This is a genomic window from Pseudomonas sp. S32, from assembly GCF_016648095.1.
In the GTDB taxonomy this organism is placed as follows: domain Bacteria; phylum Pseudomonadota; class Gammaproteobacteria; order Pseudomonadales; family Pseudomonadaceae; genus Aquipseudomonas; species Aquipseudomonas parafulva.
The window spans coordinates 1-55902 of sequence record NZ_JACVVF010000003.1 but is presented as its reverse complement, the minus strand read 5'-3'; the positions used below and the strand labels follow the sequence as shown (position 1 = coordinate 55902).

At 56.0% G+C, this 55902-nt stretch carries 57 protein-coding genes and 2 pseudogenes (1 of these 59 only partly in view); 13 read left to right on the top strand and 46 right to left on the bottom strand.

All coding sequences use genetic code 11. The features are described from left to right. The 6 genes in view from IAE38_RS02285 to IAE38_RS02260 are tightly spaced (at most 15 nt apart) and all read right to left on the bottom strand, a layout consistent with a single transcriptional unit that may run on beyond the window. Positions 1–568, bottom strand: the 5' portion of a protein-coding gene (locus IAE38_RS02285; protein WP_201215599.1) for a TIGR03749 family integrating conjugative element protein. 239 nt of this gene lie to the left of the window's left edge; only the first 568 of its 807 coding nucleotides appear in the window; the start codon lies at positions 566–568; its stop codon lies off the left edge, out of view. Next, entirely contained in the window at positions 565–1206 is a 642-nt protein-coding gene (locus IAE38_RS02280; protein WP_201215597.1) for a PFL_4703 family integrating conjugative element protein, read from the bottom strand. Before IAE38_RS02280 ends, IAE38_RS02285 begins: the two co-directional genes overlap by 4 nt. Next, positions 1203–1604 carry a TIGR03750 family conjugal transfer protein gene (locus IAE38_RS02275; RefSeq protein ID WP_201215596.1) on the bottom strand — a complete coding sequence of 134 codons (402 nt, stop codon included), beginning with the start codon at positions 1602–1604 and terminating at the stop codon, positions 1203–1205. Before IAE38_RS02275 ends, IAE38_RS02280 begins: the two co-directional genes overlap by 4 nt. 7 nt (positions 1605–1611) lie before the next feature. Beyond that, positions 1612–1989: a TIGR03745 family integrating conjugative element membrane protein gene (locus IAE38_RS02270; protein ID WP_201215594.1), complete on the bottom strand. Its 378-nt coding sequence runs from the start codon at positions 1987–1989 to the stop codon at positions 1612–1614. Positions 1990–2004: 15 nt separating this feature from the next. Further along, positions 2005–2244, bottom strand: coding sequence for a TIGR03758 family integrating conjugative element protein (locus IAE38_RS02265; protein WP_201215592.1), 240 nt, complete (start codon positions 2242–2244; stop codon positions 2005–2007). Beyond that, on the bottom strand, positions 2231–2566 hold the full coding sequence (locus IAE38_RS02260; protein WP_201215591.1) for an integrative conjugative element protein, RAQPRD family: 336 nt from the start codon (positions 2564–2566) through the stop codon (positions 2231–2233). The genes IAE38_RS02265 and IAE38_RS02260 overlap by 14 nt, the downstream gene beginning before the upstream one ends. Before the next feature lie 260 nt (positions 2567–2826). Between IAE38_RS02260 and IAE38_RS02255 the strand changes: the two genes are divergently transcribed. After that, positions 2827–3231 carry an NUDIX hydrolase gene (locus IAE38_RS02255; protein WP_236403375.1) on the top strand — a complete coding sequence of 135 codons (405 nt, stop codon included), beginning with the start codon at positions 2827–2829 and terminating at the stop codon, positions 3229–3231. 1266 nt (positions 3232–4497) lie between these two features. Then, positions 4498–4682 (top strand): annotated as a pseudogene (locus tag IAE38_RS23800) (integrase); the annotation flags it as partial. A 9-nt stretch (positions 4683–4691) separates the two neighbouring features. Here IAE38_RS23800 and IAE38_RS23795 read toward each other — a convergent pair. From IAE38_RS23795 to IAE38_RS23790, 3 genes are all read right to left on the bottom strand, one after another. After that, positions 4692–4988, bottom strand: a complete 297-nt coding sequence (locus IAE38_RS23795) for a hypothetical protein (protein WP_236403372.1) — start codon at positions 4986–4988, stop codon at positions 4692–4694. Positions 4989–5189: 201 nt separating this feature from the next. Beyond that, positions 5190–5564, bottom strand: coding sequence for a hypothetical protein (locus IAE38_RS02250; RefSeq protein WP_201215589.1), 375 nt, complete (start codon positions 5562–5564; stop codon positions 5190–5192). A gap of 313 nt (positions 5565–5877) precedes the next feature. Beyond that, positions 5878–6114 (bottom strand): hypothetical protein, encoded by a 237-nt coding sequence (locus IAE38_RS23790; RefSeq protein WP_236403370.1) that lies wholly within the window; start codon positions 6112–6114, stop codon positions 5878–5880. A 166-nt stretch (positions 6115–6280) separates the two neighbouring features. On the opposite strand from IAE38_RS23790, the pseudogene IAE38_RS02245 reads away from it, so the two are divergent. Then, positions 6281–6678, top strand: a pseudogene (locus tag IAE38_RS02245) (hypothetical protein); the annotation flags it as partial. Here IAE38_RS02245 and IAE38_RS02240 read toward each other — a convergent pair. From IAE38_RS02240 to IAE38_RS02180, 13 genes are all read right to left on the bottom strand, one after another. Further along, positions 6673–7401, bottom strand: a complete 729-nt coding sequence (locus IAE38_RS02240; protein ID WP_201215588.1) for a TIGR03747 family integrating conjugative element membrane protein — start codon at positions 7399–7401, stop codon at positions 6673–6675. The pseudogene IAE38_RS02245 and the gene IAE38_RS02240 sit on opposite strands and share 6 nt — an antisense overlap. 38 nt (positions 7402–7439) lie before the next feature. Then, positions 7440–9509: a type IV conjugative transfer system coupling protein TraD gene (gene traD / locus IAE38_RS02235; RefSeq protein ID WP_328822884.1), complete on the bottom strand. Its 2070-nt coding sequence runs from the start codon at positions 9507–9509 to the stop codon at positions 7440–7442. 63 nt (positions 9510–9572) lie between these two features. Further along, positions 9573–9992 carry an integrating conjugative element protein gene (locus IAE38_RS02230; RefSeq protein ID WP_201215587.1) on the bottom strand — a complete coding sequence of 140 codons (420 nt, stop codon included), beginning with the start codon at positions 9990–9992 and terminating at the stop codon, positions 9573–9575. Next, positions 9989–10543: a glucosaminidase domain-containing protein gene (locus IAE38_RS02225; protein WP_201215586.1), complete on the bottom strand. Its 555-nt coding sequence runs from the start codon at positions 10541–10543 to the stop codon at positions 9989–9991. The genes IAE38_RS02230 and IAE38_RS02225 overlap by 4 nt, the downstream gene beginning before the upstream one ends. Further along, complete coding sequence (locus IAE38_RS02220) at positions 10525–11244, bottom strand: TIGR03759 family integrating conjugative element protein (RefSeq protein WP_201215585.1); 720 nt, start codon at positions 11242–11244, stop codon at positions 10525–10527. Before IAE38_RS02220 ends, IAE38_RS02225 begins: the two co-directional genes overlap by 19 nt. Positions 11245–11254: 10 nt before the next feature. Next, positions 11255–11926, bottom strand: coding sequence for a hypothetical protein (locus IAE38_RS02215; protein WP_201215584.1), 672 nt, complete (start codon positions 11924–11926; stop codon positions 11255–11257). After that, complete coding sequence (pilL2, locus tag IAE38_RS02210) at positions 11923–12432, bottom strand: PFGI-1 class ICE element type IV pilus protein PilL2 (RefSeq protein ID WP_201215583.1); 510 nt, start codon at positions 12430–12432, stop codon at positions 11923–11925. The genes IAE38_RS02215 and pilL2 overlap by 4 nt, the downstream gene beginning before the upstream one ends. 130 nt (positions 12433–12562) lie before the next feature. Then, on the bottom strand, positions 12563–13279 hold the full coding sequence (locus tag IAE38_RS02205; RefSeq protein WP_201215582.1) for a DUF5983 family protein: 717 nt from the start codon (positions 13277–13279) through the stop codon (positions 12563–12565). 64 nt (positions 13280–13343) lie between these two features. Continuing rightward, positions 13344–13838, bottom strand: a complete 495-nt coding sequence (locus tag IAE38_RS02200) for a JAB domain-containing protein (RefSeq protein WP_201215580.1) — start codon at positions 13836–13838, stop codon at positions 13344–13346. 66 nt (positions 13839–13904) lie between these two features. Further along, positions 13905–14162, bottom strand: a complete 258-nt coding sequence (locus tag IAE38_RS02195) for a hypothetical protein (RefSeq protein ID WP_201215578.1) — start codon at positions 14160–14162, stop codon at positions 13905–13907. A gap of 66 nt (positions 14163–14228) precedes the next feature. Beyond that, positions 14229–14762 carry an STY4534 family ICE replication protein gene (locus IAE38_RS02190; RefSeq protein ID WP_201215576.1) on the bottom strand — a complete coding sequence of 178 codons (534 nt, stop codon included), beginning with the start codon at positions 14760–14762 and terminating at the stop codon, positions 14229–14231. A gap of 741 nt (positions 14763–15503) precedes the next feature. Then, on the bottom strand, positions 15504–17468 hold the full coding sequence (locus tag IAE38_RS02185; protein WP_201215575.1) for a DNA topoisomerase III: 1965 nt from the start codon (positions 17466–17468) through the stop codon (positions 15504–15506). A gap of 97 nt (positions 17469–17565) precedes the next feature. Continuing rightward, a complete protein-coding gene (locus IAE38_RS02180) occupies positions 17566–17910 on the bottom strand; it encodes a helix-turn-helix domain-containing protein (protein WP_012315135.1) in 345 nt (114 codons plus the stop codon). Positions 17911–18050: 140 nt separating this feature from the next. On the opposite strand from IAE38_RS02180, the gene IAE38_RS02175 reads away from it, so the two are divergent. Beyond that, positions 18051–18278: a hypothetical protein gene (locus tag IAE38_RS02175; protein ID WP_201215573.1), complete on the top strand. Its 228-nt coding sequence runs from the start codon at positions 18051–18053 to the stop codon at positions 18276–18278. 94 nt (positions 18279–18372) lie between these two features. Here the strand turns inward: IAE38_RS02175 and IAE38_RS02170 are convergent, their stop codons facing one another. From IAE38_RS02170 to IAE38_RS02100, 15 genes are all read right to left on the bottom strand, one after another. After that, entirely contained in the window at positions 18373–18801 is a 429-nt protein-coding gene (locus IAE38_RS02170) for a single-stranded DNA-binding protein (protein ID WP_201215572.1), read from the bottom strand. A 5-nt stretch (positions 18802–18806) separates the two neighbouring features. Continuing rightward, positions 18807–19301 carry a DUF3158 family protein gene (locus IAE38_RS02165; protein ID WP_201215571.1) on the bottom strand — a complete coding sequence of 165 codons (495 nt, stop codon included), beginning with the start codon at positions 19299–19301 and terminating at the stop codon, positions 18807–18809. After that, positions 19298–20053 carry a PFL_4669 family integrating conjugative element protein gene (locus IAE38_RS02160; RefSeq protein ID WP_201215570.1) on the bottom strand — a complete coding sequence of 252 codons (756 nt, stop codon included), beginning with the start codon at positions 20051–20053 and terminating at the stop codon, positions 19298–19300. The genes IAE38_RS02165 and IAE38_RS02160 overlap by 4 nt, the downstream gene beginning before the upstream one ends. A 151-nt stretch (positions 20054–20204) precedes the next feature. Further along, complete coding sequence (locus IAE38_RS02155; RefSeq protein ID WP_201215569.1) at positions 20205–21422, bottom strand: STY4528 family pathogenicity island replication protein; 1218 nt, start codon at positions 21420–21422, stop codon at positions 20205–20207. Beyond that, positions 21416–21967: a DUF2857 domain-containing protein gene (locus IAE38_RS02150; RefSeq protein WP_201215568.1), complete on the bottom strand. Its 552-nt coding sequence runs from the start codon at positions 21965–21967 to the stop codon at positions 21416–21418. The genes IAE38_RS02155 and IAE38_RS02150 overlap by 7 nt, the downstream gene beginning before the upstream one ends. 16 nt (positions 21968–21983) lie before the next feature. Next, the gene (locus IAE38_RS02145) at positions 21984–23522 is read right to left on the bottom strand and encodes a ParB family protein (RefSeq protein WP_201215567.1); all 1539 of its coding nucleotides are present in this window, start codon (positions 23520–23522) and stop codon (positions 21984–21986) included. 14 nt (positions 23523–23536) lie between these two features. Continuing rightward, positions 23537–24415 (bottom strand): ParA family protein, encoded by an 879-nt coding sequence (locus IAE38_RS02140; RefSeq protein ID WP_201215566.1) that lies wholly within the window; start codon positions 24413–24415, stop codon positions 23537–23539. A gap of 3 nt (positions 24416–24418) precedes the next feature. Next, a complete protein-coding gene (locus tag IAE38_RS02135; protein ID WP_201215564.1) occupies positions 24419–24634 on the bottom strand; it encodes an AlpA family transcriptional regulator in 216 nt (71 codons plus the stop codon). Positions 24635–24747: 113 nt separating this feature from the next. After that, positions 24748–25485 carry a hypothetical protein gene (locus IAE38_RS02130; RefSeq protein WP_201215562.1) on the bottom strand — a complete coding sequence of 246 codons (738 nt, stop codon included), beginning with the start codon at positions 25483–25485 and terminating at the stop codon, positions 24748–24750. Between the two features lie 950 nt (positions 25486–26435). Further along, a complete protein-coding gene (gene aldA / locus IAE38_RS02125) occupies positions 26436–27866 on the bottom strand; it encodes an aldehyde dehydrogenase (RefSeq protein ID WP_201215561.1) in 1431 nt (476 codons plus the stop codon). A gap of 15 nt (positions 27867–27881) precedes the next feature. Beyond that, entirely contained in the window at positions 27882–28685 is an 804-nt protein-coding gene (locus IAE38_RS02120) for an aldolase/citrate lyase family protein (RefSeq protein WP_201215559.1), read from the bottom strand. Between the two features lie 14 nt (positions 28686–28699). After that, a complete protein-coding gene (locus IAE38_RS02115; RefSeq protein WP_201215558.1) occupies positions 28700–29470 on the bottom strand; it encodes an SDR family NAD(P)-dependent oxidoreductase in 771 nt (256 codons plus the stop codon). Positions 29471–29484: 14 nt separating this feature from the next. After that, on the bottom strand, positions 29485–30543 hold the full coding sequence (rhaT, locus tag IAE38_RS02110) for an L-rhamnose/proton symporter RhaT (RefSeq protein ID WP_201215556.1): 1059 nt from the start codon (positions 30541–30543) through the stop codon (positions 29485–29487). Between the two features lie 145 nt (positions 30544–30688). Continuing rightward, a complete protein-coding gene (gene rhmD / locus IAE38_RS02105) occupies positions 30689–31873 on the bottom strand; it encodes an L-rhamnonate dehydratase (RefSeq protein ID WP_201215555.1) in 1185 nt (394 codons plus the stop codon). 310 nt (positions 31874–32183) lie between these two features. Beyond that, the gene (locus IAE38_RS02100) at positions 32184–33056 is read right to left on the bottom strand and encodes an amidohydrolase family protein (protein ID WP_236403368.1); all 873 of its coding nucleotides are present in this window, start codon (positions 33054–33056) and stop codon (positions 32184–32186) included. A gap of 113 nt (positions 33057–33169) precedes the next feature. Between IAE38_RS02100 and IAE38_RS02095 the strand changes: the two genes are divergently transcribed. Next, on the top strand, positions 33170–34108 hold the full coding sequence (locus tag IAE38_RS02095; protein WP_201215773.1) for a LysR family transcriptional regulator: 939 nt from the start codon (positions 33170–33172) through the stop codon (positions 34106–34108). Positions 34109–34318: 210 nt separating this feature from the next. Here IAE38_RS02095 and IAE38_RS02090 read toward each other — a convergent pair whose 3' ends face one another. The 5 genes from IAE38_RS02090 to IAE38_RS02070 form a co-directional block, all read right to left on the bottom strand. After that, complete coding sequence (locus tag IAE38_RS02090; RefSeq protein WP_201215554.1) at positions 34319–35665, bottom strand: aspartate aminotransferase family protein; 1347 nt, start codon at positions 35663–35665, stop codon at positions 34319–34321. 397 nt (positions 35666–36062) lie between these two features. Then, positions 36063–36380: an alpha/beta hydrolase gene (locus tag IAE38_RS24055; protein ID WP_201215553.1), complete on the bottom strand. Its 318-nt coding sequence runs from the start codon at positions 36378–36380 to the stop codon at positions 36063–36065. Then, positions 36338–36751, bottom strand: coding sequence for an alpha/beta hydrolase fold domain-containing protein (locus tag IAE38_RS24215; protein ID WP_201215552.1), 414 nt, complete (start codon positions 36749–36751; stop codon positions 36338–36340). Before IAE38_RS24215 ends, IAE38_RS24055 begins: the two co-directional genes overlap by 43 nt. Before the next feature lie 401 nt (positions 36752–37152). Then, complete coding sequence (locus IAE38_RS02075; RefSeq protein ID WP_201215551.1) at positions 37153–37872, bottom strand: TorF family putative porin; 720 nt, start codon at positions 37870–37872, stop codon at positions 37153–37155. Positions 37873–38010: 138 nt separating this feature from the next. Then, the gene (locus IAE38_RS02070; RefSeq protein WP_201215550.1) at positions 38011–41379 is read right to left on the bottom strand and encodes a glycosyl hydrolase; all 3369 of its coding nucleotides are present in this window, start codon (positions 41377–41379) and stop codon (positions 38011–38013) included. Positions 41380–42038: 659 nt separating this feature from the next. Here IAE38_RS02070 and IAE38_RS02065 point away from each other — a divergent pair. Continuing rightward, complete coding sequence (locus IAE38_RS02065; protein ID WP_201215549.1) at positions 42039–42962, top strand: LysR family transcriptional regulator; 924 nt, start codon at positions 42039–42041, stop codon at positions 42960–42962. Positions 42963–43011: 49 nt separating this feature from the next. Here IAE38_RS02065 and IAE38_RS02060 read toward each other — a convergent pair whose 3' ends face one another. Together IAE38_RS02060 and IAE38_RS02055 are read right to left on the bottom strand one after the other, a co-directional pair. Then, positions 43012–44484, bottom strand: a complete 1473-nt coding sequence (locus IAE38_RS02060; RefSeq protein ID WP_201215547.1) for an aldehyde dehydrogenase family protein — start codon at positions 44482–44484, stop codon at positions 43012–43014. Between the two features lie 95 nt (positions 44485–44579). Then, on the bottom strand, positions 44580–45989 hold the full coding sequence (locus tag IAE38_RS02055) for an APC family permease (protein ID WP_201215546.1): 1410 nt from the start codon (positions 45987–45989) through the stop codon (positions 44580–44582). Between the two features lie 365 nt (positions 45990–46354). On the opposite strand from IAE38_RS02055, the gene IAE38_RS02050 reads away from it, so the two are divergent. From IAE38_RS02050 to IAE38_RS02035, 4 genes are all read left to right on the top strand, one after another. Continuing rightward, entirely contained in the window at positions 46355–47692 is a 1338-nt protein-coding gene (locus tag IAE38_RS02050; RefSeq protein ID WP_236403365.1) for a hypothetical protein, read from the top strand. A 167-nt stretch (positions 47693–47859) separates the two neighbouring features. Beyond that, positions 47860–48765, top strand: a complete 906-nt coding sequence (locus tag IAE38_RS02045) for an MBL fold metallo-hydrolase (RefSeq protein WP_201215544.1) — start codon at positions 47860–47862, stop codon at positions 48763–48765. Between the two features lie 266 nt (positions 48766–49031). Next, a protein-coding gene (locus IAE38_RS02040; RefSeq protein ID WP_201215542.1) for an IS3 family transposase occupies positions 49032–50182 on the top strand; the annotation gives its coding sequence in 2 pieces (ribosomal slippage) (positions 49032–49275 and positions 49275–50182; 1152 coding nt in all). Positions 50183–50660: 478 nt separating this feature from the next. Next, the gene (locus IAE38_RS02035; protein ID WP_201215540.1) at positions 50661–51389 is read left to right on the top strand and encodes a metallophosphoesterase; all 729 of its coding nucleotides are present in this window, start codon (positions 50661–50663) and stop codon (positions 51387–51389) included. A gap of 138 nt (positions 51390–51527) precedes the next feature. On the opposite strand, the gene IAE38_RS02030 is transcribed toward IAE38_RS02035, so the two are convergent. Continuing rightward, positions 51528–51782 carry a type B 50S ribosomal protein L31 gene (locus IAE38_RS02030; RefSeq protein ID WP_201198313.1) on the bottom strand — a complete coding sequence of 85 codons (255 nt, stop codon included), beginning with the start codon at positions 51780–51782 and terminating at the stop codon, positions 51528–51530. A gap of 535 nt (positions 51783–52317) precedes the next feature. Between IAE38_RS02030 and IAE38_RS02025 the strand changes: the two genes are divergently transcribed. The 3 genes from IAE38_RS02025 to IAE38_RS02015 are packed head-to-tail and all read left to right on the top strand — an operon-like array spanning position 52318 to position 54836. Beyond that, positions 52318–53058 carry a metal ABC transporter ATP-binding protein gene (locus tag IAE38_RS02025; RefSeq protein WP_201162872.1) on the top strand — a complete coding sequence of 247 codons (741 nt, stop codon included), beginning with the start codon at positions 52318–52320 and terminating at the stop codon, positions 53056–53058. Further along, entirely contained in the window at positions 53055–53927 is an 873-nt protein-coding gene (locus tag IAE38_RS02020; RefSeq protein ID WP_201162873.1) for a metal ABC transporter permease, read from the top strand. Before IAE38_RS02025 ends, IAE38_RS02020 begins: the two co-directional genes overlap by 4 nt. A gap of 15 nt (positions 53928–53942) precedes the next feature. Then, positions 53943–54836, top strand: a complete 894-nt coding sequence (locus IAE38_RS02015) for a metal ABC transporter solute-binding protein, Zn/Mn family (RefSeq protein WP_201162874.1) — start codon at positions 53943–53945, stop codon at positions 54834–54836. A 905-nt stretch (positions 54837–55741) separates the two neighbouring features. Here IAE38_RS02015 and IAE38_RS24210 read toward each other — a convergent pair. Further along, positions 55742–55846, bottom strand: a complete 105-nt coding sequence (locus IAE38_RS24210) for a hypothetical protein (RefSeq protein ID WP_442968255.1) — start codon at positions 55844–55846, stop codon at positions 55742–55744. Positions 55847–55902: the final 56 nt, after the last annotated feature.

Sequence of the window (55902 nt, the reverse complement as noted above, 5' to 3'; positions counted from 1 at the left end):
GCCGCCAGGCCGCGAGGGCCTTGATCGAAACCCGTTCGGTGGGCAGCAACGCACTGAACGCAACGGCGTCGCTCAGCGGCACCCGTCGCACACCGGGCAGTGGTGCCACGGTACGCAGGGGCGCATAGAGGTTCTGCGCTGCATAGCGGGTGAGCACCACCGGTACCGGCGTCGCTGCCGGTGCCGTCTCCTTCGCAGCGTCCACGTCCGATTCCGGAGCCTGGGCCACGATCTTGACCGGTTCCAGCGCCTCGTTGCCCTCAAGCGCCTCGATGTCGATCAGGATGATGTCGCCTGACTTCACCGACTGCAGTTGCAGCCGGGTAGGGGGAAGGGCTTCTGCAGCGCGAATATACACCGTGCCGCCGACGGACTGCACACGCAGCTTGCCGGCGATCGTGCCCGGCACCCCCACGCGAACATCCTCATCCAGCATCAGGACGCGCTCCTGGCCCACCATAAGTGGAACGGCCAGCGGCAGGCGATCCCAGTATTTGACCTCGACCGCACCGACTGCAGAGCACCAGCCTGCGGCTATCGCCAGCATCATGATCAAGACACGCATCATCCCGCACCTCCAGGCAGCGTCAGCTTCTGCGGTGTGCCTTCGTAGCAGTCCAGGGCCAGGCCCCACTTGTTGTGCTCGGGGTCGACGTCGAAGCGCACCACCCGTAGCGGATAGCGCACCACCACGCGTTTCACTGGCTCTGCGGCGTAGTACTCGTCGGCGTTGAGGTCGAGCTTCACCAGCCAGCTGTGCTTATCCAACTGCTTCACCCGCAGGTCGGGGTCGTCGCTGTAACCGCGGCCCAGCACCTCGTATACGCCGCGCACACGGCCGCGCAGTTCGCCGGCAGCCTTGCGGTACTCGAAATCACCGTCGAAGAAGGTCTTGCACGTCGGTGTCAGGTAGGGCTGCAGGGCAAAGATGGCGCGGTGGTAATCGACTTCGCCGTCGGTGGGCCAGCGGTTGAGCTGGCCAAAGATGTACAGCGCAAAGGCGTAGATGTTTTCTGGGGGTACATCCCACCACTTGCGCGTGCTGCCAGAGCGCAGATCAGGCGGTACGTGAATGGTCAGCTCGGTAGGGGAGTACTGCCAGCCGTACCACAGCCCGCAGCACAGCAGTGCCAGGATCGAAACGGCCAGACGCAGGCTGAAGATATGTGCCTGCTGCGCATCCACCTTGTTGCGAAAGCGGCTCATGGGGCGGTCCTCACATGTCGGCGCGTGCGGCGCACTGTCCACGGTCCCGAATGGAGGATCAGCTGATGAGTGCCGATGCCCCAGTGCACCGCCAAGTGCCACTGTAGACGGCGGTACAACCAGGTTTCGGGGCGGGCGCGCTTGGCCCGGCGCATCAGCTTGCCGCCGCTCAGCAATACCAGCGCCATGCAGATGAACATGCAGGTGGGGAGGGTGGCGATGGAGGCGGTGGCCACCGCCAGTGGTGCACCGAGGATCACACCCAGGCCGGCGCCCACGATCAGTGCGACCCACATCTCGTCGTTGGTGAGCCCGCGCAAAACGGCCGGGTCACGGTTGAGGCGCTCGGGGAGGAAGGTCAGCGTGCCGTCAGGCAAAGTGGCTGGGGCGTCGGACATGGTGACCTCACAGGATCGTCGCGGCTTTGGTGAGGAACCAGAGGATCACCACCACCAGCAGGGCGCCGACGCCGACCACGGCACCGAGGTCCTTCCAGGTCTTGCGCTGGTTTTGCACGTCGGCGTAGACGGTGAGCGAATGCCAGGCCACGCCGAGGAAAGCGAGGGTAGCGATCAGCAGGCCCAGCAGGATGCCGCCGTCGTAGGCGTAGTTCTTGATGGTGTCGATCAACCCAGAACCTTCGCCGCGAGATGGCGCCTCCATGGTCGGCAAATCAGCCCGAGCCAGCGTCGAGCTCAGCAGCACGAGGCCGCCTAACAGGACTTGCGAACAGGATTGCCGCACCAGAGTGAGCGGGCGATGGCAACGACGGGAGAGGTTCATGGCAAGGTCTCCTGATTAAGACAGCATGAAAAACATCAGTACGATCAGGGCGAGGGTCAGGCGCAGCGTGCTGCCGCCGAGCGCACCGAAATTGAGGTTTCCGGCCGCCCAGCCGCGGTAGCCGGTCCACAGGGCCCAGGTGCACCAAAGCAACGCGAGCACCAGCACCGATGAGCGCCACAGCACCGAGCTGAGCTGCGGGGTAAAGCCGGCCACGGCCGAGAACGCGCTAATTTGGGCGTCAGTCATGCTCATCGGAGGGACTCGAGTGAGGCGTATCAGCACGGTAATCACCTGCCAGTTCAACGAGGTCAGCAGGCTGCGCGCGGGAGGGCGACAGGTATTTTTGGATGCCATGACGCATGCGCTCGAGGTCCCTGGCGAACCTCGAATAATCGAAACGGTAGCGAGCCCCTTCGGCATCGACCGAGCTGCTGTTTGCTCGGTCGACCAACAGTTCGATGGCAGTGATCTGCCTCTGCACGAGTCCCAGATCCGAGCGCTCCGTCGTGCCTAGAGCTGCGGCACCGAGCGACATCAGACAAGCAAGCAAAAGGACGGATGAGGTAGTTTTCATGGTGAATTCCAGCCTTGGATCTGGCATCCACCCTGATGGGTTAGGTAGTTTTTGACATGGATTAAAGGGATCTGCGAGCCCTCGCTTTAAACCTGAGGCAGCAGCGAATGTGTCGTATGCCAGGTGCAGCTCTGTATTGGTCGGCTACCAACTGGCTCTGCTGTGCCCATTTCGTTGAACGAGTCGTCTTACTCACAAGTCTCTTGGGAAGAACGCCTGCTCAATGTCCCAGCGAGTCGGCTAAACCCTGATGTGAACAGATGAGCCTGCGGATGCCAGACAGGAACAAAGGAAAGTTAAAAGCGCGAGCCACAATCATCTGTCTGCACAGCGGCAAGGTGCTGCTGGTGCGCAAGAAAGGGGGAAAGTGGAATTTCCCAGGCGGGGCGATCGAAGCGGGCGAAACTCCACTTGCTGCTGCGGCGCGAGAGCTTCGGGAAGAAACGAGCATTGATGGCCATGGCTTACTTTACTTGTCCACCATCACCGTGGAATCAACCATCCACCACATTTTCATCACCCACTTGCACGACGGCGACAAGGTCGTAGCCTGCAATGAGATCGCGGCCTGTAAATGGGTGCCGCGCGACAAGCTGACCCCTTCTATGCTCAAGGCCACGGCAGCAGGTTTGATAACGACTCAGCTGCCAGCCTTGATCGCGTAGCGTCTGGCCTAGCCCGGCGCTACCTCAACAATACGACCCGACCTGGCAGGCACTTGGAGATCACTAGATTTCTGAGCAATTTTGCGCCCGCGGTTTGCTCCCCATGCCATCGCTCGGGATATCGTCGCATTCTTGGAGTGTCCTGCAATGACGTTAATTGCGGGCAAAAGAAAGCCCGCTGCTAGGCGGGCAAGATCTATCACACGTAGGGGATAGCTAATAGTCCCACGCTATATGTGAAAAAGCCGTGAAGACTATTGGAGGAGACGGGCTTTCCACCATTTGCGTGAATCCAAGATGTGTAAGCTGAAACCAGGCCCTGCGGAATGATTGGAAAACCCTGCCCAAAGTCTCGAAGAACTGCCTACCCAGTCGATGACCCCAGATTACCAATCTCAATCGGGATGCGGGGCACGGAGCTATCTGCTTTTCAAGCTCATCCGCGATACAGGCCAAACACTTGATGCTGTCGCTGAGTCGGGTAATTTGATCCATCATTCCGCTGGGTGACAAACCAAACATAACGCGTCGAAATCAGGCGCCATCGAAGCGTGTCAAATCGTCATCCTACAACCCCCCATTCGGCGTGGCGGTGCCCCCCTTGAACAACCTCTACATCCGGGCGACGCATCGCCACTCCCAGCGAAAACGTATCTCGATCAAACGACTGATCTGTTCTCATCGCAGGCGCAGTTCCTCCGTAGCACCTAGGCAGCCGGGAATTTTCCGAATACCGTATATCCATACAGTAATAAGGATTGCCCCCGTGACAGGCACCAATCTGCCCGTAATGTCGATCAAAGAGTGGCGGCAGCTGCTCAACGACACCTAGGCCCTGCTCTTCGCACCTAAGAAACATCATAGGGAGCTTCTGCATCACGCCTATGCGCTACGTGACATGCATGCGCTGAAGTCGGAAACCTTATCCGATATGTTGAGAAGCAGTGATTCTCCCCTGCAATCGGTCGAAAGCAGCCGGTTCGACTGACTGCGATCGACCCGAAGCTGCCTGTCGCCAGGCTTGAGCGACCCCTGTGGGGAGTGGGTTTACCCTCGAAGAATTCAACGCGGTATATGGCACCGGATTCGCCGGTGTTCGGGGGTCAAACCCGCTCCCACAGGTCCCCGCTTAATCGACAAGCCATGTGCTATTCGGAGCTTATTCTGTCTGAAACAGTGCTACTTGAGTGTGTATCCGCATAGGGTCGGTTAGCGCCTCTGGATCGGGCTGAGCATCCTTGTCCTCCCGCACCTGGAGGACAAGCCATGAATGCCATTACGACCAGCCGCCATCAGCTTGGGACAAAGGAAAAATTGGTCGGGTAGAAAGCTCCGCTTCGATTGAAAGATATCCGGGCCATTCGGTTAAGACTCAAATCGCGGAAAAATCCCGTGATTTAGCTCTCTTCGATCTGGCCATCGACAGCAAGCTAAGAGCCTTCGATTTGACTTGAGTGGCCTCACTGACAAGCTACGGATCGGTTGCCAACGTGGTGGCCTGCTGCTAGCTGCCGTGCGCGTCCCACACCCCACGCCAATGCTCGGGTCATAGATTCACCTGGACGGGAATCGAAAGCTTCTTCGTGAAGGGCCATGCCGGTGCTTGCGTACACACCGATAAACATCTGTGTGTTGCCCGTTCTTGACAGCCGCACTTGCACATCAATCGTCGTACCGTTGTCCAGGGCTTCATCATGAGTCCGATGGTGTAGCGTAGGCTCAGCCCAGTTCCAAAATACATCGCCGCGAATGCGCATGTCGGTCTCCTCCGACGCAATCGTATGTGTCTCGTCCACCATAGCGCAGTAGGGCATTTGCGCAACGGTTATTCGTGCTGCTTGGAAGGAAAGCGATTAGCGGGTTAATTCTTGTACGGGAATTGAAATTTGTACAAGTTTTTATCCCGCTATTAAATTATCACGGCTTCACCTATTCGGCATTCAATCGCTACTTAGATGTTAATGCAGGCGATGATAATCAGGAGTGTTGCTGCTTGCCGATCTAATTATTTTTTCAAGTTCTCGCTTGACGGCAGCGAGACGGATTTCCAGATGAGCAACACTATTGGCTATTGACTGGATGAGTTCAAGCTCGATGTCATTCCGAACATCGCTTGCAGGAGTACTGGAGGTGAATAATGCGTGGCTATTGGTTTTCTTGGTGGTTGAGGGTGTGTTAAGCCACAACTTCATCGCTTGGTATGAGGGACGCCCCTTAGCCTTGCAGAAATTACCTAGGGGGACGCCAGAGTTTATGTACTCGTCAATAAACTTTTTGCGTTCTTCTTGGTTGTACCGCTTCGCTTGTTTAGCAGCAGCCAGCTTGCTAGCCATTTGCCAATCTCCATTCAACGGAGCAGGGCGGCAGGCCTCTGGGGCTGGATCGCTTGGCCTTGATGCTTTGTGGTGCTGCTGGCTAGACAATCCAGTGGAGGAGGATTGTCGCCAAGCCGACTCCAATCAGCGACCCTATAAAAATTAAGAATAATTCTATGGGTGGCGTAGGATTGCCCATATCAACTGCGCCTCCGAAAACTCATAGGCCATGCAAATGAATAAAAAGGCAGCGGCAATTGCAGTAGCGCCATAATATATGTCTATCTTGTTCGCGGATGAAGTCATTGCACTACGCCCCTTAAGTTTTTTATTATTCTGTCCGCATTACAGGAAAAAATTTGGAAGGATTGCGCGAGTTATTTATCATCTTCTCGCGCTCTTCTGTAGCTTTCGTTCTGTTAGGGAAGCCCCGCTTTAATCTTATTTTTTCTTGATTGTCATAAATGTCGAATCCCCCAGAGCTTGTAGCGGCGTAAAACCGATTTCCGAATTGAAAGGATTCATTCTCGATAGGTACAGCTAAAACGATAACGAATCTTGGTTGCATTTTGCCATCTCCCTATTTTCAAGAGCTAGTAATAGTCAAGCTAATGCCTGCACGCAAGAATATTTGCAGTTAATTTTCGAGGAACCTTTATGCGTATTATTTTGACTTATTGCTCTAAATTTTTTGATTTATTGGGCGGGTGACCGTGACGTAGCAGACCAACGAACCCTTGGCGCTGGAAGCGGTTCGCCCCACCCAAGGCTAAACCCTGGCAGTCATGCAGGTGTGTGGCGTCTCGCAGTCGTTCAACGTGGTCACCCAACTGCGTGTGCTGGCCGCTGGAAGCGAATGTTCACCATCCCGAACCAGTCCTCGGTACCCAAGGCCTACCCGGAGTTCGACGACGCTGGGCGGATGAAGCCTTCGCCGTACGACGCCCGCGTGGTGGATATTAAGACGGAGCTGGTGAAATTCACCGTGCAGCTGCGTGACCGCCAGGAATCCTTGAGGGATCGCCATTCGGAGCGTGAGCAAAACGCCGAGCAGCTATCTGCTCGGCTGAACAGCGATCGGCCTGAGGCCACGCCGGAATGTCCGCTATGGGTCGATAGCGGACTGTCATAGATATTTTTTGAAGGTCGCAGCCGTGATGGCCACCATGCTGCCGAGAAGTGCTGCACAAGGCACCAAGACCCAGATAGGGTTGAGTGTCCAGGGCAGGGCAAGGTATATCACCCAAGGGCTAATCATCAGCGGTAGCAGTGTTCGCTTCGCTCGGTGGTAGACAAAGCTGCTTTCTCGGCCTGCCCCGAACTTGCGCAAGTCACGGCGCATCAAACCGTCAACCGCACCGGTGATCACCGCGAGCAGGAACAGAGGGGTAGCGAGTATGAGAACGGCCAATCGCACTACAAAAGTAAAGACTGTAAACAGTGCCGCCAGCAGATAGTCCTGGGTCACAACGTAGACCTGCGCGAACTGCCCCTGCATTGACGATTCTCGACTGAGTAGTTTCAGCTTAGTGTCAGATGTTGACCACCCCGAGCGTACCACGACCCAGTCGTTCAGCTGTTCGAGTACCTTGGCGGTCGCCTGCGCGGGTTCATGCACGAGCAGTGAACTTTTGAAGTGATTGCTGAGCCAGCCGAGCTCATTCAGCCACATCGCATGGCTGTGATGCCAGCCCTGCTCGGGCCAGAACCAGAGCATGCCCACGAACTCCATTAGGATGGAGAAGATCAGCGAAGCGAACAGCAGGCCGAGTAGCCGCAGACACAGCTCGAGCGTGCCGAAGATCAGCCCCGGACTTCGCTGTGGAGGAGGCGGGCTGACTTGGGTTGTAGGCATATGGGCTCCAGAGGGTCCAGTTGCTCACGGCGAGCACATTAGGAGTGCCTGCGCCCCGGTGGCGGCTGCTCAGGATCGAAATCCACCGTCGGTGCACCGCCAGCGCTGCTCCACCAATTCCCTGCACTGGCGTTGTAGGACTCGCGCATGCGCGAAGCTAGGGTCTGCAGGTCCGCCGGCATCGCGTCGTCGCTAGCCGGCTTCGGTAGCGGCATACGCACCTTCCACAACTGTCCTCCCTCCTGGAATGAAAACATCTGTCCCTTGGGCAGAGCGATGATGTGCGCCGGTTCGATCAGTGGCACGGCGGTCGTGGTGACCCGGTCCTGAGAGGAGGAGGTGAAGTCCGTCCTAGCATCAGGATCGGCTGTGTCCGTCGCGCCGGAGACCAGGGTGCGGGTCTGCACGTTGACCTTGGGCAACTGGTTGGTCAGCAGTTCTGCTGTCGCGGTTTCCCGTACCCGCAGCATCTGCAGGGTGTTGAAGTTGCCGATGACCTGACCGGCCTTGGCCCGGTTGCCGATCCGCGCCTCGATGTCGCTCAAGGTCTGGGTATAGGCGGTGACCTGGATACCGGCTCCACCACCCTTGTTGATCAGCGGAATGAACTCGTCGCCCATCAGCTCGTTGAACTCATCGGCGTGCAGGTTGATCGGCACCTTGTCCGCGGCGCTGGAGGAGCCTGGTAGACCATGGTCGATACCGTGTTTGTAGATATGGCCCGCGACGGAGACCAGGTCGGCAAACATCGAGTTGCCGACGGCAGCGGCCACCTCGGCATCGGACAGCGCATCCAGGCCGACGTAGACGATGCCGCGTTTGCGGATGACCTGCAGCCAGTCGAAGATCGGCCGTGGATCGTCGAGGTCGGTGTAGTTGGGGGCGAGCAGTTGTGCGGTCTTGCCGCTGGTGAGTTTTTCCAGGAGTGGCAGCAGTGAAGCCACGATCTTGTCGAAGTAGGTGCGGTCGTAGCGCACGGCCGAGCGCAGGCCGTCCATCACCGGATCGAAGATGCGCTTGGCGGTCAGGTACTGCTCGATGGCGACCACGCGCTTTTCTCGGCCGATCATGTGCCGCGGGATGTTCTTTTCGTTTAGGCGACCTTCGATCTGCACGATTGCTTCCCAGGCCTGCGGATCATGGCGGGCGAAGAAGTGCTGGGCGTACTCGATAAACAGCGCATCGATGTTCACCACGTGCCGCTGGATCTGCAGGTAGTCGGGGCGCCGGCCGAGCTCGATCAGCGCCCGGGCGATGATATTGACGAAGCGCCAGGCGAACTCGCGAAACGCCGCCGAGTTGCCTTCACCGCTCAACTGGCCAGCGATGCGGGTGGCGACTTCGGAGATGCGGCCGAAGCGGCCGATGGCGTTGTAGCGGGCGGAAATCTCCGGCCAGCCCAGGTGGAACACATAGAACTCATGCTCGCGGCCGGCGCGCCGCGCTTCCACGCACATGCGCTTGAGCAGATCGGCATCGCCTTTGGGATCGAAGACAATCACCACTTCCTGAGTAGGGCGGTGGATGTCCTGGGTGATGTACACCTCGGCCAGGCGTGTCTTGCCGACCCGCGTGGTGCCCAGCACCAGGGTATGCCCGACTCGCTCTCCCAGCGGCAAGCTGGCTTCCTGTTCCTTCGGCTCGACGCCATGCAGCAGAGGTGAGCCACCCACTGGCGGCAGCGGCCGCACCGGGTTGAATGGGCTGTCCCAGGCGGTCAGGCGGGGCAGCAGTGACAGCCCAGGCGGGGCCTTCTCCAGCAAGTGTTCCATCCGGCGCGCCCACTGGTGGGCAGCCGATTGATTGACGTAGTGGGCCAGCGCCGGGTCCTGGGCCTCGAGCAGACGCTGGGTGTGCAGGCGGGTCCAGCGAAAGCCGCGGCCCATGAACAAGCGCTTGCCACTCACCGGAATCTGGCGACTGGTCAGCGAATAGCGTGGCAGGCGGCGGATATTGCGCCGATAGCGCAGGACGATCCGCGCCTCATTGAGCCGCTTCAGGCCGAACGCGGTATAGGCCAGTGCCATGCCGGCCCCGACCTCGGGTGACAGGGCTACCGCCCAGGGCGAGTGCAGGCACAGGGCGCCGGCACCGGCGCAGATGCCCACGGTTTACAGCTCCACCGCAGGGCGCAGCAGGGACTCCATCGCATGCTCGCTCATGATGAGCCCTCACTGTTCCAGGCCGGTGGGCGTGATCAGCACCGGGTAGTGCTGAAGTTCCAGGCGTTCGGCGATGTCGTCACCACTCACCGGCCAAATGTCCAGCCCCGGGGCTGCCGCCTGGATGCGGCGCAACGCCTGGGCGTCGGCCACTTCAACCGCCAGACCGCTGGCGCCCATGTCCTGCAGCCTCTGCGCATGCTGGGCCAACCATTGCAGAGAGGCGGCGTCGTGCCCGACCAGGAACAGCGGCGTGAATCCTGGCAGCTTCAATGTCCTTGGCGAGACGGCACCGGGTGAAAGGCGTGAACTGTGTACAGGCAGGGCCCAGGTCAGCGCGCGGGGATCGGGCAGTTGGCTGGGGGCCGCGAGCGCGGCAACCGTCCACCACAGGCAGATAAACAGCGTTACCCAGCACCGATGGTTCATGGCTGCGGCCCTCTCGGGGATGCCGCGACCGCCTGGACACGCTGCCAGTGCTGGCTGAACTGTCGGCGGTACTGCGCTGCGGGTTTACCGCCGGCAGGGCGGTGATAGCGGCCCGCAGCCACGACCCAGTCACCGCTGTCGGCATAGTGGGCGCGCAGCAGCTCGGCAGTCACGGCCAGGTTGGCGCGCGGATCCAGAGCCTCGCAAGCGCTGCGGTAGCGGTCTGGGTGGTAGCCGAGATTGGTCTGGCCCAGCCCGACATCGATGCGCTTGGGGTCGTGACGGATCAGTGCCTGTTTGAGTGCGGCACACGCCTCATCAAGGCGGGCGAAACGCTGCGGCGTACCAGCAATATTCAGGGTCCAAGGCCAGGGCATAAGGTGACCGCGCAGCAGGGTGCCGCTCTCTTGGAGGGCGATGGCGAACAGCACGGAGGCGGGGATGCCGGCGCGTGCGGCGGCCAGTTGATACGCCGGCGGCGGCAGCGCGCCGGCGTGAACGGCCGTGGCGCAGGTCAAGGCCAGCGCGAGGATCAGTCGATGCGCTGCCATTTTCCGTCCACCTGCTGAAAGCGCGCCGGCAAGGGGCGGCTGGCGCCCAGGGAGAACCAGCGGCCACGGTCATGGTTGAGAGTGACCTGGCCACTGCTGACCTGGGAGGGGGTAATGCCCGCGTCCCGCGCCCACCGGCGTAGACGCGTATCGTCACCCTGGCTGCCGACCAGGTACACATCAAGGTGCGCGCCGCCACGCAGCCATTGCTGGGTGTTGGTGACGCAAGCAGTACAATGTTCCTCCACAAACAGGGCAATGCGGCTAGCAGGGGTAGCTGCTGGATTGTCGGCCATGCCCTGCACGGGCTGCATCCCCGGGAACAAACGAGCCCAGGCAGCGGTGTAGGCCTTCTGGTAGGCCAGTTCACGCTCTGCGCGCTTGGCTTCGAGACGAACCTGCAGCTCGGCGTAGCGCTGCCGTTCCTGGTCTGAGTCGGCTTCCACGCCGAGGGTGGTGAGCGGGTCGAGCTGCGGCGACCAGTAGTGGCGGGGCCCAGCCTGCAAGCGCTCGAACTTGGCCCATTCATCATCGGTCAGCCCCCAGGCCTTGGCCCGAGCCGCGTCGGATGCCTGACGACCCAGTGGCATCTGTTCGCTGAACTGCGGGGCCGAGTCAACCAGTTCTGGCGCGCTCCATGCCGCACCTGCAAACAGGCAACTGAGGAGTAGGATGAGCGAGAGACAGGAGATCCGAGTCATACGCACCTCGTCACGGCAGTGGCAGTGTGTGGTCGCCATGCCCCGGGACATGGAACACCACCTGGTCCGCGCGGATTGCGCGCAGCTGCCAGCTGTTCAAGCTGTCTCCCGGTTGCAGCAGGTGCACGGTCGTCAGTGAATGCGCACCTGCGGGCAGGGCGGCCACGAACCTGACGTCACCTCGGGTCTCGATACCCAGCAGGGTGAAGGGTGGGGCCAGAGGCTTGGCCTTGGCTTTCTCACCGCTGGAGGCCTGCGGTTGCGTATTGGCGGTTGCAGGCGCAGAAGGGCGGGTCGACAGTTTCTCGAGCGTGGCCTCTGCCGCAGCCAACCGTCGTTCCAGTGCCGTCAGATCGCTGCTGCTCGGACCTGGCGGTGCCGCCTCGAGCGCCTTGAGCGAGACGGCCAGCTCATCCTGCTGCTGGCCGAGGGCGGCCTGCGCCGCTATGTGTCGACCTTGCGCCTCGCCCAACGCCACGACCTGCGGCTGCAGCGTCGTGAGCCGGTCGGCCAATGCATCGATATCGCGGCGCAAGGCCGGCGCTGGGTCGGCCGGGGCGTTACGGGCCGCAGCCTGAAGTTCGGCCAGTTGCTGATGATGGTTGTACGTTTCGGCGGCGAGCACGGCGGCGCCCAGGCACAGGGCACCGACCACCAGCGCCTGAAAATGGAGGACCTTCATGGTGTGAGCTCCAGGGTCGAAAAGGGGGGCGCGGGCGACGGCACGCGCAGGGCGTAGCACACGGTCCGATCAACTGGATCGATGTCGAGTCGCCATGCCGGGCCGCCGATGATGGTCAGGGCGTCCAGCAGCGAGATCGGACCGAGCTGGTGCTGTACTGCGGGCAGAGGGCGACGGAACAAGCGATCCACCTCAGCGCTATCGGCACACAGCGCGTAGCCCGAGCGTTGCAGCACGTGACGCAGGGCTTCACCGACGGTGGCATGCAGGGCTGGCGCAATTTGTATGTTGACCAATTGATGCAGCGGCTGGCGCTGCTCCAGCGTTGGCCGGGTGGTGATCAGGGTGTAACGGTCCTGGCGCACCCAGGCCGGCAGCTGGGCTTTCGGCTTTGGCAATGCCGCCGGCAACGCGGGTGATGCTGGGGGAGCCGGAGGCGGTGGCGGCGTGCTGCAGCCCGCCAGGGCGATCATCAGTCCGAGGGTGGAGAGTGTGGGTGTGTGCATGACCGTGTCTCGACAAATGTTGCCGACACGATGGCGAAGGCGTGAGGCGAGTCCCCACTGGAAAACCGAATCCGGTGAGCCAGCTTTTCAGTCAGCGACCACAAAAAAGGCGCCCGGGAGGGCGCCTTGGTCAGTCTTCGGTGAAGAGCGGTAGCTCCGCCAGTGGTGCGGCGTCAGGGTCAAAGATCAGCAGGCGAGTGTCTGCCTGGCCTGCCAACATGAGCAACTGGAGCAGCACCGGCGGGACATGGTCATCGCGCATGCGCGCACAGACTTCGCTGGCGCTCCAGCCGATCCTGCTGGCTTCATGTGCCGCTACCCAGGGTGTCGAGTACAGCTTGCACCCCACGGCATGGTTGCTGTTGAGCTCGAAGCACTCGAAGAAGCCCGCTGGCGAATTGCACCAGGTGCACACCTGCAGGAACTCGAACTCGTCTGCGGGCAGGTGCGCGCTGCTGATCTCCCAACTGCGGCTGTAGTGTCCGGTGGCAAAGGACAGTTGCTCGATCAGGTTTTGCGCAGCCTCGACGTTGCCGAGGTCGCCGATATGCATCGAGCGTCCGAGCTGATTGCCCATGATCTGGTAGAGCACTGTGTTCACCAGTCCGTCGGCCGGGCAGCACATGCGCACAAACTCGGGCACGCACACACCGTCGGTGATCACCGCGACGTCGTCATCGAATAGACACGGCTGCAGGGTGATGGCTTCGTTGGGTAGCTCGTTCTGAGCCGGATGCAGCGTGCGGTAGCACGGCGGGCAATCGTCGGCATAACTGATCTGCAGGACGCGCTCATAGCGCAGGTCTTGGAAACCGCGAAGAAACGGATTGGTAAGGGAAGGGTGCATGGTGATTCTCCGGAAGCGCCGAGGCCACCCCGAACGGGCGGTGACCTCCAAGGCAAGGTGGCTGTCACATCCAGCCGTACTCGGCCAACGAAAGCGGGGTGCCTTCGCCGACGATGATGTGGTCCAGGACACGCACCTCGACCAGGGCCAAAGCCTCGGTCAGGCGGGTGGTGAGTACCCGATCGGCGCCGCTCGGTTCAGAGCAGCCGGAGGGGTGGTTGTGGCTGAAGATCACGGCGGCGGCATTGTGTTCGAGGGCCTTGATGACAACCTGGCGGGGATACACGGAGGCACCGTCAATGCTGCCGGTGAAGAGGATGTCGAAACTCAGCACACGGTGGCGCGAGTCGAGACAGAGCAGGGCAAACACCTCGTGGTGGTAGGGGGCGAGCTGCAGTTTCAAATAGGCCGCGGCATCGGCGGGGGTTATCAGCACCTCGCCGCGCTTGAAGTGACGCTGGTCCAGCAGCTGCAGGGCCTCGCTGATCAGCGCATCCTCACGGGCGCGTTGGGCCAGTTCGGGATCGATCGGGTCGACCAGGTTCAAGGCGGTGTTCATGGGCAATTCCTCATGAGAGATGGAGCGCCCCCTGAGGGCGTGCCCCAGGCTGGTTTAGGTGTGTGATCAAAGGCGCGTGAAGCGATGTCGAGTACCGTGCAGCGGGCTTTGGCAGCCCTCGCACGGTTGCAGGGAGAAGGCCTCGATACCGGCGCCGGTATGGGGGTCGAAATCGGCGCTCAGCGGTAGCAGGGCTTGCAGTTGGGCGCGCATGTGAGCGATGCGGTGTTCGACTTCAGCCTCGCTGTAGTACAGCGAGAGCGCGCTGAAGTCGTCATAGGCGACCGCCTGCAGGCAGTCCTCACAGAGCCAGAAACTTTCCATGGCGACCTCCGACGTGCATGAACAACCGGCGCTCCTAAGAGCGCCTGCTGCGGGCGGCCAACCTGCCTAGGCAGACTGACGTGCGGCGGTGGATCCACGTGCAGCGGGTGGGGTTGGCTGGCCTTGGTCAGCGCCACGGTCAGCCTGTTCCGACTCTGCTGATTCAGCAGCCTCAGGCGCTGCAGCAGCGTCGGTCCGAGCCGGCGCACGGTAGCTGAACTGACCGTCGACCTTGATCCACTCGATGAAGATCAGTCGGCCTTTGAGGCTGGCGCCGGGTTGCCCCTTGCGTTCGCCTTTCTCGTACATGAACGGATCGACCCAGATGTCGCCGATGCGAAACGCGATGAGGACCTTGCGTTCCGCGCGGACGTCTTCCAGGTGTTCACGGATCAGCCGGTCGGCTTCACCGCTGGCGACCTTGCAGTCGAAGCGGGTGTACTCGACGTCGTCCGAGGCACCGTGCAAAGCAGCGATGTCACAGGCCATGAACGCTTGGCCGCGGCGAACCGGGACTTCGCGAACCCGGTTCAGGTAGCCGATGCCTTGGGTGTGCAGGTTGAAGTAGGTGGTGGGGGCGTTATTGCTTGCAGCAGTCATGATGGAGCTCCTGTTCAGCAGAACGCGGACGTCCACCGGCCCTGGCGGCTGGTGAGTTCCGCAAGGGGAGGTGCAAACACATGATCGGTCGAGAAGGCGCTCATCACCGATGGGACGGTGACCGTGCGAGCTGCCGAGCGCGAGTCGCACTTTGGGGGAGAACCACCCGAAGTGGGCGTAGCCTTGAAGGTCCTGGCTACCTGGGTGCTGTCAACGACAGCGGTGTGCAGCTCATCTATAGAACGCCCCGAAAGGCCCGTCAACCGTGGTTTTCAGGCGGTCTTGGCGGGCGGAACCGGGTGGCTTTCGGTGGATTGTCGGCGGCGAAAAAATAGCCCGACGGTCATCAGGCTAGGAGGAGTTGGACCACCCTTGACCCGGCGATGTGGCACCGGAGTCCGTCGCAGAGCTCCACTGCCGATCCACCTGGATCAACCGACCCTTGTCGTGGCCTGGGTCGGAATCAACTGGCACGCATCCGCGCACAAAAGGTGCCCAGTGTTTCGCCGGCGGGCACCGGAGCTGAGCATCGTCGCCGAAGCGGATGACCCCTACGGCCTGATACAAGCCGCACGGGTCATCCACCTGGGAGACTTGGAACGCTGAAAAGTCATCCGCAGATGCACTGAAGTGTGGCTCCGAACTCTAGGAGTCTGACCGAGCTGCCCGGAGCGAATCGGTCTAGGTCGCCAAGCGGCGAGAGGCCAGATCACTACACCAGCGCTGTGGTGTGCCGTCAAGTCATGCGTTTTTCGCCCGCTTGGTTTTTGCCACCGGTTTGGTGCCCTTGCACTCGGGGTAGCGGATGCAGGACCAGAAGCTGCCGGTGCGACCTTTGCGTTGGCGCATGGTGCTGCGGCACACCGGGCAGAAGGGCCCCTTGCTGGGGGGCGGGCGCAGGGTGAGCGTGGCGTTACTGCGCACCAGTCGAGTCAGCCATTCTGCCTGCTTGGCGAGAAAGGTCTCGACGCTCAGCTGGCCCGATTCGATACGGTCCAGCGCCTGCTCCCACAGCGCGGTCATCACCGGGTCGGCTACTTCTGGCGGCACCGCTTCGATCAAGGTATGCGCTGCGGCGGAGGCGGCCAGACTGCGTTTCTTCTTGATTAGGTAATCATGGTCGATCAGGCCCTGGATGATGGCCGCGCGGGTGGCTTCGGTACCAAGCCCGCAGCTGTCCTTGAGCTTCTGCTTCATGCGCGGATCGGCCACCTGGTTGGCGATGGTTTTCATCGCTTTGACCAGCGTGCCTTCGGTGTAGGCCTTAGGCGGTTGTGTGCGCTGTACGTTGAGCGTGGCGTCGATCAGCGCCACCGTCGCGGATTCACGCAACGTCGGCAAGCGCTGCGCCTGTTCGGCCGGCTCGGTGCCGTCGGCCTCGTTGATCACTGCCTTCCAGCCTCGGACCAGGATCTGTTTGCCACGCGCCACCAGTTGATCTGCCTGGCTGTGCAGCAGCGCCTGGGTTTTCAGGTACTCGTGCTCGGGCATGAACTGCGCGAGGTAGCGTGCGCGAATCAGCGTGTAAACCGCACGCTCGCGCTCGGAGAGCTGCGCCAAATCCAGGGTTACAGCAGTAGGAATGATGCCGTGGTGCGCGGTGATCTTGCTGCTGTTCCAGGCACGGGAGCCGCGGCTGGGGTCGACTTCCTTGAGGATTGCTCCCAACGACGGTGCGGCGGCGAGGGCGTGGAGCACGCGGGGCACCTCATCGAGCATGCTCTCCGGCAGGTAGCCGCAGTCGCTACGCGGATACGTCGTCGCCTTGTGGGTTTCATACAGGGCCTGGGCAGTGGCCAGGGTCTCCTGTGCACCCAGTCCGAGCTTGGCCGAACAGATCTCCTGCAGCGTGCCCAGGTCGAACGGCAGTGGCGGGCCTTCGCGCACCCGCTCGACCTCGACGCTGTCTATCTGCGCGGTGCCAGCTTGCGTGAGGCGTATGAGCGCCTGCTGCGCGGCGGTTTCGTCGATACAGCGTCCAACCGCATCGCTGACTGCGGCCGGGGGCTGCCAGCGCGCTTGAAAGCGGATCCCGTCCTGCTCCAGTTGCGCATCGACGTTCCAGAACGGTTGCGGCACAAAGCTGGCGATCGCCCGGTCGCGTTCGACCACCAGGCGCAGGGTGGGCGTCTGTACGCGTCCCACCGGCAGCAGTCCATCGAAACCGGCGCGGCGGCCGAGCAGGGTAAACAAACGGCTCAGGTTGATGCCCACCAGCCAGTCGGCACGGGAGCGGGCCAGCGCACAGTGATACAGCGGCAAGGTCTGCTCTCCTGGACGCAAGGCGCCCAAGGCTCGGCGGATCGACGCTTCATCCAGCGCGGACAGCCACAGGCGCTGGATTGACCCTTGGTACTGGCAGCGCTCGAGGATCTCCCGGGCGATCATCTCGCCTTCGCGGTCGGCGTCGGTGGCAATCACTACTTCGCTGCAAGCGCGCAGCAGCAGGCTGATCACTTTGAGCTGGCCAGCGACCTTGGGCTTGGGCACCAATTTCCACTGACTGGGAATGATCGGCAAGTCGTCCAGCGACCAGCGCTTGTAATCGCCATAGGTTTCAGGCGGCGCGGTTTCCAGCAGATGGCCGACGCACCAGGTGACGGTGACGTTCTGGCCCTTCAGGCAGCCCTCACCGCGATTGCTGGCCTGCAGTACCCGGGCGATATCGCGGGCTTGGGAAGGTTTCTCGCAGATGAACAGGCGCATAGACGAACCCTCTCGGTGGGTACCGACAGGGTAGGGTTGTGGTTGCGAAGCGCCAGGGTAAATCCAAAGGCGCCGCGTTCATATCGACTAGCGGGTGTTACTTGCGTTGTGCGAGATGGTTCGCCAGCGTTTGCAAAAACTCCAGGGCGAACTGCTTATCCGCTTCACCCAGCTCCTTGATGATCGACGTGATCTGCTGGCCCTGATCCTGGGGGCGGGGGCTGATAGCCAGCAGTAACTCATCGGCAGGGCAGCCATACAGGTCGGCCAATTTCAGCAATTTACTTACGGAAAGCTCAACCTCCCCTCGTTCGAGGCGCGATACGGCTTCCCCGGAAATCTTCAGGTACTCACCCACCTTCGCCTGAGTGAGGCGGCAGGCACGACGGTAAGCCGCCAACTGGCGACCAATGTGATGTGGGCTAGGCTCTTTCACGGGCAATGGGGGCGCTCTCCAATTCGACTCATATGGTCGAACAGCAACCCAAAGATATGAACGACTCAGAAGGTTGACTAACAACTCTATGAGGCGTATCACCGGAAAAAGATGGATGACTCGACCGTCACCACGGAGGCAACAGCTTGCACGGAACCCACCAGAGTGAGGCAGATGCGTTAGCGATCAAGGCCTATGAGCTGTTTATGGCCACTCATCTTGAACCGGACAAGGAGCAGGCTCGGGCCCGACTAGTCGCCTGGGTTCAGGAAAGTTCGCTGCACTGGAGGGCATTCCTTGCCCTGGACCAGTATTTGGCGGAAGTGAAGCAAATGCTGGAATATGAGCGGCGCAAGAGCGCCCGGCGAGAGTGAGTCAAGCGGCAGCAGCCGATGTTGCCCGCTGAGGTGCTTGTATGGCTCCAGTGATATCGCGCTGCAGGCGGTGATTCCACTGAGTACCACGCACTCACCCGGACTTGCGTGGCGCTTTCTTGCCTCCCCCCTTGCGCGAAGTGCTGGCATTGTCGCTGGCTTTCTCGCGCATGATCACCGAGGCCAGGCGGTGCGGCAGAATACCAATGCGCCGGGCCTCCACCTTGAACGTCACGCGGGCGTTGTCCTCGCTGTCCTCCCATTCGTCCTTGACCGTACGCCCTTCAACCAGAACGCGCATGCCTTTCTGGTACAGCGTGGCCCAGTGTTCGGCGTCGCGGTTCCAGAGCTCGACGGGCGCCCAGTAGCCGCCGCGGTCCTCGTAGCCGCCTTCCCGTGGTACCGGGTTGTCGAAGTAGACATTCAGCCGAAGTAGGCGCCGCGGCTCATCCGGGTTGGTGTTGAACTCCTGATACTCCGGCACGCTGCCGATGTTGCCTTCACCAACAAACAAAGTACTCATGCGGGTTACTCCTCGGTGGGGGAACGGATTAGAGCGAGTTCGGCGGCCTCGAGCTTGCTGGCGCCGGTAATGGCCTGGCGATACAGCGATTGCAGGCTGCTCATCTGCAGGTTTAGCACCACGCGGTTGGTCTCCAGCTGATACAGCGCCTGCCGCAGCTCAGGATGCAGCTGCGGCTGAACCACCGCTTCCTGCCACACCTGCACGCCCATGCGCAGAAAATCCGGGCTGCGCCAGCGCAGGAAATCGGTGCCCGTCGCGCTGTGCTGGACGACCAGGCGCAGGTCCAGCAACGAGAAGGGTGGCTGGGCCATGATCGCCAGCATCACCCCCATCAACTCGGCGACCTGGGTGCGCAGGTGCAGGATCGTCTCGGCGAACTGCTGCAGCTCCCCCTTACCCTTAAAAGGCTTTAAAAGGCCTTTTAGGGAGGCACCTTGTGAGAACTCGCGATAGGCATCGGCTGACAAACGCCGGGCAATGGCTTCGGCTAGGGTCATGCCTCACCCCCGTCGTTCGCGGTGTCCGCTGTAGGCTGCTCCTCAGCTTCCGGCGGATTCGGGCCTTCGAGTTCAGAGCGCACGTTGCTGCGGGCGATCGGCGGGGCGAACTGGGAGCGGCGCGTCCCTTCGAGAATGTCCTGCGGCAGGGTGCCGAACTTGTCGATGGCTTCGCGTGCGCGGGCATTGTTGGCGGCCATGTCGTCCCGACTCACCCCGGCCAGACGGTAGCGCTGCGCCAGGCCGAACAGGCTGCGCAGCAGATGGGCGCCGCCATCGATCCAGGACTCCATGTCGCCCCGGCCGATCAGCGCCGTGTGGTGGGCAAGCAGCACCCGGCGGACCAGGGTGTCGTAGTCGGTGAGCAGGTAGATCGCGAGAAAGCCCAGCTGGCTGCCGATGAACAGCGGCAGGGTGACTGGGTGGATGTTGAGGTTGTCACCGACATCGACTTGCGTGGGCAGGGCCCGTTCCACGCGGCTCATTTGCTGCGCCAGTGTGGCCATGTCCAACCTGGCCTGCAGCAGCTTTTCCTCCAGCTGCAGCATGAACCAGTCGGCGTACGGATCGCCCTGGCTGCTGGCGTGCTTGAGCAGGTTGGTGACGCTGATGTAACCGGGCATGCCCAGAATCGGGTGTACCCCGTCGCGGCCGCTGCGCCCCTGCCACAGCCGTGCCGCATGGTGGGTGTGGAGGGTGAGGGTGATGCTGCTGCGCAGTGAGCCCAGGTTGAGTTGGTAGTGATCGACCATCGCCAATACCTCGCCGTCGGAATGACGCCGACGATGGGCCGATCCCTGGCCGGTGACGCGAATCATCGCGAAGGTGGCGCGGTCACATTTTCGGAACGGTGGACGTTGCTGGAATCAATGGCATCGGCATTATGTCCACCGAGTTCCAGCCCTATGTCGCTGCAGTGATCCCCCGGCAACGTTGCTTCAGTTCCTCCAGGCAGGAGAGGGCAAGTGGCGAGGCGGTACGCTGACCGCCCCGCTGCGGTCGTTCGCGGGGAGGAACCTCTGACGCAGGCTTGGCTGGGCGAGAAGGAACGGTTGAGGTTTTTTCGTGCTCGGCACGCGCGGCCCACAAGGTGAACTCGCCCTGGCAGGCTCGCTTGATCAAGCCCATCAGATAGGCGACGGGTTTTCGAATCTCACCGCGGGCGCAACGTACCGCCGCTTCATTGATCACCGCTTGTTGCTGTTCCGGCTCGAGCTGACGCATCGCCTGGGAGGCCATGCGCCGCTCATTCGGGTTCAGCGGTAAATCCTCAGGCCACCGTGCTCGACCAAACTCCACCTGCCCCAGTACCGTACTTTTTTTGCTTTGGTCTTTCTGTACTGTACGGCCAGCGTCGGTGTTCCGAACCACAGCCAAATCCGCTGTATTGCCGCAGCGTTCGGGATCTGTTGCACCAGCCGGAAAATCCCGAACGAGGTCGAGTGCGCCAGGTTCGGAATTCTGTCGGTCTGCTTCTGCGCCCATCAGCGGCAGCGTTTGCTGTTGGACCGGCGGCAGCGAGCCGAGCCTGTCCTTGTCGACTTGTGCGACTTGCGGGTCGGCCTGGATCTCGGCGATCACATGCTGCGCCACGTCCCGGACCCCTTTGGTGGCATGGGAGAGGTTCTGTTGCAGCAGCGCCGCGTAGCCGCTGTCCAGCTCCAGCTGCTCGGCTGCGGTTAACGGATCGCCGTGCAGCACGTAGACGCAACCACGCAGGCAGCCGTTAGCATCGCGTGAGCGCTCCACCAGACTGAGCCAGCGAGTGGTGCGTAGAACGTTGAGTGCGCGGGCGATAGTTTCGCGCGAGGCCTGGGCGCCGCAGGGACTGGTCGCCAGGTAAGGTTGCAGGTCCTGGTAGCGTGGCGTCTTGACCTTACGTTCGGTGATCAGCCAGCGCAGCACCTGCCAGGTGTTACGTTCCAGTGGCGTCAGCCGCCGGTCCAGCAACAAGGTCTGCGGCAGCGGATTGTTGTCGCCGTAGTAGATCGTTCGTACCGCGGGCTCCTCGGTGGATACAGCCAGTTTGCCATGCGCTGCGTACCACTCATTTCGGCGCCGAAGGGCGTCGTAGCACTGACGCACCACGTCCTGCCAGTCGACCTCGTAAAAGCTCAGCATGGTGTGCCTCCATACAGTTGAATCTGTTGCCAAACCAGGGTCAGGCTGATGTGTTGTTCCTCGGCCAGCATCATCATGGTGTCCAACGGATCGTTGTCCGGATCCTCCGTGCGCAACTGGCTCCAGCGATTCCACACCGCATGCTCCTGCGCTTCACTGAGTTGAACCGGCCGACCGCGGTGCGTCTCGATCTTCAGCACGCGGCGGCGCAACGCGGTCTCCGAATGGTCCAGGCCGAAGCAGCGGTACATGATGTTTGAGCTCGCGCCGAGCTTGAGCGCCCGGTTGATCAACCGCTCGTTCTGTTCGTCGCGCTCGGCCTGAACGATCAGGCGCCGCAACACGGTGATGTCGACCTTCACTTCGACCCAGGCGATCGACGAATGCGCCAGGTGAGACAAGGTGGTCGGCGGCAGCGACTGCAGCACCTCGATGTCTTCATCGGCCAGGCCCAGGGCCTTGCAGCGCTGTAACCTGCCATGGCGTAGCTCATGCAGCACCTGGTTCAACATGGCATGGTTCAACAGATTGAAAGTCGTACTCATGAGGTGACTCCTCACGTTATCGAGTGGACGACAGCGTCAGTTCGATCAACTGCCGGGCGTGGCGGATCAGCGTGAATAGCTGCTCCAACTGGGCATCCGGAAGGCGTTCAAGACCCACCGTCAGGGCTGGGCGGTCGGTGAAGGGCAGGTCGTAGACGCCGATCAGCAGCTGACCAAACAGTGCTGCCGGTAACTGCTGACGTTCCTTCCAGCCCACGTCGTCCTGCAGGCGCAGCAGGGAAGAAAGCAACAGCTCGATACCGGTGTGCCGCGGGCTACTATGTTCGTTATTCCTCTGTGAAAGCGTGAAACCCAGGTCGTCTGCGAGCGCGTTGACCATGTCGCCAGCGTCTGCGTACACGGCAAGATCGGCGGCCAAAGACGCGCAGCTTGCGCGCAAGGCGCTGATTTCGTCCATTGGTGCTGCGCCTGATGGCGCCGTGACGATCGGCGTCTGAACGTCCTCGATCTCTTCCAAGAGCTTTTCCGGTGATGGCTTGTCCCCCAACGCTTGGCGTATATCGGGAAGGCGTGCTGCTTGCTGCGCCGAGAGGTCTGCACCAACTTGGGTCGGTTCGGGATTGGATACCGCAGTCGGCGCTTCTGGCGGATGCACAGATGAAGACGAGGACTTTGCAAGCTCATTCGTTGAAATGGGCGGAAGGGTATGAGCGCTCTCGGCTACGGGCAGCGAGGGGCGTTGCTCCTGGTGCAGTTCCAGAGCCAACAGACGAGGTGTTTGTTCCAGGTTCACCGCCATTCGGGCAATCAATTCGTCCTGCAGCTCGCTCGAATCCAGCTCCGGCTTTTCACCGTCGTACGCTGACAGAACCTCGAACCACAACAGCGGGAATTGCTCGGGACCACCGAAGTACCGATTCCAAATCGACTCCGCTCGCCGTCGCAAACTGATGAGGCGCACGATGGCAGATTTGCCCAGCCCCGCGTACAGCACCTGTGGGATGGCAGGGAGCAGGTGTTCGAGCGTGTCGAACATGCGGCTGATGTGTGACTGCGAGATGGGATAGCCACCCTCACTCAAGCGCGCCGCGAGCTCGCGTTGGGTGAGGCGGGTGTCCGCGTACTGGAACATGTCTTGGAGCTTTGCCACGGCCAGAGCCCGCTCGATAAACGTCAACTGGCCGTGCAAGTCACTCTCGGCCAGGTGCCCGAGCAAGGCATGTGTTTCCGACTGCCAAGGGCGGAACAGGCAATGGATACGGAAGAACCGCTCTTCGCGCGTTTCATGCCACAGCTCACCGAGGATGCTCAGACGCGTGTTACCGCCGTTGCGGATGATGAAGTGCTGCTCATTGGGACGCCGGGTGATCGCAGGTGGCTGATCCAGGCCACGCTCGCGGATTGAGGCTTTGATGTCGTCATACAGCGGGTTGCGCACCACACGCGGGTTGAGCTCGTAGGGTCGCAGTTGCTCGAGAGTGACCACCATCGGTGTATCGCCAACGGGGGCCATGGCAAGGTCGCGGTCGTGTTTCTGCGGAAAGTGTGCCTGTTGCAGCTGACGCGTGATGTCTTCGGAAGTTGGTGCCTTCATCACTCATCCTCCGATCAGACGCGACGGAGCAGTTGGTGCCCAGCAGCAGTCGAAATGCCCGGCGCACGCGCGGCGAGCGCGCCGATCTGCTTAGCCCATTGCGGGAATAGCTCGATGGCCAAGCGGCGCATCACTTCTGCGGCGCAAGGGCTGCGGCTGCCGGGCGCTGGGACTGGCTCTACCCGGTGCACAGGCAGGCCGAGCGAAGCGGCATTCGGATAAGCCACACGATCGGGGATCACCGTGCTGCAGACGCTGACATGAGGGTCTTCCTGAAAAGAGGTTTGGAGGCTCTGCATGATCAAGCGCGTATCGCGGCGGTTGGCATTGACCTGGTTGAGCAGCAGCTTCACCGATGGCAAGTCCACGCCCAGGTAGCGATAGGGCTCCAGCTCTTCGAAAAGGCCCAGCGTGCCCCGGCGCAACTCACGCGCGGCGAGCATCTCCGGCGGGACCGGGCACAGCGCGCAAGCGGAAGCGAGGATAACCATCTCCACGACCACGCTACGCGCGCCTTGGGTATCGATGATCAGCACGTCGTAATGATCTTCGAAGGCAGGCAGTAGATTGCGCAGGCGTAGCCGACCATCGGCCGCGTGCAGCAGCAGGGTGCTGATATGTCCGGCGCGGTCGTTGGAGACGATCAGATCGAGGTGCTGAACGACGGTGGTGGAGATGATCTGCTCAGGCGTCGTGAGCCGCTGGGCAATGAGCTCGTAGCTGCCGGCATCACGGGACTCGCACAAAGCGAAGTAGCTGGACAGTGTCGGTTGACTGTCCAAATCCAACAGCAGCACGCGAAGGCCGGCATCGGCGAGCACGCCGCCGAGGTTGGCGGCGACGGTGGTCTTGCCCGCGCCGCCCTTGGTCGAGATCAGCGAGAGGACGTCCATGAGTCAGTCCCCCGTGGACAGTCGGTCCTGAACCCACTGTTCGATTTCCAGAGAATCCCAACCGACAGCGCGGGTGCCGATGCGCCGGCATTGCGGAAACTGGCCAGCCTTCATCAGGTTGTAGATGTGCGAGCGTTTGAAGCCGGTTTTCTGCTCCACTTCATCGCGGCGCATGATGTGGCGGTCGGCTGCTAGAGGGGTAGGGCTGGTCGGTTGCATGATGTCACTCCTTAGCGCCGGGTGGCGCGTGGTGGGAAGTGACAGTCAGTGAAGGTCGGAAGAGGGTGAAAAACATTGTCAGGCAATGCTGAGCATTGCCTGACAATGCGGCGTCAGCCCCGTGTCCCTTGGGCTATAAGCCGGCGGGCCTCGGCAAATCGCCGATCAATGGTACTTTTACTCAAGCCCTCCATCCCAGGAAAGCGCAGCAGAATGGCTTGTACCAACGCTGCCTGGCTGGAATAGATCGACTGCTGCCTGCCGTTCTGGTTTTTCCCAAGCGTGGTCTCCAGCATTGCGCCAATCAGCCTGTTTTGGATGGCTTCGGAGGTCTCGGAAGGGATGCCCAGTGAGTCGAGTCGCGCTTTCAGCTTGTCGTTGAGCGTGGAGAGCGCTGCCATTTCGTCAGTGGCGGCGGCGTAGGTTTGCTGCAACTGCTCAAGCGTACTCAGGGCAAAGTCCAGATGGGCCTGCTTGGCCAAATGCGCATCCAGGCTGACGCATTCCGAGTGATCAGCGTTTTGGGCAAAGAGAAAGGCAGGCCTTTGATCGGGCAAACTACGTAAGAACCAGACCAAGAGATCAGTGCGCCGTATGGAGTAGTACACCCGATGTACGTGGCTGTCGGACGTAATCGGCTGCCCCAGGTAGGTCGCTGGCAATTCACCGCTGAGGATGGCGTCGTAGATGCACTCGACATGATCGTGCAGAGTAGGCCACTGCGGGAAATGCTTTCTCAAACTGCCTGGTTGCGACAAGTCGACCTGCAGGATTTCGTCTTCGTGCTCTGAGAGATCACACCACAAGATCGCGGCGTCGATGGGATGGTAGGAGCTTCTTATCGTGATCATGGCACACAGCCTCCAGCTGCGTTCATCCAGGAATCGCTGGCGGGGGCTGCTAACGTGGCCCCGTTCAAGCGAGCCGGGTTCCGAAAGACCTTTTTCGGATCCAAAACCGATGACCGCAAGTTCGAATTTTCGTTCCGTAGACCAAAAGGTAGTGCGACAGGTTTTGACGGTGCTCGTTAAATCCGGGCGCGGATAACTATCCTGAGTTGGAAGTCTTTAACATATTGAAACGATAGCAGGCAGGCTAGGATTCCGTTTGGGCATTCTTATCGTATGGCAATCTGCCAGACGCTGACGAACACAGACGAGTTTCATGCAGGATGCGACAAGCCTGCGCCGAAGTTGATCACCCTTGTGTTTGGGTATTGTTGTACAGGCTCGGTGTAATCGCCTGTTTCCCGTCGGGAACAGGCAAGCCATGGCCATTTGGATTGCTACGAGGTGGCGACCGACCGCTAGCTGACCAGTCGTTTGTGGTAAGGACTGAAGCCGGCCAGACGCAACTCTAGCAACCGTTTTACCCTCCCTTCATATGCGGGGGCGATTTAGAATCGCTTAGGTAGCAAATTTTGTCGCCAATAGCAATGAAGCAGCAACCGGATTGATCACGGTAATTGTTGTCCAGAGAACTTTAACTGAACAGCTTGTCGATGAAGAAGACGATACTAACTACCGAGCTTTGGCACGTTGGATGTAGAAGAGCGCAATCGGTCATTCGCAACCCGCTGCCTCGACACATAGCGAAAATTTTTCCATGCTGCTCGACAGCCTAGCCCCAGCAAGGCAGTCTCCCGAAATCTATGGTGCGGGGCTGGAAACTGATGACATTCTCGTTGGAGCAGCTTCCCGATGCTGAGGCGTAAGCCAGCCCCAGTGGCGTTCCTCTTATAATCCTTCCTGTAAGAGGGCCTCCCGATCAGCTTGCTGATCTCATGGAGGCTTTATTTAGGTCAGCTTTGGAGGTAAATCACGTGTGTATGGGTGTATTCGTACAAACCATGTTTACCGTCAGCGCCCCCTATGCCTGATTTACGCGTTCCAGCGTGGAAGCCTTGCATAGCTTCAAAGTGTTCACGATTAACATATGTCTCACCGAAGTCCAGCTCACGTACTGCATGCATAGCGTTACTCAAGCTTCGGGTGAAGATCGATGAGGTAAGACCGTATTCGCTATCATTAGATAATTTAATTGCTTCGTCCAGATCGTCTACGACCTGGATCGGAAGCACTGGCCCAAAGATTTCCTCCCGCATGATCGCCATATCCGCGGTGCACCCAGCAATGACCGTGGGTTGGAAATGGAAACCTTGTGGTTGATCTGCCAAATTTCCGCCAGTAATAATATACGCGCCTTGGCTACGTGCCATATTGACCTTTTCAGCGACTTTATTTAGACCCATCTGATTGATTAGAGGCCCCATTTCGACGCTTTCGTCAGCCAAGGGGTCGCCATAGCGAGTTGATGCCATTGCTTGAGATATGCGCTCAATAAATTGGTCAGCGACTGAGCGCTGTACGTAGACACGCTCTGCGCAGTTACATACTTGACCTGTATTGATGATGCGCGAGTCGCGGATCGCTTTTACCGCGAGGTCGAGATCAGCGTCGCCCATAACGATGGCCGGTGCTTTTCCACCAAGCTCAAGATTTAGCTTTGTAAGATTGGGAGCCGCCGCCGCCATGATTCGGGCGCCCGTATCGACACTGCCCGTGAAACTCACCATGTCGATCCCTTTATGGCTGCTGAGCTGCCCGCCGACAGTTCCCGCACCACTTACAACATTGAATACACCAGGCGGTAGATCCACTTCAGCAACCAGCTTTGCAAATTCAAAGCAATTGTTTGGGGTTTCCTCGCTTGGCTTGATTACTATGGTATTCCCAGTGATCAATGCGGGCGCCATCTTTCGAGCGATCAGGAAAAATGGAAAGTTCCAAGGGAGAATGCCTGCAACTACTCCTAGCGGCTTGCGGAAGAGGAAAATGTTTTCGTCAGGGCGGTCGCTAGTGATTATTTCTCCTTCGATTTGGCGTGCCCATTCGGCCATATAATCCAGATAATCAGCGGTAAAGTTGACCTCCACTTCTGCTAGGGGCGAAATCTTTCCTTGCTCGGCAGTAATGGTTCGAGCGAGACTGGTGACATTCGAACGCAATTTGGCCGCGATTTTGCGAAGATACTGAGCGCGCTCGTTAGCTGGCTTGCGTGCCCACTCTCGCTGAGCCCCACGCGCGGAAGCGACCGCCGCGTCAACGTCTTCATTAGTTGAAGAAGGGACAAGTGAGAGTTGTTCTCCTGTTGCAGGATTCCAAACAGGGATATGTTCAGAGCTATACCTGAAACTGCCGCCAATGTAATTGTGATAAATCGGTAAGGTCATGAGGATACCCGATGTTTAATAGGTGCGAGAAGATTCAGAGGCCTTCGTATTTGTCGAGCGATAGCGCGCCAGATTGGTAGCTGCCGCTTGGCGGAATAGACTGATATCAATCCCTACCGCAATAAACGTGCATCCCCATTCAGCGTAGCGTCGCGCGTCCTCCTCATGCGGAGCCAAGATCCCCACAGCTTTACCCGCTGAAATAGTAGCGTCGATAGCCCTTCGAATTTGCGTCTGAACTTCAGGATGCGAGGGGTTGCCCGGGTAGCCTAAGCCTATCGACAGGTCAGCTGGGCCTACAAACACAGCATCCACACCCTCCACAGCGGCAATTTCTTCTACATTCTCAACTCCCAGGCGGGATTCGACTTGTACGATAAGGCAGAGCGATTGATGGGCTGTGCTGAGATAATCCGGAACGCTGTCCCACCGAGTCGCCCGTGCCAGCCCTCCACCCACACCTCTGATCCCATAAGGCGGGTAACGCATTGCTCGTACAATGGACCGGGCCTGTTCGGCAGTTTCGACCATAGGAACCATCAACGTCTGTACGCCAATATCGAGCAGTTGTTTGATAAGCGAAGGATCTCCGTTTACCGAGCGCACAACGGGCGCTGTACGATATGGCGCCACCGCCTGGAGTTGGTTAAGGATGGTTGGTACTGTGTTGGGAGCATGTTCACCGTCGATAAGCATCCAATCGTAGTCGCTGCTAGCCGCGATCTCGGCTGCATAACCCGAGGCGAAGCCCGCCCACAGACCATAACGCGTCAGCTTGGATGCGATCGCTGCCTTGAAGCTATTGAAAGGCATTTCCATCTTAACTCCCAGATTTATTGCAAGTTAACAAATAGACCACCGTCGACTAGTAGAGCCGCACCTGTCACATATCTGGCCATGTCTGAAGCAAGGAAGACAACCGGTCCCGCAATATCCTCTGGCTGACCAAGCCTTGCCAATGGAGTCCGCTGCACCATATATTGCTTCTTCGCCGGATTGGAGAAGTCATCTTTATTTATGTCTGTTGCGATTGAACCTGGCATTACGGAATTACAGCGAATGCCGTAAGGGCCCAGTGCAATTGCGCAAGATTGCATAAGTGAATGGATGCCCGCTTTCGTTGGCGTGTAGTGCGTTTGCATAGCTCCACCGACCAATGCGCTAATAGAGCTGATGGCAATGATGGAACCACCGGAGCCTTGACGTTTCATCTGATTAGCCGCCGCCTGGACGGCGAAATACGGGCCGGTAAGATTGGTATTAATGGTTTTAAGGTATACCTCTTGTGGCATGTCAAGGAATGAATGAAATGGACATATCCCTGCGTTATTCACAAACACATCAACACTACCGAACACCTCAACGGCTGCGGCTACGAGCTTTTCCCCTGTTTCCGGGGCTGCCGCATCGGCTCCAACGTGTATAGCTTGTCCACCGAAAGTCTGGATTTCTTTGATAAGAGATTCGGCGTCCCCGACCCCTTGAGCATCCCCAATATGGGTGATGACCACTCGGCCTCCTTGCCGGGCGCATTCCAGCGCGGTCGCACGACCGATTCCTCGAGTGGCGCCAGTCACGATGACAGTTTTGTTCTCAAGAAGCATAACGTTCTCCTAAATCAGCCTAAGTAGTTGCCATAACCTACAAGAGCGATAGATGAAAGAACAACCATGATTCCAACCAGTAGAGTGCTCTTGGTGGAGCTGCTTGTTCCCTTCCACTCTCGGAAATAAATACCCCATAGGTTGGATACAATGATTATGAACGACATGTGTAGAACCCAGGAGCTTGCGTCGTTGTGCATGCGACTCGCGCCCATGCCATAAAAGAAAAATTGGAGGAACCATAACGTTCCTGCCGCTGCGACCAGCAGGTAGTTACGTATGAGAGGCGTTGACCTGTCGCTATAGTTACCAAAACTTTTGTTGCGGTAGTTCAACCAGAGACACCAGATACCATTCGTGGTTAATCCACCCCACATGATGACCATAAACGTAACGTTATTTTGGAAAAGAATGTTCGCCCCATTAGAGACAGCCGCTTCGGCGAGTGGCTCGCCAGCGGCTATTCCGTAGCTGAAGCAGGCGCTAAGTACCCCAGAGACGAGCGCTACCAGCGCGCCCTTTGTCAACGAGAATTCTTTAACGCTTTCGAATTTTGTTGAGTCTGGTAATTCACGCTCTTTGACGAGCCCCGCACGCCCACAGAGCGCGATGCCGAGCAGTGAAACAAGCACACCGACCAAGAGCCAATGACCACCGGCAGTCGCGACCATTTCTGTAAAGGTCCCGGCCCTGGCGTCTGTAAATAGGTCGCGATAGATAGGAGGCATAAGCGTGCCCAGCGCGGAGGTCAGGCCCATAATGACTGACATGCCAAGCGACAGACCCAAATATCGCATTGTTAAACCGAAGGTGAGGCCGCCAATTCCCCACAGTACGCCGAAGGCGTAGGTCCAGAACAAAGTTATGTTGTCTGCATTACGGATAATGTCTACGAAGTTTGGTACTGTGAGCTGAGCGGCGATCAAGGGAACGATAAGCCACGATACCAAGCCGCCCGCAATCCAGTAGCTTTCCCAAGACCACCCAGCGACCTTTTTATAAGGAATATAAAAGCTGCCGGAGGCGAAGCCGCCAATCAAGTGGAGTACGACCCCCAATACTATAATTTCCACGATGTTTAACCTTTATTATTCTTGGGACGGCCATCTCGCCCCCCTATTGCTCCGCAGGGCGAGACGGTACGTATCGATGCCTGTAAAGCAAGGCTGCGGTTGTGCAGGCTCTACAACAACTACGGCTGTGGCAGACAGCCTTGTTTCAGCGGCTGTAAGGCCGATGCAGGGCACACTCGGGGTTCAGCTCGACGCCAAATCCAGGCTTATTCAACACAGATGCGCGCATACGCCCATTGATTGGGACCGGCTCTCCAAGAAGCTGAGGCGAAAACATCGGAATAACTTTGTCTGCTTTCGGTGCCATGTTGAGGAATTCGGCAAATGGGCTGTTTGTGCGGCTAATCACGAAGTGGTAGCTATAAACGGAGGAACCGTGCGGTACGACTAGAGCATTATGAGCGTCTGCTAAGGCAGAGATCTTTATCAACTCAGTCAGACCACCACACCATCCGACATCTGGTTGAATAATGTCGCAGCAGCCCATTTCGAGCAGCATACGAAAGCCCCAGCGAGTAGCTTCGTGTTCCCCTGTGGTAACCATCATTCCAGCGGGTGCATTTTTGCGCAGGGCAGCGTAGCCCCAGTAATCATCAGGTGGCAGAGCTTCTTCAATCCATTTGAGACCGTACTCTGCCGCACCGTGTGCTAGCCGTGTAGCGTAGTTGAGATCCAAGCTCATCCAGCAATCAAACATTAGCCAGAAGTCATCGCCAACTTTCTCACGCATATTAGCGAGATGTTCCAGATTCTTGCGAAGGCCTTCCTCGCCTTCAGCAGGACCGTGCTGCAATGGCATCTTACCGCCGATGAATCCCATTTCTTTAGCCAGGTCTGGTCTTGCGCCGGTGCAGTAGAACTGCAACTCATCGCGAACAGCGCCACCCAGAAGTTGATGTACAGGCTCCTGACGGATCTTTCCCAGCAGATCCCAAAGCGCCAAGTCGACGCCAGAAATCGTGTTGATTACGACGCCTTTACGACCGTAATAAAGGGTGGAGCTGTACATTTGATCCCAGATTTTTTCGATGTCTGTGACCTTCGCACCCTCAAGGAATCGAGCGAGATGTTTCTCCACTATATAGGCGCCGATTTCACCACCGGTAGTGACTGCGAAGCCAACGTTTCCATCACTTGCTTCGATTTCTACTACCAAGGTACCAAGGACGTTGATGCCAAAGCTTTGGCGACTTTGGCGGTACTCTGGGTAGCGACTCATTGGTGTTGCGATGTGGTCGTCAATCCAGTGACCGGCAGCTTGGTCGTGATAGTCGGCGCCGCCGCCTGTCAGGGTAAATGCGCGTACGTGCTTAATTGTTGGAATAGTCATTGAGCAGTCCAGTGGTTGAGGAGCTTGTCAGCGCGGGTAACGTGTGAACCCAAACGTTTCGAGAAATCAGGCCATCAATGCGTCCAGTTTCACCTAGCGAGTTAGGCAAGTGACGACCAGATTCCCATCAACGCCGGGTCTCGCTATCTATCGGGAGCGTTTACTCAATAGATGCCCCTTTAAGGTGCGCCCTAGCTGGTTTGAGTCTACGGCTACGGATTGATGCGGACTAATTCGAAAAAACTTACTACCGATGCACAGAAGGTATCGATTCGCGTCTAAATTGGGGCTCTAGCCGGGTTCCTCTGGATTAACGAGCGCGGTATGCTTGGCTTGCATTCAACAAAAAGAATTTTTCTTGATGCGCTATTGAGTAGCGAGCCATGCACCGGCGGATGAGACACATGGTTGTGTCGAAGTCGGCAACTGTGTCGCTATTCGGCCAGTCGCTTCCGAAAAAGCACCGGTCCTCGCCGAATGCTTCCCAGAGAAAATCAATTCGCTCAGCGTAAGCGCTGAGATCTGTCACCAAGACTCCAGCACTCAGCTGTGGGATTTCCGCTAATTTGGCCAAAACATTGGAGCGCATACCCAGTTCGCTTACTCGCTGCGCGAATGCCCGATCCTCACCGGGCGCAATTTTTGCGTTTGGCAGGTGATCGATGACGATTCGAAGCTCTGGTATTGCATCACTGAGGAGTAGTAGGGCGTTCAACAAACGCAGGTCAGGGTTAGCGGTTTCAAGCACACGCCCACTCGTGGCGAAAGTTTTCATTCGATCAACAAACCCTGGCCTATGCTGGTCAACAAGTAGGTCGCGGCCCCAGAGATTCCCGTACCTAAGCCCGAGAAACAAGGGCTCCTGGGCCAAGAAGTCGAACTCCCTATTAAAGCTCGGCTGAGTAAAATCCAGGTTACCCACGAATCCAAGGAATCGCGGGTCTTGCTTAATCGTGCGCAAAAGCCAGTGATTATCTTCAACCCATGGACTGGCTTCGACCGCTATCGCCTTGGTTATGCCATGCGGTTCTGCAATTTTCCAATAGCCTGTAGGCAAGCAAGGTCGGTAGATATCGTCCCCCACGTACGGCCAAGGGACGCCTTCCTGGCGGTTTGGGTCGAACAAATGGATATGGCAGTCAGCAATCGGTCCGGTGTAGCCGTTTTCAATTCGGAAGGCCAATGCTCTTCTCCTTTTCGTTTAAGCTCTCGATAGCAAGTCAGATCGATAAAAACTAATACCAAAATTTCAGGATGCGATAATCTATGGGTATCAGTAAGCAGTTGGATCTCCCTATGAATGTTTCTCAGCCTGCTCGGAGTCTTTTCAATCGGCTGCGCTACAAGCATCTGTTGATGTTGGTAACGTTAGGCAACAGCCTTAATCTGCATCGTGCGGCAGAAACCCTAAACATGTCTCAACCAGCGACATCTCGCATGCTGCAAGAGATTGAGGACGCATTCGGTTGCTCGTTGTTTGAGCGGCAAGCTCGCGGAATGCGTCCAACCGTTTTAGGTGAAGAGTTGCTTCGGTTTGCTCGGGCAGCCCTTAATGGCCTGGAGCGATGCGCAGAAGAACTAGCAGATCGGCAAGCCGGCGGGTACGGATACCTCGCAGTTGGTGCGATTATGGGCGCTGTTCCAGATCTGGTGGTCCAATCCATAGCCGAAATCAAGTCCAACCATCCTCTTTTGCGACTTCGCATCATGGGTGACACCAGTGACCAACTCAGCGAGCTACTCGACCAGCGCCGTATTGATGTCGCTGTTGCACGTTTAACTAATAGCGATGATCGAAATCGTTTTGCATTTGAGCCACTAGGTGATGAGCATCTCGTTGTAGTAGTACGGGCTGGCCATCCTCTGAACAACGCAAGCCGACCGAGCTTGATTGAAATGGTTGAGGCCTGGCCGTGGATTCTTCAGCCTGATACTAGTCCGGCTAGGGTTGCTTTAGAGCAAGCTTTCTCTCGTTTAGAGGTACCTTCTCCATGCGATGTGATCGAATGCTCCTCGGTGTTTGCCATGTTGCAATTGGTACAGATCACGGACGGAATCCTAGTTTTAACCGATACTGTAGTACGCGATTATGTTCAAACTGGCTTGCTTAGAATTTTGGATGTAGAAGTAGAAGAGAAACTATCGCCGTTTGGTTTGATCCTTCGTAAAGACGAGCAACCGAGCCGTGAGCTAGCGATGTTTTTAAAGATCCTCCGCAAATGGGCCGTTAAATAATCTCTACTTCCCCACTGAGCTAGCCATAGCTAAAAAAAACCCTCGGCAAACCCGCACCGGTTACCGAGGGTGTAAGGAAAATGACCGCACGAGTGCGGGTTAGCCTTCATTGCACAGTAGAGCTTCGGTCTAGTGACCGGTACCTAGGAGAGAGAGATGAACATCACCAACGACGCACCTGGGCAGACATGGATCGTTAGCTAACAAATACTAGTTTTTTGCGTAAATTTGTCGAATGATATCTTTAGTGGTCTCGATATAGCCGGCCACATCGTCATCAGTCATTGGCAGTGTAAGGCCCACTTGGCCCCTGTGCACTGGATAGTAACCACGAGTCGCCATTTCCAGCGCATATATACCCATGCTGTTTTCATCAATTTTGTGCCAGTAGTCTCGATGGGTAGTGATCGTCTGCCCGACTTCTTTCGTGAAGGCATAGGCAAAGACGGAGAACGACCCGAATACCACGAACGGGAACTTATTATCAGAGGCCCAAGAGTTTAGCTCGGTTCTGATAGTACTGGCCATGTCATTGAGGCGTTTGTAGGCCGCAGCATCCATGGCTTTGAGGCACGCAATACCGGCAGCGCATGCCATAGGATGGCCATGGTGTGTACCTGAGATCATCACTTGATTATCTTCAAGGACCCTGAAAACTTTGCGGCTTCCGCCAACCGCGCCAATTGGCAATCCGCCGCCAATCATCTTACCCAATACTGTGAGGTCAGGCTTGATTCCATACTCGCTTTGCAAACCGTTGTAGGCCGCGCGGAAAGTGATCGTTTCGTCAACGATTAACAGAATGCCGAGTTCTTCTGTCAGAGCGCGTAGACGCTTGACGAAGGTCTTGTCCAGCTCAACGATCCCGCCGGCGCAAGATTGCAATTCCATGATCACGCATGCGATATCCTCAGCTTGACCTCGCAGAATTTTCTCGCAAGCATCGAAGTTATTCTGAATCAGGATCACCACATTGTCGGTTTTGAACGACGGAATGCCGTCTGAGTCAGGCAATGCTTTCGGGTTAAAATCTGGACCGGGGAAATTATCGGGATTTGGGTGAGCGGAAACGGCTAAATCGTCGGTAAACCCGTGGTAGCCTCCCTCGAATTTTGCGATTTTCTTACGACCGGTGAAACCGCGGGCGATTCGAACCGCGCTTAGGCAGGCTTCGCTAGCAGAGCAGGTAAATTTGACTTGTTCAACAGAATCTATGCGCTCGCAGAGCAATCTAGCCAAGTCTAATTCGTGGTCTGTTGGATTTCCGAATGAGAAACCATTTGGAAGCAGCTTTTGAATAGCTTCAATTACCGCGGGGTGATTGTGCCCCAAAACGTTCGTTGAGAAGTTATTATTCAGGTCAAGCAGCTTTCGGCCATCAATCGTGTGGATATATTGGGCATCACCTTTTTCGACGAAGATCGCATGCGGACCGTAACCAAAAGTGCGACGGCTAAATCCGCCTGGGATATAGTCTTTGCCTTTGGTTGTTTCTTTCTTCGAAAGGTGAAAAGCGTCGGAAAAGTTTTTAAGAGATTGTTCGTAGTCGAGCTTCATAGCAATACCCAATTCTGATGCACTTTACACGGAATGGCATAGTGCAATTATTTTTCCACTTGAGATTTCTGTGGCAGATAGCTTTAATGCTGCGGCCATTTCGAAGTGGTCGATCTCGATGATTACAAGCCCCACCAGCTGTGATCATGAACCTGAGATTTGATTATATTTCGGTGTCTATCTTGGGCAATCCCGCTTTTCGTATCGTCCAATCACGTACAGAGATTGAGGGGCTTGTAGTGCTTGGTCACCGCCGTCAAACCTGGACGGTGGCCGTGTGAGCTGTGAGGGAGGGCGGTCTCTACAAAACTCGTTGCTGTCTGAACGACATGCTGTGGCCGGAGTGCGATCAGGAGCGAAAGGGCTGGTGTTTTGAGAGGAGCGACTAGGGTTAAAGCTATGCTTTTCTCAGAGCATCCAGCATGGATTTCTCAAAGCGTCGTGCAGGAGCGGAAGACGGGTCCACGACGTCGAAGCCATGGTACGCCCCTTCGATGGTAACAAATTCGGTGGGAACACCCGATTTGACGAGCCTTTCAGCAAAAAGCTTATCCTCTAGAAAAAACAGATCAATTGATCGGACGCCGATCCAAATAGGCGGTAGGTTTTCTAGGGAGACCGCACGCGCCGGGACCGCATGAGATGGACCGGTATCGGTTCCAGGCTCTTGACCTAAAAAAGCTTTCCATCCGGCACGATTGAACTGGGGGGGCATAGCAATGCTCCCACACCTGGCGGCGGTTGTAATAGTACAGTACGATCATCGAGCATAGGATAAATGAGTACTTGGTATGCAATGCTGATTTCACCTCGTTCTGTAGCTAATAGTGCGAGCAGTGCTGCATGCCCGCCTCCCGGGCTTTCTCCAACTAACGCTATACGCTCTGGATCTATACCCAATGCCGAGGCATTATTACGGACCCACGCTAGTGCCGCATAATTATCTTCAATTGAGTCTGCATATGTGAACTCTGGACCTAGTTTGTACTCTACGCTGACAATCGTACAGTCCAGCTCCACCGCCCATCGCTGAAGGCCATTTACCCTATCTAACGCACTTCCGGCAATATGGCCCCCTCCATGCATAAAAATATTCCCAAGCGGTTACGATTCGGTCGCTCGTTAATGACATATGCTCTGACTGGTAATCTGTCGGATTGGGGTTGAATAGATATCGATCGGATGTTCCATGCATCGACCTGGGGCGATGGTCTGGGAATTGAAGATGATAGGGCGTTCACGAATTCCTCAAATTTCTCAGGGTTTGGCAGGCTATTTGTGAATTTATCGATCTCCTTTGTACTTTCTCTGAGGTGGGGGTGAACATGTGAAAACTTGCGATCAAGCTTAGCCGCCTCGCTACGATAGTTCCATAAGGCTATTGGCGCCATACTTGCGACAGCTATTATTTCTCTACGAGTTCTAGCCATATTACCAAACATCACTGAATGTACGAGGGGTCCCGAAAGACCCCTCGTATGGTCTAATTAGAATTGTTTACTTGCTTGGAATACAACGCCAGCTGAGCATGTGTCACGGTGTCCCCAACTGGTTTCACATTCCGTCTTGGACAGATCCGTGTCTACGTAACTCACCGACCAGTCGACGCCCAGCATGGTTTTAGAAAGCTTCAGCTCCCAGTCGTAGTACCCCTGGCGGCTATTTCCATGGCTGTCGTAGAAATCATAGTTAAAATCATTATACTCTAGCTTTGTATACCACTTAACTTCGAATGGGAGGGGTACTGTATAGCCAAGAAAGCGAGAAAATTGATTGGGTATATGGTTGTCTATCTCATAGTCGTAAAACATCCCTGCCTTAAAGTTTTTATAATTTATCTCGGCGTAGATTTCAGTTGCGTCCGCAGATGATTCTTTCGGATATTCATACCGCGCGATATTAGCCATGAAGCTAAGGTCATCATTAAAGCTGTGCATGTAGCCAAGTTGATAACCGGTCTCAAGTCTGGTTTTTGTGCCGAAGTCGACATTAGAGCCCCATAGCCCCAAGAATACCCCGCTTGTATGAGTAAGCTGCGCGAAGCCTTGGATGGCCGGGTTTTTTTGTGAGATAGATGCCCCGTAACTACGGTAGTCAGATGCGGCGTTCACCCAGAGAGATAGATCTAAATCATGCCCGATATCGGCAGCATAAGTAGGAAGCGGGGCACACAGGGTCGCAACGCACAAAGCGGGGATGAATTTCATGATGATTCTCGAAGCGCGTTAGAGTGATTTTTGTAAAGCGCAGACAGTCAGGAATCGTAGTTGGCGTACGATTCTAAAAAGAATATTATTTTTATTGCCCTTGGTGCTGGATTTTGACCAGCACCAAGAGTTCAGCAGTTACCTCTGGATCTTTAGGATTTTAATTGGGCCTATCAAGCCCGCCGGACGGAGTGGAGCATCTGGAAGGTACGTTGGGATTGTGGTTTTTGCTATGCGATCCTCTTTGCCAGGCTGCGCATCGCCTATTAGACGATTGACCCAAAGGTTAGCCACGCGGATTTCCAACTCATTATTGCCTTCACGGAGCATTGAGCCGAGCTTGATCTGATAAGGCGGGTGCCAGGCCGTGCCAACGACCGTTCCATTTACCACAACTTCTGCGATATCACCAACAGCGCCTAAGTCGAGGACTGTGTCCGTAGCTTGTTGGGTCGACGATACATTGAAGTTAGTTTTATATGTCGCAACCCCGGAGAAATACTTGATTGAATTATCGGGGTGGGCAGTTAGCGAGGTGAGGCGGTCCAATTTCACCGACTTCGGAGCGCCGTGCCCTGGTTCGAAACTAACTTCCCAAGGACCGCTGACCTCCTGCGAGACTCTAGTGTGGGGGGTAGTGATAGTTAGTTCCTTCGCTTGGGTATTCTTGCGAAGTACTAGGAAGTAACTTTCGTTCGCCTTCATATTAAGAGCGATAGTCGTGGTAAGGCCATTGCTGCTAAAACCGACAGGCTCGATGCTCGCGTCTTCTGCTCTCCAAATCTCAGGAGCTTTGCCAGTGACTCGAACATTGACTGTGGCGGAAATTTCATGAGGCTCGCGATTGCTCACGAAATATATATCTCCGTCTTCCAGTTTGCGATGTGTATAAAGAATATCGCCGCTGCCTCCGTTTACACGATATTCGAAGTCTGGATGGATCTTCAATTGTCGCAGTGCAGCCTCGACGTCGGTTTCGGCAATGACGCGGCCCTTACCTAACGAAGTTACATCTTTTGTCGACCACAGGCGATTAACTAGAGCAGCATACGTTTCTGGATCGTCAGCGAGGCTCGGGCTTCCGGTGGGAGCTTTGCCGACCACTATCCCCCCTTGCTCAACCAGTTGGGCTAGCCGTTGGAGCACAGGCAGTGTCATCTGATCGCTGCCCCGCCCGAGGTAAAGAACTCGGTATTGCGCGCCACTCGGAGCAACGTATTTGCCGTCCTGGACCTTCAAGGCATCGGTGAGGGCGGTTGCGTTGACGAAGTCGTAGCCATACCGTTTTGGCGCATCTTGGAAATAGCCGTCTGCCGCTTGCGTGACGATGGATGACTCTTCTCCATAGAAGTACGCCACATCAGCCTGATATCGGCCTTGCTGGAGCAGCAGCGAGCTACGTGTGAGATATTCGACCCATGGTTTGGCCATGGATGCCCAACTCTCGTGGCGGTTAAATGTCTGGCCAAAAATGGACAGCGAGATGCCCGGCTTCATGTCATCGCGTGGCACATGTGCAGAAGCATGAATTACTGGCCGGTTGAGGCCTTGTGCAAATGCAAAGTCTGCTGTTCTACGCAAATCCGCGGGCGCGAAAGCCCAAGGCGCGAGCATGGAGGTGAAGCTTTCCGCTGCTACCAGGTTTTGACCATAGATGTGAGCAACCGAGGCCGCGCCACGGATATCAGCTTGTGCGCTTGTCGTAGGTTCTTCCCCGGTGGGGGCCGCCCAGATTGCAGCCATAGGAATGGTTGCGTAGCGACGCATATCCATGTCATCACCCAAGACGGGCCGACTAAATTCCAGCGATTCACCGTACACTGTTAACCCATTTTCGTGAGCTACATCTGCGATCGTTTTGTAATGTTCAGTTGCTATCAGATCTGAGAGCGTACGCCGATAATCATAAAGGAACGCGTCTGTCTTGATGCGAGACTCGATAATGGCACCTGTCAAAGTCGGTAGCCACGGAGTCGGATCGTATCCGCGGAGAGATTTGAATTTCGTAACTAGCTCCGGGGTCCAGTTCGCCGTTCCAGATTCAATGCTATCGGTAGTCAAAGCTCTCAAGCCGCTCCGAAATAGGTCATTCGACTGAACAGCGTTTTTATAAATACTCAGATAATGTTCTAAGTACCGGCGCACTGCATTTCCGTCATACTTGTCGACTTCCAAGCCAGTCGATTCGCTAGTCGCAGGGTGGTTCATTTTGCCGGTAAGGGAATAGCCCATCCGGATAATTTTCCACTGGCCTGACGGTGCATTCCAGCTGAGCGAACCGTCGGATGACATTTTACTTGTGAGGTCGATCACCTCCCCTAGGGGGGTAGCCGGCGCCATGGGGTCAATCTCATCATCCAAGGCGAAGTAGTTATGCACAGTAGCAAAACCGGCTTTTTGCTCGAAGTGGTTGACCTTTGCATCTCCAGAAAGACTGATAATTTCTAGCTTCGGCACGGACTCCGAGATGCCAAGGTATTTCAGCTGGTTGTCAATATCGACGCCTGGAAGCAATGTATTCGAAGCCCGAAACGCAGAGGAGTGCGGGAGTTTGGCGGTGACCAGTACTCGGAAATATCTCGCCTGCTGTTCTGCGAAACTCATCGTCACGGGTAGCTCACTGAGTTTCGTCTCACTTACGTGGCGCCAGGTTTCACCGTCGTTGCTGGCTTGGATTTCTACCTTCCAAACAGGACCGTCTTCGTTGATGACGTCAGCTATGTAAATAGTGGCGGAACGTACCGACTGGATCTCGCCATAATCTAGATCAATTTGAACTGGTTTCTGGCTCGCATCTCCTAGGGGAACGACATTCGCTAGGCGCCCGTTTTCCAATGCTGCTGCTTCAGTACTCTGCCCGTCTACAACCATGGTTGGGGTGGGTAAGCTTGGAGCGGCTTTCACCTTCAAGGCGTAAACTGCGATGTCTTGAAAGTACTCATCTATCTTGGGTGGGGCGACCCCACTGATCGCTGCCAACCCAAGCTGCACTGGGAAATCCTTGTACGGGCCGTTTACTGAAGGGGGCTTGGGTAACACCGTCTTCAGATGCTGACCACCATGAACGACTGCTTCTGACCATACGATTTTCTTATTGCTATCGGCAGGCTTCACCCAGGGGCCACCTGTTTCACTCCAGCCGGCAGAGGTAGCTATCGCTAGCTCAAGGTTGAGGCTTGCTGCTTTGGAAGCAGTCTTGCGAAAAATTTCTTGCCATTCAGGGGACATGTAGCGCACGGGCTTGTCCACGAGCTGAGGTGAGGGAACTTGAACATCGAAGCTTGTCGCTCCACCAAGTCCTACTTGTTTCATCCATAGCAGATCTTTTTCCACACCGTTGGCGGTGATGTTTCCATTGATCCAGTGCCACCACGCCCTAGGTTTCGAGGCGTCTGGAGGTGAGCTGAACTGCTCTTGGAGAATGTCTTTCGCATAAGCTGGATTGGTAGCTGTCATAATTGCGGCAGCAAGGACGAGCATCTTCGGTACGAGACGCATTTTTTTCATAATGAATGCCTAATTCGATTGCCAGCCGAGAATTAATAAAGTGGATTCAGTAACTGGCAGGGGGCAAAAAATACTTGCTTAAGACAAGATTAATATTGCTGCTGAGTTTGTTTTTTTTATACATGAGCGTTCCTGGCGGTTCCGCGGTTTTGCGTTGATAAAATTATTTTTTTGCACTTGAACGCGTGACGATTTTTGCTGGGCTATCTCGAGTATCGCAATCACCAATCTGCGATTAAGCAATCGGATTTCGCGATTATGCTCCACGGCGATAGCCGAGGGGGGAGGGAGGGCTGGAGCAGGGGCTCACAGCGAGTGTTACGTTTCGAAGACAGTGTTACCTTAAGGAATGGCGAAGTGGCGCCTGGTACCGGGTCTTAATGCTTCCGGTTTTTTTCGGGTAGACTGACGAGTCGGGCCACCCGCTCTGCCTGCCCATCGCTGAAGGGCAGGTTGAGGCAAGTCGGGCAGCCCTGCTGCGCTTAAATGCGTCATCAGGTCACTAGGCGTGCACTAATTAGGTGCATTCTAGGGCGTCAATCCTAGATTATCGTCAGTCGTACCTTTGGTTGAGTGAGGGGAGGAGCATGTCAGTCTGCTTGTGCACGGTTTTTGCATGATTCAGGACTCCAACCCCCTCCATGAGTGAGTACCCCCCCATGGACACTAGACAACTGCTCCTCGCAACTCGTCTTGCGGAGACGCTGCATTTCGGTAGGACTGCCGAACTAGAGAATATTGCTCAGTCCGGATTGAGTGCCCAGATAGCAAAGCTGGAGACGGAGCTTGGCTTCAAGCTGTTCGAGCGTACCAGTCACCGAGTATCGCTGACTGATGCAGGTCAGACTTTCATAGAGCAGGCTCGATCGCTTCTCTGCACAATGAACAATACCATCATTGAATGCCGCGCGATCGCTGAGCGGAGCCGCGGCGTGCTCAAGCTTGGTTTTTTTGGGGATGCTGCTGGTGAGCTAACACACCTAATATTTACACTGTTCCAGAAGAGTAACCCTGACATTCGCTTGGTTTTCACTGAGTTATCTATGACTAATCAGGTGCAGGCGTTGATATCAGGAAAGGTCGATGCCGCATTGGTACGTTTGCCAATTTCAGACCCCCGATTGGAGTTCGATGTCATGTTTGACGAGCCGCGGATGGCTGCGGTTCCGGCTTACCACGAAATGGCAGATGCACCGATTCTGGCCATTTCAGATTTGATCGAACAGCCTTTCGCTGTAGCGGGGGAAGGGGCGCCTACTGAGTGGGCTGCGTATTGGAGCCTCGGGCCGGAGCGCCAGGAGCCAGGTCGAATAGGAGCTTATGTTCAGTCGATTCCGGAAAGCCTGGCTGCGGTAGCGTACGGAGGTGCTTTTGATACCTTTCCATTGACTGCGACGCGCTTGTTCAGCCACCCCGGAGTTCGCTATGTTCCAATGGCTGATGCTCCCCGCAGTTCCTTAGCATTAGCAACGCTAACGGGCAATAGGTCCCCGGCGGTGCGATCTTTGCGTAAGTGTGTTGCTGAGACGCTCGAAAGCTCATTATCTTGCTTGCCGGAAGCTCGTCGCTGTCAAGTGGCGTAAGTCGTTAGGCCTAGTAAGCGTCCGGCTGCGATGCAACCGGACGTTTTTATCAGAATGGATAATGACGCGGTTCGCGTTGAAGCGAAACCCATTGAGTCGTGGTGAACTCGTCGATTGCCCAGTCGCCGTTGAAGCGGCCGAGGCCTGAGTTCTTCTCTCCGCCAAATGGTACATTCGGTGCATCGCCAACTGGAATGTCGTTGACGTGTGCCATGCCGGAGTGAATGCGGCGAGCGAACTGTACGCCCCGCTCAAGATCCCCTGAGAACACGGCGGCTGATAGGCCGAAGTGCGTGGCGTTAGCCAGTTCCAGTGCATGTTCAGCATCACGAGCCCTGATAAGCCCAGCGATCGGGCCAAAAATTTCCTCATACGCCAGCTCCATCTCCGGCTTCACCTCAGTGAAAACGTGAGGGGCGAACACTAAACCACGGGATTCCCCTGCGTAGGAAAGCTGCGCTCCCTCGCGCTTGGCCTGCTCAACCTTTTGTGAAAGGCCATTGAACTGCTTCTGATTGATAACCGGGCCGACAGCGGTTTTTGGATCGTTAGGGTCACCGACTACGAGGTTGCTAACCCGGTCGATAAAACGGGTCGCGAAGGAATCGTAAATGGAGTCTTCAACGATGATCCTGTTGATTGCCATGCAGATTTGTCCTTGATGCAGGAATTTCCCTACAACGGCTGCATGAACTGCTTGTTCTAGGTCGGCATCAGCCAACACTACGAACGGGTTGTTACCGCCAAGCTCCAAGGCAACATGCTTCAAATGTTCCCCGCTGCTGGCTTGGCGAGCGATATTCTGCCCGACCGGAGTCGAACCTGTGAATGAGATGAAGCTTGGTACCGGATGAAGTACAAAATCATCGCCGATCTCGGCACCGGAACCCACCACCACGCTTAGCACGCCGGCGGGCAGTCCTGCCTCTTCGAAAATACGTGCGAGGAGCAGCCCCCCGGTTACCGGCGTATCGCTGGCTGGCTTGACCACTACGGCGTTACCCAGCGCGAGAGCTGGGGCCAGCGAGCGTTGAGTCAGATGGAAGGGGAAATTCCAGGGACTGATTACCCCGACTACACCCAAGGGCCGACGATAGACCCTGCTTTCTTTATTTGGAACGTCCGATTCTACGATGCGACCATGTACTCGGCTTGGGAACGAAGCCGCTTCCAAGGTGATCGCTTTAGCTGAGGCCCATTCAATTTCGGCCTTAACTCGGGTACTGCCGGACTCGGCAATGATCCAATCTACCAGCTCTTCATGCCGCTCATCAAAAATCTGTGCTGCGCGCAGCATCACAGAAGCGCGTGCGGATGGCCCAAGCGCAGCCCATGCAATCTGAGCTTCGAAGGCCATTTTATATGCTTGGTTGAGGTCATCCTTGTTAGCGAGGGGGATTTCAAGCAGGGGCTGTTGCGTGTAGGGATTGCTCACCGTCATTGAGCGCCCCGAGCGTCCTTCGGTCCAGCTACCGGCGATCAGTTGAAGGTTCAATCCTGTGTAGGGCTGTGGCTTGTTCATTGTTGTCTCCAAAGGAATGTGGGCTAGCCAAAATGGTGGCCAGGAACCCCCAAGATACAGGGGGTTCATTTCATGGCTTCAGGGGGGAGAGGTGGTCAAGAGAGAGCAGGGGTAACCGGAAATTTGCCCTTGGCGCGCATGCCGTTGATTACACCCAGTGACGCTGCAAGCAGTACCAGCCAAGGGAATAAGGTGACCAATCCTTCTTTAGTACCGGTAAGCTCCCCAAAATTCTGAACGGCGAGGATGACCGCGGCCAAGAGGCCAAATCCACCCAATGCGGGAGCAATTAGACCCTGCCAAACACTGCATTTTCGGGTTTTGAGCGTGAAGCCCACGACGGCCGCTGCTCCGAGGGTTTGAAGTGCAAGTACTGCTAATGTCCCGAGGCCCACCATCCACATGTAAAGGTGCTGAATGGGATCGGCGTTACTAATCATGAATGCGCCCACCACCAACACCGTAGCACCGGACAAAACAACGCTGGCTACGTGGGGGCTGGCGTGCTTAGGGTGTACCTGGCATAGCTGGTGCGGGACAAAGTGGCTACGTGCAAGTGCGTAAAGATAGCGACTTAAGGCGTTATGGAAGGAAAGCAGTACCGCAAAGACGCTAGTGACCACTAGGAGTTTCATAATTTCTGTCGAAAGCGCACCCACATATTTAGTGTTGGCGTTGAATACAAAGTTAATCATGTCAGCGCCAGCCACAGCTTGTACATCGCTGTTTGCATAGGCCAGCCCCAAGCACCAAGTGGTCAAAGTGTAGAAAATCCCGATAATCGCAATAGCTACGTAGGTGGCTAGCGGAACCGTACGGTTAGGATTCTTGGCCTCTTCTCCGTAAATGGTTGTGGACTCAAAACCTACAAAACAGCAGAACGCGAACATCAGGGCTACGCCCATTCCGGGCGTGAAAATATCGGAGGGCATGAAGCCTTTCCAGGTGAAATCCTTTGCCTCAGTTTGGGCAATCACCGCGACATCGAAAACGATCAATACGAGGATCTCGAACACCATCAGTACGCCCAGCACTTTGGCTGAGACCTTGACGTCCATGTAACCAAAGATACCTACAAGGCCGATGACAAGCACGGCCACGATCCGCCAGTCCATTTGAAATCCGGCAAATGATGAGATCAGATCCGCACCAAATGCGGCGAATTGCCCATAGATGCCCGTCAACATTGCTACGTAAGCCAACAGTGCGATGCCACCGGCTGCATTCCCTGCTGGGCGCCCTAAGCCATGGGTGACAAGCTCAGCGAAGCCGCCAGCGCTGATGACATGCCTGCTCATAGCAGCGAACCCGATCGCGAACAAAAGCAGCACCAGCGAAGCTATCAAATAAATTCCTGGAGCACCGGCACCTCCCATTGCGAACACCACTGGACCGGCTCCCAGGGTAGCGCCAAGCGGAGCAGCTGCCGCGATTACAAAAAATACGATGTCTGAGACACCGAGAGACTTGGGTTTCAGCCCTTTTTGCGCTGAATCATTTTGCATACAGGCCTCCCTCACGCAGGTGGGGTTATGAGTTGTTATTGGTAAGTCGATTCTTCGCCGGCTTGGCAATGCTGGCAATCCTGAAACCCTGATCGTTCGATCCATGGGGCTGATTGAGCTGAACCGGATCCGGAGAGGCTCAGCCCTGTGCTCGGACCGTTGGCATCCCAAGCCTGATGCCAGCATCTCAATCGGTGATTGATCAATCATCAGCGTAGCGTTGCCAGATCCCCGCTTGAGTCAAAAAATCGACTGACTACCAAGCTGACTCTGGGCTCGGTGGCGCTCTCGGCTGCCGTCGTGCGCGCGCGGCCTTGGGCTGATGATGACCTGCCAACAATACAAAAATATAGGGGCACCTCGTGATGCTAAAAATAAGCGCCAAGAAAACGGTATACACTGCAATTACCATCTCCGCACTGACGGGGGGCGGGGTGCCTGAAGCTAAAGCTTATGAGGTAATTAATGAAGGCGGAAAAGTCCTGAACGCTGACCTTGAGGCTATATTCGCAATGATGCATAGCGACGAAAGTTATGCAACTACGGGCACCCGTAATGCAGGTTCAGTAAATTGGCGCGAAGGGTATATAAAGTATGGCCTTAGCGGCAGCGCCGAGATTCGGGGCGGGTCATCTATCTATGCAAAATTCAACCTTCTTTCATCGGGTACCTGGGGAGATGGCGACGCTGCTGGATTCACCACGGGGGGGGAGCGTCGAACCGCGTTGGAAGATGCATACTTCGGCTGGCGTTCCGGGAAAGTTTTCAGTGCCCTAGGTGAAGATGGTATTGATATTTCAACCGGCCGCCAGGAGATTGTTGTTGGCGACGGATTCCTCATCAAGGGCGATGCGCTTAATTTCGGGGACGTCGATTTAGGCGATAATTATGATCGTGGCGGCGCTTACTATTTAGCATCCCGGAAGGCTTTCGATAAAACAGCAGTCTTGAGGGTGGGGGGTAAAAAGGGTTGGCGTGGTGACTTAATGTGGCTGGCGTCTGATAATAGAGCGCAAGCCGAAACGGAGCTGGCTGTAGCGACAATGGAACACGTTGCCGACGAGGGAACCTTGGGCCTGACGTACATCCGAGGCCTGGACGTGAATAAGCGATTTGCATCTCCTTTCCAATTGGAAAGAGATGGAATGGAGACAGTGAGTATACGCGGCACAGGTTCACTCGGCATAGAAGACCTAAATCTTGCATTTGAATACGCTACCCAAGATAAAGACAGCGGTATTGAAAATGCTTGGTACCTTGAAGGAAACTGGAAATTTTCGAGCATCCCTTGGGAACCAGTTGCGACCTACCGATACAGCCGGTTTACTGAAGATTTTGATCCATTGTTTTATGGTCTGAGCCGTGGATATGGTACATGGTTTCAAGGTGAAGTCGCTTCTAACTATGCCGGACCATTCAATACAAATACCCGCGTCCATCACGTTGGTTTGAAGGCGACGCCAACGGAAAGCCTAACCGTGGGTGCGCTGTATTTCAATTTTAATCCAATAGATCGGGATTTAGGTAATCTGGGAGGGAATGAGGTAGATGTGTACGCCGAGTGGATGGTAAACGACCATCTAATGATTAGCCCTGTGGTTGGTTTTTATAGGCCTGATCACTCGGCCACAAATGGAGGACTCCAGCTGGGCTCTAATGACACAAACTCTTACTTTCAGTTAATAGTAGGCACATTTTTCTGACGTTATTTGCTATAAAACGATCTAACAGCACAGCGGTTAAAGCTCAGCCAAGCAGGTATCGTACGGTTGGCCCAATTTTGGTGCCTAATGGCCCTTGGGCCACCTACGGTCCTGCTATGGTTAAGAGATAATTTTGGTTTAGGTCGTTCACCCAATGGAGTCTAAATTTGAACCTTCCAGATAGTCTTAAAAACGTAGCTTTTGTCGCATCTGTTGTCGCCGCTGCGGGATGTACAACAGAAGGCGATGAGCATTCACCCGGCGCAGCCGATACGTCCGTTCAGGTGGTCAAATTTCAGCTTGTGCGCAACGCTACAATGAAACTCACCTATGGTGAAACCACCTTCCTAATCGACCCGATGTTAGCTGAAAAGGGGGCGTACAAAGGTTTTTCTGGCACACCAAGAAGCGAATTGCGCAATCCTCTCGTCGAGTTGCCAATTCCTATCGACGAAATTCTCAAAGCTGACGCCATTATTTTAACTCACTTGCATGAAGACCATTGGGATGAAGCGGCTAAACGGATAGTGCCACGCAGCATGCCGATCTTTACACAAAATGAAGATGACGCTGAGGCAGTGCGAGCAGATGGATTCTCAAACGTCAGCGTGTTGACAGGCACAGGCGCCAACTTCAAAGGTACCCAGTTAATAAAAACTGTAGCGCAACATGGTAGTGCTCAGATGTACACCATCCCTCAAGTGAGTAAGGTGCTTGGGCAGGTAATGGGAATCGTATTCCAGCATGAGGGTTATAAGACAGCCTACGTGGTGGGGGATAGTATCTGGACACCTAAAGTAGAAGAGGTCTTGACTAAATATAAACCTGGTGTGGTTTTTCTCAACACCGGCTACGCCCAGATTGATGGATTCAAAGGCTCCATCATCATGGGGAAGGAAGACCTGTATCGTGCTTATAATTTTGCACCGCAAGCTAAGATCGTAGGCATCCATATGGAGGCTGTAAACCACGCGTTGCTTACGCGTAGAGAGCTTAAAGAGTATATTGTGGAGAAGGGTATGGACTCAACTAGAGCGCTGGTGCCTTTGGATGGTCAGCGCTATAATTTCTGAATTTAATAATGCGCTGGATTTCAATCCAGCGCTATCGAGTGGCGAGTATGAAGCCTTCAACTGTTGCGGTGGTGGTATACGATAGCTTTAGCCCATTTCATTTAGCTGTTCCCTGTCTCATATTTGGAAATGACATATTGGCGGGTGAGCGACAATTTGACCTCAAAATATGCTCAGATTTTGACGGCCCTGTGATTAACGATTGAATCGCCCCAGGTTTCGTAGACACCTCCAAGCCTCATAATGAGGCCCAAATAGGAGGTGCCATGAGTCGTCAGCGTTACCCCGAAGAATTCAAGATCGAAGCGGTCAAGCAAGTGACCGAAAAAGGCAAACCTGTGGCCGATGTCGCCCAGCGCCTAGGCATGTCCGTGCACAGCCTCTACGCCTGGATCAAGGTCTACAGCAAGCCCCAAGAACAGCGTCAGCAAGATAACGATCAGCAGGCCGAACTGCGCAAGCTACGCGCTGAACTCAAGCGCGTGACTGAAGAGCGAGACATCTTAAAAAAGGCCGCCGCGTACTTTGCCAAGGAGTGCGGCTGAAGTACGCCTTCATCAAGAAGCACTCGACTGATTATCCGGTGCGGCGCCTTTGCCAAACCCTCAAGGTGCACCCCAGCGGCTACTACGCCTGGCTGGCCGAGCCTCAATCTGCCCGAGCAAAGGAAGATCAACGCCTGCTTGGTTTGATCAAACACGCTTGGCTAGAAAGCGGAGGTGTATACGGCTACCGCAAAATCCACGATGACCTGCGTGAGCTGGGAGAGGAATGCGGTCGAAATCGGGTCGGGCGCTTGATGCGGACGGAGGGGCTGCGTTCGCAAACGGGCTATCGGCGGCGTGCAGGGTTTTACGGCGGAAAACCAACAGTGGCCTCGCCCAACCTCCTCGCGCGGCAGTTCAAGGTCAGTGAGCCGAACAAGGTCTGGGTGACAGATATCACTTACATCCGCACCTATGAAGGATGGCTCTATCTGGCGGTAGTGCTGGATCTGTTCTCACGCCAAGTCATTGGTTGGTCAATGAAGCCAAGGATGTGCAGCGACCTGGCTATCGACGCAATGTTGATGGCTGTGTGGCGACGCAAGCCACAGCAGCAAGTGATGATTCACTCAGATCAAGGTAGTCAGTTCAGTAGCTCAGATTGGCAAAGCTTCTTGAAGGCTAACAATGTAATCAGCAGTATGAGCCGGCGGGGAAACTGCCACGACAATGCCGTGGCCGAGAGCTTTTTCCAGCTTTTGAAGCGGGAGCGAATCCGACGAAAGATCTACACAACCCGTGAAGAAGCCCGAAGTGATATTTTCGATTACATCGAAATGTTCTATAACCCTAAACGCCGACACAGCAGTGCTATGCAGCTGTCTCCAATAGAGTATGAGAGACGCTATTTCCTGAGCTTGGAGGGTGTCTAGGAAACCTGGGGCGATTCACTCTGACCTAATCGGTTTGCTTCATTTTTTCGCTCCGCCTCTTCGGTGTGTCAGCTCATGGTGTGCAGCTTCTATCACGTAGGGGCGGTGGCTCGTGATCGCTCAAAGCCGAACGCTTGGTCACCTTGAGTGATCCGGTTGGGAGTTGTATAGTCTGTGAATCCGGATTTCATTGAGGCATGCTATCTCCATCATCCCCGGATGGAGATTGACACAGGAAAACCGGTTGATCGCGGGATGGAGCGCTCCATCAGGTGGTTAACGACTGCCGCGGTCTTATGAGCCGGGGCGAGACATTGGTGACGTAAGGCTATGAGCCAGCCCGCGGCACTGGCAGCTTCGCTGCATGACTCGTCGCAAGGGGCGGGTTGAAGGCTACCTACTTGTCCTTTCGCGCAAGAGCGATAACGACGAGAGTGGCTGACGGTGCTTAGCCTTCTGGCTGTCGCGTGAGGGATACATGAAAGTTTTAATCTATTCTGATTTGCACCTCGAGTTTCAAGACTTCACGCCCCCCCAGATTGATCCGGATCTGGTGGTGCTGGCAGGAGACATTTCGGTGCGAGGTCAGGGGGTGTTGTGGGCAAATCAAACCTTCACTTGCCCCGTTATTTACGTCTGTGGGAACCACGAGCATTACAAGGGCAACATTGATCGAACGCTCAGCAAAATGCGTGACATGGCTGCGGCGCACGTACATGTCGTGGACAATCAAGTGCTCATTATTGGCAGCACGAGGTTTTTGGTAGGGACGGGGTGGACAGACTACACGGCCACGGGCGATTACAACGCTGCGATGAGGATTGGTACCGAGTGGATGTCGGATTTCAAGAGAATCAGGATCGGAGAGGGCTACAGGAAGCTTCGCCCCGTCGATCTTATCGCTCGGAACATCGTCGCGCGTGAGTTTTTTGCGGGAGAGCTCTCTAAGCAATTTGAAGGGAGGACAGTCGCTATCACCCATCACTGCCCGATCCAGGAAGTAGCAGGTGAGGGCCATGATGGCCATCTAGGTGCGGCTTATTTCAACCAGTGGCATGACCTAGTCAAGCAAGCTGACATCTGGATATTTGGCCACACGCATCACTCTGTGAATACGGTTGTCTCGGGGTGTCGGCTGATTTCAAACGCACGTGGATATCCAGGTGAGCGCACAGGATTTTCAGCTGATTTCACTATCGACCTCTGAGCTGGGCAGTGAACTATACGTGGAGCGATGTAGGATCAGTCGTCAACAGCCCGACATGGTCAAGCGGGGAGAGCTTGCACATCGGGCTGCGGAACAAATACCAGATGGGGCGGGCGCAGAGCTGCTAGACGATGCGCATTACTTACTGGTGAAGGCTGCGAACCGCTTATTGAAGCCGGCCACACGGCCTTCGGTCTTCGCTTTGCGTTCTTGGCCGGTGTAGACCGGGTGCGAGGCGCTGGAAACGTCGAGGGTCACATAGGGATAGGTTTTCCCATCGCTGTGCTCGTAGGTTTTCTCTGTGTCGATGGTGGAACCAATCAGCCAGAACGCATTGGCAGATACGTCGTGAAAAAGGACGGGGCGGTAGTCGGGATGAATGCCGGGTTTCATGATGGATCCTGCGTAATGATATAAGATAACATTTCAGATAATGACTCTCATTTCGCAGCTTGTCTAGATCTGAGCCAGGCGGTGATTAAGATCACTGAGGACTTTTCACCCACAGAGTGTCGCTGACAGGGCCCTCAGTACCCTTCCTCCCTAGCCGCGCAGCGTCGCTACTGGCGGTAAGCAGCCTGCAGGCTGGCTGGAGGTTCTGAAACCTCATCTTTCTGAGGTGAGTGGTCGCGTGGGCACCATATATCGTTTTGCTAATCCCTGGCGGTTTCCCTAGCAACCTATTGTTCCGTATCGGTTTTCTCTTCCGTTCTGGGCGTGATGTTTCATCTAAGAAAAAATCCAGGATGCACTGAGAATCGGTAAGTGGTACGTTATAACGTATCAATAAAATCCGAGGATGCCTTCTGACTATGCAAAAAACCTCGTTTAACTCGCTGCTAGCCATGCCGGCGTGGCACCGGCTGGTAGGGGTGGCTGCAGCCTTGGTTCCACTGTGGCTTGCGATAAGCTGGGCGGTGGCTTTGCCATGAATAGTGCAGCGATTCGCGTCGATAAGCTCTCGGTTTCGTACGGAGCTGCACCTGCTATTCGCGAGGTCACTGGGGTGTTTGAGCCCGGTAGCCTGACTGCGATTGCGGGCCCGAATGGAGCTGGTAAGTCAACGCTATTGAAGGCACTGATGGGCGAGATTGCTACCACAGGCTCCGTTGATCTCGGTGTTGTGCAGGCGCCTGACATTGGCTATCTACCCCAGGCATCTGCAATCGATCGAAGCTTCCCAATCACGGTCGCAGATGCGGTCTGTTTGGGTGCCTGGAAACACATCGGCGTGTTCGGCGGGCTCTCAATGAAGGGCACCGCTGTCATGCGTCAGGCACTCCAGGACGTCGGACTGGCTGGTATGGAAAGCCGGCCAATCAGTGATCTATCAGTAGGGCAGTTTCAGCGCGTTTTGTTTGCTCGATTACTGGTTCAGGATGCGCGCGTTATCGTGCTTGATGAGCCGTTCACTGCGGTCGATTCGCGCACCATTCATGACCTGACGCAGCTAATTCTAAGATGGAAGCAGGATGGCAGAACCGTCATAGCGGTATTGCATGACTTTGATCAGATCAGATCGACCTTCCCACAAACGCTACTGCTATCCCACAGGGTTGTCGCGTGGGGGAGCACTGAGGATGTGCTCACAGAAAGCAACTTGAGCAAGGCTCGAGCCCTGGCCGAATGCTGGGATGTTTCCACTGATCAAGAGCGGCGGGTGGCATGACGGTTATCTCTTTGCTCATATCGCCATTCACTGAATACGGCTTTATGCGACGCGCGTTAGTAGCAACCCTCGCTATCGGTTTGAGCTCGGGCCCTGTGGGCGTCTTGTTAATGCTCAGGCGTATGAGTCTCGTAGGGGATGCCATGAGCCACGCCGTGCTACCTGGCGCTGCAATTGGCTTCATGATTGCTGGCGGACTTTCGCTACCGGCAATGGGGCTGGGCGGCTTGATAGCAGGGTTGAGCGTCGCTCTGCTCTCGGGACTGGTAAGCCGGATTACCTCTCTTCGAGAGGATGCAAGCTTTGCCAGTTTCTACCTCACATCCTTGGCCCTGGGCGTCATGATTGTGTCCTTGCGTGGGTCGAATATTGATCTGCTACATGTCTTGTTTGGCACTATTTTGGCCATTGATAGTCAGGCGCTGTTTCTAGTGGGAGGGATTACATCATTTACCTTGCTTGTGCTCGCTCTCGTATACAGACCACTGATTGTAGAGTGCATTGATCCTGGATTTTTGCGAGCTGTTGGAGGGCGAGGTGCCCTGTATCACTTCATCTTCCTGCTTCTCGTAGTACTCAATTTGGTTGCTGGCTTTCAGACCCTGGGTACATTGATGGCGGTTGGGATGATGATGCTTCCGGCTGCCACAGCTCAACTGTTGTCTAAACGCTTGCCGTCAATGTTGATGATCGCGGCGGCGAGCGCGGCCATTTCCGGGTACGTGGGGTTACTGGTTTCTTACTATTTGAGCGTTGCATCAGGGCCTACCATCATTTTAGTGAATAGCCTGATCTACGTGCTGGCACTCCTATTCGGCCCTCATGGTTTCATGTGGCGAATTGTCCGCCCTATTTCGCGTACCCGGTAATAATAAGGAGACAAAATGCGATTTTCCCGGTCTTTGTTGGCGTTGATCAGCTCTATTGGGCTGCTGGCTGTCACGTTACCAGCCACCGCCAAAACACTGAACGTTGTTGCCAGTTTCACCGTATTGGCCGATGTCGTGAAGAATGTGGGGGGCGATGGTGTGAATGTCACAAGCCTGGTGCCGCCCAATGGGGATCCTCATGATTTCGAGCCATCCCCGAGGGATGCTAGGGCTCTCAAAGAGGCTGATGTCACTTTCCTCAGTGGCTTAGGTTTGGAGAGCTGGTTCGAGAGACTGGCTCGCGCATCAGGTAGCCAGAAGAGCCCGGTAGTAGTTTCGGATGGGATTGAAACTCACACATTTGTTGAGGATGAGAAAACGATCACTGATCCACATGTCTGGAACAGTGCTTCGAACGTAAAGGTATGGGTAGCTCGCATTGAGTCCGAGCTGAGTAAAGCTGACCCGTCACAGGCAGAGGTGTTTCATGCCAATGCGCAGCGCTACGTGGGGAAGCTCAATGCTCTGAATCAGCGTATCAGCATGCACCTTGCTGAGGTTCCTTTGGATCAGCGTAAGGTACTCACCAGTCATGATGCCTTCGGATACTATGCCAAAGAGTATGGTGTGACGTTCTTGTCCCCACTCGGCTTGTCGACAGAAACTGAAGCTTCTGCAGCAGACGTAGCACAGCTCATCGATCAGATCAAAAGTGAAGATGTCAAGGTTTACTTCATCGAAAATTCGAATGACTCCCGGCTAGTTAAGCAGATTGCCAGCGCAACGGGCGCTGTTGCCGGCGGAGAGCTCTACCCTGAGTCGCTTTCTGATGAGAAAGGGCCGGTACCTACTTATCTGAAAATGATGGAGTACAACACGCAGCAAATGGTGAAAGCTTTCAAAAAGTGAGTAGCAGCTGATTAGCGTCCACTTAGGTGAGCGGTATGCGAAGCGTCGCTCAGCTAAGGGGCTTCTAGGCATGGAGGGGGATAGCCCCCGACTGTTTAGTGGGGAGGCGTGTCGTTTTCCTTCACTTGCTGCAGAGGTTGAAGTCACTCAAACGGGCAATGGATTTGCCTCTGCGCTTGGTAAGCCGATCTGGGTCATCCGCAAATGCGGGTGGCCTGGAGGGGAAGGTAGCGTGCCTATGGCAATGTATGAATGAATCTGGATCTGCTTTGATTACTTGTAGCTCTGCGCCAATGAGCGGAAATCAAGAGCCATCGGATGATGATTCATGAATTTTGTAAAATATTGTTACATTATTTAGGGCGCTAAAATATAGCATCGCATGCCTCTTGAAAGATCGTCTCGGTAGAAATAAGATCGACTTGCAGCATCTAATTTTGACTTTATTACTGAGGTGAATCTTATGGCGCTAAAACCAGGCCCAAAGCCTATTGCCAAATCAACCGGTGAAGTGGACAAGCGTCGCCGTGACAATAAAGATACGCCAGGTAACAATCCTGACTTGAAGCCTAGCAAGTCTTCAAAGAAATAGGTTTTCGCTGGCAGAAGCTACTGCAATGGTAGCTTTTGTCGAAGCATTCAGCTTTATAAACTCTGCATTCGACCGAGTTACCTTTTCGCAAAAAATCTAAGTGAGTGCATTTTTCGGCTGCTGTCTGTCCCCACCGGAAGTTTAGGTCGAAAGCTTTCAGGTGTTGCCGTCCGCTTTCGCACTCGAAGCTCATCAACGCTGCACATAGCCTTGTTTGGCACCGTGTGAACCAATCGCTTGAAGACGCTCTTTCTACTGTACGAGCTAGGCCGAGGACGCGTTACCGCCATTTGTCCCTTAGAAATGCGGGACATCAATCTTCGAGTGAATGCCACAGCCGGCCAACAGTTGATTTGGGCATGCCCAGTCTCAAGCTCACGGATTTCTGTGTCTCACCTGCAGCTTTTGCCTGGCGAATAGCCTCTAGTGTCGTGAGCGGGTAGTTCGTTTTCTAACGCGCAACGGTATACTGTG

Bases quoted from the DNA above. Each gene is read 5' to 3' on its own strand.
- IAE38_RS02260 (WP_201215591.1), bottom strand. From the start codon at position 2,566: ATGAAAACTACCTCATCCGTCCTTTTGCTTGCTTGTCTGATGTCGCTC.
- IAE38_RS02060 (WP_201215547.1), bottom strand. From the start codon at position 44,484: ATGAACAAGCCACAGCCCTACACAGGATTGAACCTTCAACTGATCGCC.
- pilL2 (WP_201215583.1), bottom strand. From the start codon at position 12,432: ATGCACACACCCACACTCTCCACCCTCGGACTGATGATCGCCCTGGCG.
- IAE38_RS02055 (WP_201215546.1), bottom strand. From the start codon at position 45,989: ATGCAAAATGATTCAGCGCAAAAAGGGCTGAAACCCAAGTCTCTCGGT.
- IAE38_RS02145 (WP_201215567.1), bottom strand. From the start codon at position 23,522: ATGAAGGCACCAACTTCCGAAGACATCACGCGTCAGCTGCAACAGGCA.
- IAE38_RS02280 (WP_201215597.1), bottom strand. From the start codon at position 1,206: ATGAGCCGCTTTCGCAACAAGGTGGATGCGCAGCAGGCACATATCTTC.
- IAE38_RS02215 (WP_201215584.1), bottom strand. From the start codon at position 11,926: ATGAAGGTCCTCCATTTTCAGGCGCTGGTGGTCGGTGCCCTGTGCCTG.
- IAE38_RS02140 (WP_201215566.1), bottom strand. From the start codon at position 24,415: ATGGACGTCCTCTCGCTGATCTCGACCAAGGGCGGCGCGGGCAAGACC.
- IAE38_RS02220 (WP_201215585.1), bottom strand. From the start codon at position 11,244: ATGACTCGGATCTCCTGTCTCTCGCTCATCCTACTCCTCAGTTGCCTG.
- IAE38_RS02250 (WP_201215589.1), bottom strand. From the start codon at position 5,564: ATGGCTAGCAAGCTGGCTGCTGCTAAACAAGCGAAGCGGTACAACCAA.
- IAE38_RS02275 (WP_201215596.1), bottom strand. From the start codon at position 1,604: ATGTCCGACGCCCCAGCCACTTTGCCTGACGGCACGCTGACCTTCCTC.
- IAE38_RS02205 (WP_201215582.1), bottom strand. From the start codon at position 13,279: ATGCACCCTTCCCTTACCAATCCGTTTCTTCGCGGTTTCCAAGACCTG.
- IAE38_RS24055 (WP_201215553.1), bottom strand. From the start codon at position 36,380: ATGCCCCCCCAGTTCAATCGTGCCGGATGGAAAGCTTTTTTAGGTCAA.
- IAE38_RS02165 (WP_201215571.1), bottom strand. From the start codon at position 19,301: ATGACCCTAGCCGAAGCCATTGCCCGGCGTTTGTCAGCCGATGCCTAT.
- IAE38_RS02015 (WP_201162874.1), top strand. From the start codon at position 53,943: ATGCGATTTTCCCGGTCTTTGTTGGCGTTGATCAGCTCTATTGGGCTG.
- IAE38_RS24215 (WP_201215552.1), bottom strand. From the start codon at position 36,751: ATGCATGGAGGGGGCCATATTGCCGGAAGTGCGTTAGATAGGGTAAAT.
- IAE38_RS02200 (WP_201215580.1), bottom strand. From the start codon at position 13,838: ATGAACACCGCCTTGAACCTGGTCGACCCGATCGATCCCGAACTGGCC.
- IAE38_RS02240 (WP_201215588.1), bottom strand. From the start codon at position 7,401: ATGCCTACAACCCAAGTCAGCCCGCCTCCTCCACAGCGAAGTCCGGGG.
- aldA (WP_201215561.1), bottom strand. From the start codon at position 27,866: ATGACCTTACCGATTTATCACAATTACATTGGCGGCAGTTTCAGGTAT.
- IAE38_RS02255 (WP_236403375.1), top strand. From the start codon at position 2,827: ATGAGCCTGCGGATGCCAGACAGGAACAAAGGAAAGTTAAAAGCGCGA.
- IAE38_RS02230 (WP_201215587.1), bottom strand. From the start codon at position 9,992: ATGAACCATCGGTGCTGGGTAACGCTGTTTATCTGCCTGTGGTGGACG.
- IAE38_RS02190 (WP_201215576.1), bottom strand. From the start codon at position 14,762: ATGACTGCTGCAAGCAATAACGCCCCCACCACCTACTTCAACCTGCAC.
- IAE38_RS02075 (WP_201215551.1), bottom strand. From the start codon at position 37,872: ATGAAATTCATCCCCGCTTTGTGCGTTGCGACCCTGTGTGCCCCGCTT.
- IAE38_RS02130 (WP_201215562.1), bottom strand. From the start codon at position 25,485: ATGATCACGATAAGAAGCTCCTACCATCCCATCGACGCCGCGATCTTG.
- IAE38_RS02185 (WP_201215575.1), bottom strand. From the start codon at position 17,468: ATGCGCCTGTTCATCTGCGAGAAACCTTCCCAAGCCCGCGATATCGCC.
- IAE38_RS02120 (WP_201215559.1), bottom strand. From the start codon at position 28,685: ATGGAAATGCCTTTCAATAGCTTCAAGGCAGCGATCGCATCCAAGCTG.
- IAE38_RS02070 (WP_201215550.1), bottom strand. From the start codon at position 41,379: ATGAAAAAAATGCGTCTCGTACCGAAGATGCTCGTCCTTGCTGCCGCA.
- IAE38_RS02020 (WP_201162873.1), top strand. From the start codon at position 53,055: ATGACGGTTATCTCTTTGCTCATATCGCCATTCACTGAATACGGCTTT.
- IAE38_RS02270 (WP_201215594.1), bottom strand. From the start codon at position 1,989: ATGAACCTCTCCCGTCGTTGCCATCGCCCGCTCACTCTGGTGCGGCAA.
- IAE38_RS02090 (WP_201215554.1), bottom strand. From the start codon at position 35,665: ATGAAGCTCGACTACGAACAATCTCTTAAAAACTTTTCCGACGCTTTT.
- IAE38_RS02030 (WP_201198313.1), bottom strand. From the start codon at position 51,782: ATGAAACCCGGCATTCATCCCGACTACCGCCCCGTCCTTTTTCACGAC.
- IAE38_RS23790 (WP_236403370.1), bottom strand. From the start codon at position 6,114: ATGCAACCAAGATTCGTTATCGTTTTAGCTGTACCTATCGAGAATGAA.
- rhmD (WP_201215555.1), bottom strand. From the start codon at position 31,873: ATGACTATTCCAACAATTAAGCACGTACGCGCATTTACCCTGACAGGC.
- IAE38_RS23795 (WP_236403372.1), bottom strand. From the start codon at position 4,988: ATGCGCATTCGCGGCGATGTATTTTGGAACTGGGCTGAGCCTACGCTA.
- IAE38_RS02025 (WP_201162872.1), top strand. From the start codon at position 52,318: ATGAATAGTGCAGCGATTCGCGTCGATAAGCTCTCGGTTTCGTACGGA.
- IAE38_RS02170 (WP_201215572.1), bottom strand. From the start codon at position 18,801: ATGAGTACTTTGTTTGTTGGTGAAGGCAACATCGGCAGCGTGCCGGAG.
- IAE38_RS02195 (WP_201215578.1), bottom strand. From the start codon at position 14,162: ATGGAAAGTTTCTGGCTCTGTGAGGACTGCCTGCAGGCGGTCGCCTAT.
- IAE38_RS02265 (WP_201215592.1), bottom strand. From the start codon at position 2,244: ATGAGCATGACTGACGCCCAAATTAGCGCGTTCTCGGCCGTGGCCGGC.
- IAE38_RS02150 (WP_201215568.1), bottom strand. From the start codon at position 21,967: ATGAGTACGACTTTCAATCTGTTGAACCATGCCATGTTGAACCAGGTG.
- IAE38_RS02095 (WP_201215773.1), top strand. From the start codon at position 33,170: ATGAATGTTTCTCAGCCTGCTCGGAGTCTTTTCAATCGGCTGCGCTAC.
- IAE38_RS02155 (WP_201215569.1), bottom strand. From the start codon at position 21,422: ATGCTGAGCTTTTACGAGGTCGACTGGCAGGACGTGGTGCGTCAGTGC.
- IAE38_RS02035 (WP_201215540.1), top strand. From the start codon at position 50,661: ATGAAAGTTTTAATCTATTCTGATTTGCACCTCGAGTTTCAAGACTTC.
- IAE38_RS02225 (WP_201215586.1), bottom strand. From the start codon at position 10,543: ATGGCAGCGCATCGACTGATCCTCGCGCTGGCCTTGACCTGCGCCACG.
- IAE38_RS02050 (WP_236403365.1), top strand. From the start codon at position 46,355: ATGCTAAAAATAAGCGCCAAGAAAACGGTATACACTGCAATTACCATC.
- IAE38_RS02065 (WP_201215549.1), top strand. From the start codon at position 42,039: ATGGACACTAGACAACTGCTCCTCGCAACTCGTCTTGCGGAGACGCTG.
- IAE38_RS02135 (WP_201215564.1), bottom strand. From the start codon at position 24,634: ATGCAACCGACCAGCCCTACCCCTCTAGCAGCCGACCGCCACATCATG.
- IAE38_RS02160 (WP_201215570.1), bottom strand. From the start codon at position 20,053: ATGGTCGATCACTACCAACTCAACCTGGGCTCACTGCGCAGCAGCATC.
- IAE38_RS02115 (WP_201215558.1), bottom strand. From the start codon at position 29,470: ATGCTTCTTGAGAACAAAACTGTCATCGTGACTGGCGCCACTCGAGGA.